Below are 57,671 nucleotides of genomic sequence, written 5' to 3'. Positions count from 1 at the left end.
GACCCTGCATGATTCCAGATACCCACATCGCAATGATGTAAACAACCGTACCGATTGTTGCCAACCAGAAATGCACATTGATCAAACTTTCAGAATACATTTTTGTATTCCACAGTTTCATTACCAGATGGTAAATCGCACCAGCAGCAACCATTGCAACCCAGCCTAAAGCGCCCGAGTGTACGTGACCAACTGTCCAGTCTGTGTAATGTGAAAGCGCGTTAACTGTCTTGGCAGACATAACCGGGCCTTCGAATGTAGACATTGCGTAGAACGCTAATGAAACAATAAGGAAACGTAAGATATAGTCAGTACGAAGTTTGTCCCATGCACCTGACAGCGTCATCATACCGTTGATAGCACCACCCCATGAAGGAATGATCATCGCTAGAGAGATTGCCGCGCCAACAGAGCCAGTCCAGTCAGGAAGAGCAGTGTATTGCAGATGGTGAGCGCCTAACCATACATAACCGAAAGTCAGTGCCCAGAAGTGGATAACTGATAAACGATATGAGAAAACAGGGCGACCTGCCTGCTTAGGAACGAAGTAGTACATAATGCCAAGGAAACCAGCTGTTAGATAGAAACCAACCGCATTGTGTCCCCACCACCATTGAATCATCGCATCTTGCACACCCGAGAATACCGAGTATGAATTGAACATATCAACCGGTACAGCCAGACTGTTAACAACGTGTAATAAAGTAATCATTACCATCATCGACAGGAAGAACCAGTTTGATACATATATATGTTTAGTTTTACGAGTTGCCAGTGTCATTACGAAGTTCAAGGTATAAGCTACCCAGACAACCGCAATAGCAAGGTCAATTGGCCATTCTAGTTCGGCGTATTCTTTAGACTGTGTGATACCAAGTGGTAAGGTAATAACAGCAGAAACAATAATTGCCGTCCAGCCCCAAAATACAAACCAGGCTAATTTATCACTCCAGATACGCACACCACAGGTACGTTGTACCGAGTAGTAAGATGTAGCCATGAGTGACATACCACCAAATGCAAAGATAACCGCATTAGTATGTAATGGTCGTAGACGACCGAATGTTAATTCGGCAATGTCAAAATTCAGAACCGGCCAGGCCAGTTGTGAGGCGATTAAAACACCAACGCTGGTGCCAACCACTAAATAGATAACCGCTGATACGGTAAACCATTTAATGATGTCAAAGTTGTACTTCTGATCAAGCGAAGCTTGCACGAGAACGTCTCCTCTGTGAGTTAAATGCTGCGAACAGCAACCCGAAATTACGGTCAATAATCAATCATAAACTGCATTAATATAGACCAAAAAAATACTGCTATCTTGAGAACGACCGTTGAAGTTATTAAATACTGTCTGTAGAGGCTATTAATGCCTGTTTTTTACTTATTCAGCAAGCCAGTAAAATTTTTGTATCAACATGTGTTCTTATATATAAGCCAATTATTTCAATGACTTACAATTTCCTGATATCAGGTCTGCATACGAATAACCGCTTTAAAGTGTATTGAACTAAATATCAGACCATTTGTCTGAATACCTTGCCCAAAGTCAATTTCTGACAGTTTTTCGCATTAACGCGCGGGATTATATTCGAAGTCTCATATCGCTTCCTGATATATATCAATTTTAGGATTGATTCTTATCAATATTGTGAAATATCAATATAAGAATATGTCGATATAGCGATGCCGAATTTCCACGCGGTGCATATTATACATAAATCATTAAAGAATAGAATCACCGACTTGTGTGAGAAGGCATAAAAGATTAGGATTTTAGTTTCGAATTCATGCACTTATATAAGGACTAAAAATGGCTTCAATAATTCAATTGGTAGATGGAGTGGTTGCCAATCGATTCGAAATAGATAATAAAGGGCTGAAATTTGGTCGAACCAGTGTTAATCAGGTGGTGATTGATGATCTGGCGGTGAGTTCAGAGCATGCTCAGATTAATATATTAAAAGATGAGCAGGATGTGCTTAAATTTATATTGCAGGATCTGGGCAGTACAAATGGTAGTTATATTAATGAACAGAAGATCGACCAGCAGCAGTTACTCAGACATAAGGACATCGTACGAATTGGCTGGAATAACTTTACCTTTATAAATGAAGATGAAGTGGATCATGAAAAAACCAGAGAAGTGAAGAAAAGCTGGATACCCGGGGTTTATTACAGTAAAGAGTAATCATTCTGTTTAGGTACTTCTCCATCGGGGAAAGGTCTCGTTTTTTGAGCCCTGTCCCCTTAACCCATACCACTCAGACCTGACAGAGTAGCGAGCCGACTCCGTAAAACTCTTGGTGGCATCAAAACAGGGGGCGGAGCGCAAAAAGCGCGGTCCATCCCCGATGGAGATAAGTCATAACAGGGTAAACCTGTTTCAGATCTAATTTATTGACAGAAAATCATATGCTAATCGAACTCATTATACTAATTGTCATAGTTGCTATCGTAGCACTGGCCTTATTGTGGCCTACAAAGTAAAGTTCGAGCACCTTATATATAGAAAATTCCTACATGTCTGAACGCGCATTACAAATCCTGCAGTCTACTTTTGGTTATGATGAATTTCGTTTCCATCAGAAAAATATCATTGAGCAAGTAATATCGGGTAAAGATGCCGTTGTACTGATGCCCACTGGCGGTGGTAAATCACTGTGTTATCAGATACCCGCGATGGCGAGGGAAGGTGTGGGTATTATAGTCTCACCTTTAATTGCATTAATGCAGGATCAGGTATCAGCTTTACAGCAGCTTGGAGTCAAAGCTGCCTTTGTTAATTCATCACTGGATCATTTTGAATCTCAGGAAGTTGAAACACGTTTACTTAATGGTGAGATTGACCTTTTGTATGTGGCACCTGAAAGGTTAATGACAGAGCGGTTTTTAACTCTATTAGAGCGCTCGCCCGTTGCATTATTTGCAGTGGATGAAGCACACTGTGTTTCTCAGTGGGGGCATGATTTTCGCCCGGAATATATTAAACTTTCAGTTTTACATGAGCGTTTCCCAGCCATACCTCGAATAGCCCTGACTGCAACGGCCGATGACACCACGCGACAGGAAATTATCAATCGTTTGTCATTGCATAGTGCTGAATGTTTTATATCAGGCTTTGATCGACCTAATATCTGTTATCGGGTCACTGAAAATCAGGGTACAGCGCGAGATGCACTTTATCGTTTTATATTAAATGAGCATGAAGGTGAAGCGGGCATCGTTTATTGTCTGTCGCGAAAAAAAGTAGAACAGACAGCCGAGTTTTTAAGTGATAAAGGTTTTGATGCGCTGCCATATCATGCAGGCTTATCTCAAAAGGTCAGACAGAAAAATCAACAACGCTTTTTAAGTGAAGATGGTGTCATTATTGTCGCTACAATTGCTTTTGGTATGGGTATAGATAAACCGGATGTACGTTTTGTTGCGCATTTAAATCTTCCGAAAAGTATAGAAGCTTATTATCAGGAAACCGGTCGAGCGGGTCGTGATGGTCAACCATCTGATGCGTGGATGATGTATGGGCTGCAAGATGTCATTATGCTCAAACAGATGATGGAAACATCGGAAGCGGATGAGGCGCACAAAAGGGTAGAGCGGCACAAACTTGATTCCATGTTAGGTTTTGCTGAACTTACCTCATGTAGAAGACAATCATTATTAAAATATTTTGGTGATCATTTAGAAGAGCCCTGTGGTAATTGTGATACCTGTTTAACGCCGGTAGAAACCTGGGATGCGACGGTTGCTGCGCAAAAAGCATTGTCCTGTGTGCATCGAACAGGACAACGCTTTGGTGTGACTTATCTGACCGATGTTTTACTCGGAAAAGAAACTGAACGTTTAATAAATAACGGACATAATAAATTAAGTGTATTTGGCATAGGTGATGAATTAAATGCCAAACAGTGGCGTAACCTGTTTCGACAGTTAATTGCGAGGAACCTTTTAAATGTAGATATTCAGGGACATGGTAGTTTGTTATTAACAGAAACCTGTCGAGCAGTTTTAAAAGGTGAAGAAAGTCTGCATCTAAGAAAACAGATGTTACAAAGTAAAACGAAAAAACGACATTCAAAAGTATCTGTTTCAAATAATGAGTTATGGGAGCAGTTACGCGCCACGAGAAAACGTTTATCTGAAGAGTTGGGCGTTCCACCTTTTGTTATTTTTCATGATGCAACCTTGATTGATATGATGGATCGTATGCCACAGAATCATGATCAGTTTGCAAACATTAGTGGTGTTGGTGCTACTAAGCTGGAGAATTATGCAGACGAATTTTTAGCGGTAATACGTGATTATGAAGGTGATGCTTCAGCTGATAAAACGGATACAGTAGTAGAAACCCTGTTATTATTTAAAAGTGGGATGAGTGCCGAGTCTATAGCAACTCAACGAAGTCTGACTCAATCAACAGTAGTTAATCACCTGGCTAAACTAATTCAGCAGGGTGATGTGGCATTGAGTGATGTAGTCACTATTTCGCAGCAGGAAATAGAACTTATTCAGGATGCTATAATAGAGCTGGGTGATGAGGCAAAAAAACTCAAACCGGTATTTGAACATCTTGACGGGCAGTATGACTATGAAGTTTTAAGGTGTGTAAAAGCATCAATGGAGCCTGCCTGAGTTTTGTAACTTTACTCTTTTTTGTCTGTGCAAACAGTGATTTTTAAACAGGTATTTATAAAAATAATAATGAATATAAGAAAGTCTATTAACTTTGTCGCAAGAAAGGTACTTTATCTTTTTGTAAAGGCTGAAACACTTCCTAATAAGATTGAGCAGTTAAATATAAATCCTGATGTACCGGTTGTTTATGTGCTTGATGCTCGCGCCTGGTCTAATTTACTTGTTCTGGAAACAGAATGTGAAAATCAGGGTTTAGCATCACCAATAGATCACATATCTTCAGAAAATTTAAAGTCATGGCACTCTGTTTATACTATTGCCCCCAGACAACCCTTCAGAACCTGGTTACAAAAGCAGCCCAAACGTTCCAGGATGTTGCGAGGTATTGTTGAAATTTTGCGTGAAAATCCGGAGCAGGAAATACAGTTTGTGCCCGTTACTGTTTTCTGGGGAAGACCTGTTGCAATACAAAAGCACTGGTTAGCCGTGCTGTTTGCCGATTCATGGGGGCTGGCAAGTCGAACTAGAAAGCTTTTAACTATTTTAATTCATGGTCGAAATACACTGGTTAACTTTACAAATGTAGTTAACTATCGGGGGAGTGCGTATAGCCATCTATCGAATGATGAAATAATTGATAAATTACAGTTTACCTTTTCGACTCAATTAAATAATCTTAAAAGCGCAACGTTAGGCCCGAATGTATCTCACCGGGGTACACTGGTGAGAAAATTAATTTTAAATCCAGATGTACAGAAAGCGATAGTTAAAAGAAGTAAGGAAGATAATCGTTCAGAATATAAAGCAAGCTTGCAGGCAAGACGATACTTAAATGAAATAGTCGCTAACTGCACCAATATAACTATTCAGTTGATGCAGCGTGGGCTGACATCATTCTGGAATAAGTTTTATTCAGGTATTGAAGTTACACATAACGAAAATCTTAAAAATCTGGCGCTAACTCACGAACTTGTATATGTGCCCTGTCATAGAAGTCATATAGATTATTTATTACTTTCTTATGTTATTTACGGGGAAGGCATGGCGATACCTTATATTGCGGCGGGTAAGAATTTAAATATGCCGGTACTCGGTTCAATTCTTCGAGGTGGAGGTGCGTTTTTTATAAGGCGTAGCTTTAAGGGGAATGAGCTTTATTCAACGGTCATGTTTGAATATGTTGCGGCATTAGTGTCAATGGGTATGCCAATTGAGTACTTTGTAGAAGGTGGTCGTAGTCGTACCGGTCGTTTACTAAAACCCAAGCCAGGTATGATAGCGATGACCATTCGAGGTTTTCTGAAATATAGAAAACTACCCGTTGCTTTTATACCTGTTTATATCGGTTATGAAAAACTTCTGGAAAGTAAGGCTTATCAGGCCGAATTATCAGGTGAAGATAAAAAGAGTGAAACCTTTTTTAGTTCTATGCGATCGATGTTAAGAATACGGGGTCGTTTTGGAAAGGTATATACTAATTTTGGCCAGCCTGTTTTTCTAAATCAATTACTTGAAAATACGAATGCTTCGTGGGCGAATGAAATTTATAGTGACTCAAAACGCCCTGAGTGGTTGCGCGATGTTGTTGATAATGCATCGCAGCAGATTATGAGTCACATCAATCAGGCTGCAATTGTAAATTCAATCAATCTGGTTTCTACTGTTTTGCTTGCGACATCTAAACAGCATATGGATGAAAATGCTTTATTCCGCATGTTAGATATTTATAAGTCTCTGATTGAATCAATAAAATATTCAGACAGGGTGATATTAACGTCACGCACTGGTAAAGAGCAGGTTGAACACGCTGAATACCTGAAAATGGTAAAGCGACGAACCCATCCATTAGGCGATATTATTTATCTGGATAGTAGTCACTCTGTTTCCATGACTTATTACCGGAATAATATATTACATTTAATGGCACTGCCTTCGCTTATTGCCTGTTGTTTCTTTAATGTACGTTCACAGACCCGTGAAGAAATCGTTAATCTCATTTCTCTGGCATATCCATTTTTGAAATCCGAATTATTTCTTGTATGGGAAAAAGATCAGTTAGCAGATAAGGTGTCAGAGGTGCTTGATGTAATGGCTGACCTTGGCTTATTGATTAAAAATGAACAAATAGATGTATATACCCGACCAGGCTCCGGTGCGGTTGAGTTTTCACAGTTAAATCTATTGGCCAAGGTTATATCGCCAATACTAGAAATTTATTATCTAACTCTGGCTCTATTATCGAGAAAAGAAGAGGCGCAGATATCAATAAATGAACTGGTTGAGAGGAGCTTCCTGATGGCGCAACGTGTAGCCATGATATATGAGCTTAATTCTCCAGATTTTTCTGATAAGCGCCTCATCTCAAATTTTATAGATACTTTAATTCATATAGATTATTTACGAGTCTATGATACTGAGAACATTGAATACAGTGATGTTTTTCATAAGGCAGATAAACGAATTCAATTGTTGCTGAGCAAAGAAATGCGTTCAAATATTTTACAGATGTTAAAAATAAACCAGCAGGGGGTATGAGCCGGATTTAACAGGTGTATCTATTAATTTAAAACTAGCTAATCTGGTGGTTATCCTTACTGGACTTTATCGAAAAGGGCTTCTATTCTTTGCTATACATTAAATAAATGACAAATATAAAAATATCATTAACAGTTTTTTAGGGTTTGCAGTGAAAGTTATTAAAAAGCTCGTTATCTATCTGTTTTGTATGGCTTTTTTATTGAAGGGTTATGCGTTTGCAGGTGAAATAGGAATAAGTGGTTTTGCCTCAGTTGCTGCCGGTAAAGTGGTGTCGGGTGAATCTTTTCTTGCTGATTATCCCAAAGCCGGTTTTTATGATGAAGATATTTCCTTTACACCAGATTCCAGTCTTGGCGTTCAGCTTGTAGCAACAGTAAATCCACAAACCTCTTTTATTGTTCAGGCCGTGAGTCATGGCGCAAATAATTATGAGCTTGAACTCGACTGGGCTTATGTTAATTATGTTCTGAGTTCAGAGCTTACACTTCAGGCCGGGCGCAAACGCTTACCCCTTTATTATTATTCAGATCATTTTGATATTGCATATACCTACAACTGGATTAGACCCCCGAGTGATAACTATACATGGCAGATAACAAACTATAACGGACTTAGTTTGCTTTATGAGCCCAACATTGGTGAATGGGATGCATTGATTAATGTATATGCAGGTAGGGAGGACTCTGAAGATAATGAACTTTTAAGTGCCCTGTCTGGCAACAGTGTTGATGAAACATGGAAGAATATGTTTGGTGTTGTTGTTGAGTTATCTAAAGACTGGCTCGATGTGCGATTTACTATCATGCATGGACAACTGGATCGAAGTATTGATGATGTAATGGTTGAGCAGGATGTAAGTCAGCAGTTTATTGGTTTATCAACAAATTTGTTTTTTGAGCAGTTAAGTGTTTTGTCTGAAATTAATCGATATGAAAGAGAATCGAGTGATATTTCAGTTGATACGGCTATGTTATCCCTTGCATATCAGATTGGAGAGTTTACACCGCATATAACACATTCAAGGTTGGAGCAAGATCCTAATGCAGCGGGTGGTGATGAAGAGCACTCTACAAACAGTGTTGGTTTGCGTTGGGATTTAGTAACCAATATGGCTTTGAAAATTCAGTATGACAAAGTGATAGATAAAGGACAGGTTATACAAATAACAGGTGATTCAGAGCTGGTCTCTGTATCGTTGGATATGGTTTTTTAGGCTGTCATCTAATGAGAGTCATATTTAAAAATATTGCAATAAAGATAAAATATATTCTGATTATTTTAATGATTGGATCATATTGTAATAATGCGTATTCAGTAGAGTCATCTGGTGTACTGGTTGTGTCAGAGGAAAGTGATATAAAAAAAATTAGCATTATCGAAGTAAGGAAGCTTTTTCTTGGTTTGCCAGCTAGTAAAGTAAGCAGCATCCAGCATCCAGTTATTAATAATTCTGACAGTGAAATATATCAGTCATTTTTGAATAAAATAATGAGAATGACAGAGAAAAGTTACAAGAGAAAATTGATAAAACGTATTTTCAGGCAGGGCGCTGAAAAAATACAGGTAGTGAATAGTGAAAAAAATCTTATTCGGCATTTGCGTAATAATCCGAATGATGTGACGTTTATGTCTGAAGAAAACGTTAAAAATATTAAAGGAATAAAAGTGATACAGCGATTATGGTGATGTCATATATAAAAAATCGGTTTAAAAATTCGCTGTTTAGTTTATCCGGTTATCTTGTTCTTTCTATTGTTATTATTCATGTCTTATTGCTTCCGGTTATGTATTATACATTGCTCGATTCTTATAAAGAGCATTCGTATGATCGTTTCATCGGTCACAATAATGAAGTCGCTGGCATGCTATCTGATGTTATATCAACAAAAGACTTGTCTAATGATGAGTTTGATATCATAAAAATTCTTGAATCTTCTTCTCTTGGAGATGGCGTAGTTTATATAGAATTAATTGATTCTAATGACTCGACTTATCTTTATAACGAATCGAATGCAGAAGACAAGAAATTTGTCGAAGATGCATTGGTGAATGCGAATGAAGATAATACCTATTTTCTTAGCTTCCCTGTTTACTTTAAAAATAATAAAGATAAAATTTCACAGTTGAAATTAGGTTTTGATGAAACAAATGTTATAGAAGAGTACGAAGCAGTAAAGCGTACAACAGCAATTATTTTAATTGCTTATTTTGTTGCTGTTCTGGTGCTGGTCTCAAGTATTATAAGAATTATACATAGGCCATTAAGGTTGTTGCGTAGTCAGTCAAAAGAGATTGCTGATGGTAATCTTGAGTTGCCTTTAACGAATACATCATGTTTAAAAGAAATTAGATTTTTAACCGACGATCTTGAAAAAATGCGTGGTTCACTGGTGGGGCTTGCTGAGAGAATGCAGTACAAAGCGACTCATGATGAATTAACCCATTTACCCAATAGATATCTGTTTAATGACAGATTAGAGCAAAGTATTGCTATTTCTGAAAGAGAAAATAAAGAGTTTTCAATATTGTTATTAGATCTCGATCGATTTAAAGAAATTAACGATACACTGGGGCATGGGGTTGGTGATGAGGTTTTAAAGGTTGTATCAGATCGTATGATGCTCGGTCTACGTGATTCGGATACTGTAGCAAGAATAGGTGGTGATGAGTTTTCGTTTATATTAATGAATGTGAATCAAATACTGGCTGAAAGAATTGCTAAAAAAATAATTGAACTCGTTGAACCTGTATTTGAAATAAATGATCATTCTTTGAAGGTAGGAGCGAGTATAGGTGTTTCAGTATTTCCCCTGGATGGAACCGATCCTGAGCTGTTGATGCGAAGGGCTGATGTAGCTATGTATAACGCAAAGCATAATAATTTACAAATTAGCTCTTATCATCCGGACATGGATAGCGATCATTATGAAAAATTAATGTTAACGAATGATCTTAGATCGAGTATAGATAACGGTTTATTTGAACCATTTTTTCAACCCAAAATTAGTTTATTAACAGGGGAAACCTGTGGCTGCGAATTATTACTGCGTTGGAATCACCCTAATCTGGGATTAATCTATCCTGATAAATTTATACCCCTTGCGGAGAGAGAAAATCTAATTGGCGATCTTACTCGTTGGGCTATTAGTAGTTCTCTGCATGAGTTTGAAAGCATAGTTGAAAAAAATGCAGATTTTCATGTGTCAATTAATGTCTCGCCAATTGACTTATTAGATGCTGCACTATTTGAATCAATTAATGATATTTTAAAGACGATTAATTTTCCAGAAAAAAACCTGTTCATTGAAGTGACTGAAAATGCAATTATGAAAAATCCTGCGCGTTCAGCTGATATATTAAATAAATTTAATAATAAGGGGATTGTTGTTTCAATTGATGATTTCGGAACCGGTTATTCATCATTATCATATTTACAAAAATTTCCTATAAGTGAACTTAAAATAGATAAATCTTTTATTTATGGCCTGACAAAAGAATCAAACAATTATCCTATTGTTTCTGCAACCATTACCATGGCGCATGATCTTGGTATTGTCGTAGTTGCTGAAGGTGTTGAGAGTCAGTCGGTTATTGATCTGTTGAAAGAGATGGGCTGTGATCGCGTGCAGGGTTACCATTTTTCCCATCCACTCAATGTGGACGGTTTTAAACAATGGTTGGCTGATCAGAGTTAAAACAAAATTTAAAAGTCGAAACTTAAAGTCTGACCAGATGTTAATGTAATATTAGAAGTGCCTGTGAAACTAACAGCAGCATCATCTGTTTCAGGGTCATCAAGATCTGATTCACAGGTAAAGCTTATTGTGTACTCACCCTCAGGAATGAACCCTAAAGTATAAACATATTCACCAGATGTATTGAGAGTGACCAGAGAAGTGCTAAACGGATTTTCTGGCTGGTTATCTATATCATCTGGAGTTGCATCTATGTTTTCAAACAGATAAACCGCATTGCCTGTATCGGGATCATCATCAGAGCAACCAGCGGTTACAGTTGATAATAATGCTGCATCAACAGTGCCGGTAATCGTTGCTGAAGTCGCATTATTAATTAATCGTAAAGTCGGTCTTAATATATATTCACCACCACCGGTTAGAACAACTGATTTGCGTAAATCAAAATCGATAGTGTAGTTAAACTCGGCAGCGGTTGTTAGCTCAAAACCGGTATTGATTTTCAAACCTGTCTGAGATCCACTAGGGATAGAAAATTCATGTTCACTACCATCTTTAAGTTTGATGTATGAGTCAAGAGTACCATCCTGTTCAGCGTTTACTGCAAGTCTGATCCAGTCATATGATCCGGAGGCGATGATTTCATCATCTAATAATGATTGAACATTATTTCCTTGCAGAGCAAGTAAATTGATACGTTTAGGGGGGGCGAAAGTGAATTCTAATGTACTCTGATCTTCACCATCTTCAGAAGGTTGAATACTTACACCGGTAAACTCAACCCATACTTCTTCTGCGTTATCTACAGCAGCATCGGTAATATCGAGGGATAGGCTGCTGTTTGCAGCGCCGCCACGGCCAGATGTAAGATTACTACTATCACCAGAACCACAGGCAGATAACAGACTGATTATGCTACCTAAAAGGATAGGTCTGGAGTATTGAAGCGTGTTAAATTTATTCATATCTTATCTACCAGTAGTTAAGGTTTCCGCTACTTTAAAAATATCATTCCGTATATACTGTTTATCAAAATTGATAACTGGTCTTTAATCATTTATAAATCAACAGGTTATAGATTTTCCTCTTGGTCTCATTATGAACGAAGAATATATTATAATTACCTATGTACCCATAATATATTACTATCTACCCGTTAAGCAATAAGCACAATACCCTATATGAGGGGTTTTGCTTATTAATTAACAGGTTGCGTGATTGTAAATGCACCGCGAATGTCACCCTGTTTAAAACCTCTGGCTTTATCTTCCGGGTAGCTGGCATCGAGTTTGGCAGCTAATTCAGGGCTGATATTGTCTCCATGGCACTGCAGGCATGGCTTTCCAGTAGGGATGGCTTTCATAAACCGGAAAGACTCAACACCATTATCATTAACCATCTCAAAGTAGGCCATGGGTTTTACTTTCTCGCCGTTTTGCTTGCGTTTTTCAAACTCATGTAGAACTTTAGTTTCCCATGCATCGGGAGCATTAGCAGAGTTACGTGTTTTCAGGCTGGTTCTAGCGACTTTCCAGCCATATTTATCAGACAGATCTTTGGCGATAACAGGTGCTTTGTCCTTGCAAACATCAACGGTTTTAATTGGGCCACCGGCTTTCATCGAAGATTGTAATTCACCTTTAAGTTGCCCCATAAACTCTTTAATTACGGTTTTGCTTTTGGCGGCATGCTCTTTTATCTGATTATCAGCGTAAGCGGGTGAAAGGATTAAAGTTGTAGCAATGAGCAGGATGCGCTTCATTGGTAATCTCCTGGTAGTCTTGAGAGGGAATATTAGGGAATAATAATATTGGTATTCTACAAGCGCTACAATGATAATTATCAATCAGATAATATTTCGAAAAGAGGCTCTTTATTCAGTTTATATAAGCTTCCCTGCTTTTGTATCAGGCCTTTACGTTTGAATTCTGCAATCGTACGGCTGGCGGTCTCAGTAGTAATGCTTAACATCGAACCTATATCTTCTCGCGTAAATAATTCACATTCATCTGAACCATATTTTTCGGCCAGTTTAAGAAGCAAATTGGCCATTCTTTGTCGTGCAGATCCGGTTGATAATTGTGTAATCCAGTCATCAGCTTCATTTAAAGCCAGATGCCAGCGGTTTAGAAGCTCTTTATGTAATAGCTGATTCTCTGTACTTAACTGGTTAACAACCGGAGCGGGCAGACGACAGACTTCAACGTCGCGAAGTGCCACCGCATCATGTTTGTATTGTGGCTCAATCAGAGATTCCAGACCAATAACATCGGATGCAAATGCCAGCCTGACAATTCGCTGGTTACCATCAGCGAGATACTGGGTTAATTTAACCACACCCGAGCGGATGGTATAGAGGAAACTGGCGTTATCATGAGCATGGTAGAGAGTGGAGCCAGCAGGCAATACAAATTGATCGATTGGCTTATGTATTTTTTCAAAATCAGTTTCACTCAGGCCGGAAAATAGCACGGTATTTCTGAGTGCACAGTTAAGGCAATCTGCCTCTCCTTTCCATGCGTCCTGTAAAGTAACTGTTTTCATATAGTAGCCTGTTTATTTTTTCATATCATAACAGTAGATTGATTTTCATTCTCAACAAATTAGAGGGGCTAAAGCCCCTCTAATTTGAGTTAACTGTTTTTATTAAAAAGGTTTATAGCTGCTTTTTACAGAAGTACCAGTCGGTGCACTCGTAACCTTCAGTTAATCGTGCTTCAGCCGCATCTGCTGTTGCTGGTGGAGGCACAATGACTTTATCACCTGGCTGCCAGCCTTCAGGGGTTGCAACGCCATGCTCGTCTGACGTTTGCAGGGCTTTTACAAGGCGTACAAACTCATCAATAGAGCGTCCATTTGTCATAGGGTAATAGACCATTGCACGTAAAATACCTTTATCATCAATAATAAAAGTAGCGCGTACTGCAGATGTATCTGCTGCACCCGGGTGAATCATTCCATATGATTTAGCTACCTTCATATCCAGATCGGCAATGATCGGGAAGGGCACATCAATATCAAATTTTTCCTTTATGTTACGTATCCAGGCCAGATGAGAATAATGACTATCGATTGAAAGTCCCAGTAATTCAGTATTAATGTCTTTAAATTCAGCTGCGCGATTAGCAAAGGCCATAAACTCAGTGGTGCACACCGGTGTGAAATCGGCTGGATGTGAAAATAGTACCAACCAGCGCCCCTTGTAGTCATCCAGTGTTTTTAAGCCATCTGTAGTGACTGCTTTGAATTCAGGTGCTCTTTCATTTAGTCCTGGGAATGCGTAGTTTGAAGATTCTAAATTTTCCATCGTTTTGTACCTCAATAGTCTGGGTTAATGTGTTAATTAGTATGTGCTTATATTATCGAGATGCGAGCGATAGGAAAAGCCAATTATTTCTATTGACTTGATAGTCTTCTGCTATTGATCGCATGAAATATTAGTAGTTTCTAATATAATGAGAATTATCAATGACAGGTGTCGGTGGAATCCATACTATTTTAGTCGGGTATTCAATGTGAATATTTTAACAAATGGAGATGCCATATGACTGGCTTGCAGAACAGGCTGAATCATTTTCCCATATCATTTTTTTCAATGGTGATGGGTTTGACGGGTTTAACAATATCCTGGCAGAAAGCTCAGCACATATTCAATATTGATTTATCTGTTAACGTGGCATTACTGGCTTTGACCAGTAGCATCTTTGTTGTGTTGTTAGTTATGTATGGTCTTAAGTTTATAAGTGCCAAAGATCAGGTAATGAATGAATTTCACAACCCGATTAAGCTAAATTTCTTTCCAACCATTTCAATTAGTCTGCTTTTGCTATCGATAGCATTTTTATCAGTTAATACGGGTATCAGTCATTTTATGTGGGTGGCAGGTAGTGTTATGCATCTATTATTTACACTCTACGTTGTTAATGCGTGGATTCATCATGAGCATTTTGAAGTAAAGCATGTCAATCCAGCCTGGTTTATTCCTGCAGTGGGTAATGTGATTGTGCCTATTGCGGGTATTCCGCTTGGTTATACAGAGGTGTCGTGGTTCTTCTTCAGTATCGGTATGTTTTTCTGGGTGATTTTATTAACGATTATTTTTTACCGCTTAATGTTTCATAACCCTATGCCTGAAAAATTAATGCCAACTCTTTTTATATTAATCGCTCCCCCGGCCGTAGGTTTTGTCGCTTACATGAGGTTAACGGGTGAACTGGATTCATTTGCCCGGGTATTATATTTTTCGGGTTTATTCCTTACGTTATTATTGTTAATTCAGGTTAAACGATTCGCAAAATTACAGTTTTTTCTTTCATGGTGGGCATATTCTTTTCCCGTTGCGGCGATAACGATTGCCAGTTTACTCATGTATGAAATAACTCAGATACAGTTGTATCAATACATAGGTGCAGGCTTGCTTGCGCTGTTAACATCAATTGTAACTTATTTACTCATTAGAACAGTCAGTGCAGTTATTAATCATGAAATATGCACTGAAGAACATTAATTTTAAAAAAAGGTAGAATATTATGATAAGCAAAACAATGATTATTGCAGCAATAATGGCAATGAGTGTAAGTGTAAATACATTGGCAGCACCTAAGCCATCCGACCCTAAAAAACAAACTCCCTGGGATTTGTATGTGGATTCTACAGAAGCGTATGATTTAAAAATGAAATTAGGAGATAAAGCCCTGTTTATTGATGTAAGAGAACCTGCAGAAATCATGTTTACCGGTTTTACTGATGTTGTAGATGTAAATATTCCTTTTATGTTGGTCAATACAAAGAAGTGGAACTCAAAAAAATCTGTTTTATTAATGAAAAAAAATACAGATTTTATTTCGGACATTGAAAGGGCGTTAGTGAATAGAGGTATGACAAAAGATGATGCGGTATTAATTATGTGTCGATCTGGTGGAACACGGGGTGCACCTGCGGCTAATGTGCTTTTTGATAAAGGTTTCACGAAAGTGTATGTAGTGACTGATGGGTTTGAAGGTGGTACGTTGAAAGAAGGCGATAAAAAAGGCTGGCGTTTAAAAAATGGCTGGAAAAACTCAGGTTTACCCTGGAGTTATAAGCTGAATGAAGAAAAAATGTATTTTAAAAAGTCTTTTTAAATAAAGTTTGCGGATCAGGTATTCAACTCTGATCTGCTTTTGAGGTAAACCACTAAAAAATAAAGCTTTACACAATTAAAAAATATTACGTCAGGTAGTGTTTTATAGTGTATCTGTTATGATTAGACAGGTGGATTTAAGAGAAAAGATCGTGTGGCAGGGAAGCGTACCATCTCATATTAGGTGATTAGTTATATTTTCAGGAAATTTACCTTGAATGAAATAAAGTCTAAAAGTAAAGCCTCTCTAATTGAAGAGCTGCAGGCAGCCAGAATAAAAATTACCCGACTTGAGTCTGAGCTGAGTAATCAATCGGCTATAAATAATAATCGACAAACTAACGTTCAGTCTAAACTGATGCATTTTGATGTTCAGTTTCAGAGTGTTATAGATGCTTTGCCAGTGCCCTGTGCATTAAATGATGATGACCAGAATATCGTCTATTTAAATCCCGCGTTTACACAGGTGTTTGGCTATGAGTTGAGTGATATACCCACACTAGAAGATTGGTGGCCGAAAGCCTATCCTGATGAACAGTATCGTAAAACTGTTAGTGAAACCTGGGTACAGCACCTGAATAAATCAATTGAAACGGGCGAATCTTTTGAGCCGATTGAGCTCAAGATACATTGTAAAGATAATACCATTCGTAACATTATCGCATCTGCCTCATCTATCACTGAATCATATCAGCATATACACCTTGTTACTTTGTTCGATATTTCAGACCGGCAGATAGCTCGGGATAAGTTAGTAAATACAACCAATTTGTTAAACAATGTTATTAACTCCACGCCTGACTTAATCTTTGTAAAAGATAAACAGTTGAAAACAATTTTATGTAATCAGGCTTATTCGAATGCTGTTGGTAAAACCCGGGAAGAAATGTACGGTAATACAGATATTGAAAATGGCTGGAATCCTGAGCTGGTACTGGGTGATGATGTAAAAGGTGTACGTGGTTATATTCATGATGATAGAGAAGCGCTGTCAGGTAAAAATTTACATAACCCTAATGACCCAGCGAATGTAAATGGGGAAATTCGTATATTTGATACACGTAAGTTGCCGTTGAAAGACTCTGACGGGGATATTATTGGTTTATTGGGAGTGAGTCGGGATATAACAGAACGACAGCAGGCTGTTGATGCATTGCGCGAAGCCAATGCTGAATTTTCTGCCACATTAAAAGCGATACCTGACCTTCTATTCGAGCTAGATGAAGATGGCCGATACCTGAATATATGGGCAAGTGATGAGGGACTTCTGGCTGAACAGAAAAGTTTCTTACTGGGTAATCTGGTTAGAGATGTTCTGCCTGAAAAATCAGCTAATGAAGTATATAAAGCTTTAAAGCTGGCTGCAGAATGCGGCGTATCACAGGGCCAGGTGCTTCATCTGGCGCTTGATGATGGTGACCACTGGTTTGAGTTATCAACGGCACTTAAACCATCAAAAAATAAACTTAAACACTTTATTATGTTATCACGTGAAGTGACCGAACGTATTAACACCGAACGGCAGTTAAGGCGAAGCTTGAAGATGGAGGCCCTGGGTAAGTTAACCGGGGGTATTGCACATGATTTTAACAATATGCTCGGTGTGGTGCTGGGTTATACGGAGTTACTTGGTGATAGCCTAAGTGATGAAAAGCATAGTCGCTATATAAAGTCGATTATGCAGGCTGCAGATAGAGCGAGAATTCTTACCACCAAATTGCTCGCTTTTTCAAAGCAGCAGCCATCTGATGATAAAACTACCAGTATTAACGAAATCCTCAAGCGTGATCAGCTTATGCTGGAAAAAACGCTTACAGCAAGAATTAGCCTGAATATGAATTTGCTGGAGTCACTCTGGGATGTTTATATCGATCCTGAATTAATGGCCGATGCAATTCTTAATATTTGTATAAACGCGATGCATGCAATGCCATCTGGCGGGCAATTAACGATAGAAACATCTAATCTGGAAAAACAGCAGATAGTTGCAAAACGGCTTTCACTGGCCGAAGGTGATTATGTGCGACTCGTTATCTCTGATACGGGCTGCGGCATGACTGACCAAGTAAAAGAGCGTATTTTTGATCCGTTTTTTTCCACCAAAGGTGAGGCTGGTACAGGGCTAGGATTAAGTCAGGTGTATGGTTTTATACAGCAGTCAAAAGGAGAAATTATTGTTCATTCCGTTGAAAATCAGGGAACCACATTTGAGCTTTATTTTCCTCGTAATGCAGTGGTTAATAAATCTGTACGGTCTTCGTCAGAAGGCTTATCAGAAAAAGATATAACAGGTACAGAAACGATACTAATTGTTGATGATGAGTCTGAATTACGGAGTCTGGCATCTGATATTTTAAGTATGAATGGTTATCAGGTGTTGAGTGCGGAAAGTGGTAAAACAGCGTTACAAATATTACAGAAAGAATCTGTTGATTTAATGCTGACAGATGTCATTATGCCTGAGATGGATGGTTATGAGTTAAGTGATAAAGTTAAACGTCTCTATCCGGGGATACAAATTCTGGTAACCAGTGGGTTTAATGATGAAAATCAGAGCTCTCGAGTACATACTGATCAGCAGTTAGCTAAACCGTATAAGGTGGATGTTCTTCTGGCTAAAGTAAGGCAGCTGCTGGACAGCAGATAATACTAATTCGTATCGTTAAATGCATTACAATTTCGATGCACCCTATGTAACAAAAAGCACGCAATCTCATTTCTAATATTTAATCATAGTGTTTGTAAATGGTTAAACAGAATTAGATATGAAATCCTCTCTGTAGAAAAATACCTTTTGACCTTTCTAACGCCTAAAAAACAGGTAAATATTGAATTTTACGACTATATATAGTTAAAGCTGTGAGATAAACAGTATTAATCATCGTATAACAAACTAACAGTAATATCAGTAAAGCGTGGAAAAGGCATGAGTGAACGTCAGTTTAGATTTATTATGGGTGTAGGCCTCTGGGCTATTTTAATTTATTCCGCTTATTTTGAAACCATGATTCCCCTGTTTGTCTTTGTGGGTACTCTTCTTTTCGAAGGTGTCACTAACCTGCGTATACCAGGGGTTTTAAGTCGTCTTCGTTATGGTAAATCTACACCAGTGCAAGAAGACAGTGCCTGTAATGTGAAATGGTTTAATAAAATAGAATCTGAACGAGTACTTCGTTTTATTGTGTCTACTTTTGTACTTGTACCTTTTTATGTAATGCCAGATATGATCTGGTTTATACCCTGGTTTGTAGCCAGTATGCTCATCCTCGCCGGAATAACGAATATATGTCCAATGGTGATGTTTATGAAGTGGGCAGGATTAAAATAATGGAAGGCTCGGAAAACTCGCCATATAACCTGGCCAGCACCTGGAATGGCAGCATAGCCATTAAAATTACAGCAGTAACTATCTGGGCAATTGTTGTCCTGTCGTTTGCAATAACGATTCCTTTCTCATCTACATTTGAAGAGTCAAGCAAGAAAGAGTATACATGGCAAGAGCATCAAATCGAAGAGTTAGTAAAGAATGTTAATCATGAAGCCCTTAGTTTAGATAAGCAGAGAAATATATTTGAAAGTTTTATCAATAATAATGATGTTAAATTTATTGAAATAAAAACTGAAAAAAATCAGTTTGAATATGGGAAAAAAAGTGATAATAGTTTTGTATTAAAGTCAGAACTTTCAATTGATTCAGTCACTCATAATGTAACATCAGAATTTCCATTATTAAAGCGATCAGCATTATTAGAACGGGTTAAAATAGGCTCCTCCATTGTCGGGTTTTCAGTCTTATTTAGTTTATTCTTATTCTGGCTCAACAAAAAAATTATACATCGACCATTCGAATCTATAATAGAATTTACCCGTAGTGTTTCAAAAGGAGATACAGATATTCGACTGAATGCAGACAGGGGAGATGAGTTTGGATTAGTTTCAAAATTTCTTAATGAAATGCTCGATACGCTAAGTAGTAATCAGCAGGCATTAAAAATAGCTAATGACGAATTAAAGGAAGAAATAAGTCATCGTGATGAAGCATTAGCTGCGAGTCAGCAAAAAAGTGCATTTTTAGCTAATATGAGTCATGAAATTCGCACACCTTTAACCTCAATTATTGGATATAGCGAGCGAATTCGTTTTGATAAAGCAAAAACTCGCGATGATGAAAAGCATATGCTTGATATCGTTCTTCAAAATGGCAATCATCTTCTGCATCTAATAAACGATATTCTTGATTTGTCGAAAGTAGAAGCGAATAAGCTTGAAGTCGAAAAAACTTCATTTTCAATTATTAAAGTCGTTGAGCATGCCAGAAGATTATTGAATGAAAGGGCGTTAGAAAAAAATATTCAACTAGATATTAATTATTTGTTACCCATTCCTGAAATGATATTAAATGATGCCATTCGTACAAAACAGATAATTCTTAATCTGGCGAGTAATGCTATTCGTTTTACAGATGATGGTAAAGTCACTATCGATATTTCCTATCGCCAGAGTGAAGATATGCTGGTAATTGATATTAAGGACTCAGGGATAGGCATGAGTAACGACGAGCTGGAGCGGTTGTTCAAACCATTCTCTCAGGCTGATTCATCAATATCCAGAAGATTTGGTGGAACCGGTCTTGGTTTGACCATATCAAAACGACTGGTTGAACTAATGGATGGGGAGATCGTTGTCCAGAGTGTAAAAGGCATCGGTAGTCGATTTACATCAACAATTAAAGCCGGCTTCAATGAAAAAACAGATTCTTTTATTACAGAGCTTACCGATGAAGATCTTGCTGTTTCTGAATATGAGCAGCCCATTGAAGGTTTAATCTTATCGGGTAAGCTTTTATTAGTTGAAGATACCTCTGAAATTAGAGAGTTAGTTAAAGCGTATATCGAAGACTATGGTATACAGATAGATACGGCTAGTAATGGTAAAGAGGGGGTAGAGCTGGCATTAAATAATGATTATGATCTTGTTTTAATGGATATTCAGATGCCGGTAATGAATGGTAAACAGGCTATTTCTCAACTCAGAAAACAAAATTATAATAAACCTGTTATTGCGCTCACAGCAGATGCATTAACAGATCATGCTGAAAAATTCACTCAGTTAGGGTTCACAGAGGTTCTTACTAAACCAATTATTATCAATGATCTTATTTCAACTATTCAACGTTATGTATCACTATCAAAGAATGTAAATAATGATGAGGTTGATCCAGCACTTGTGGGTGCTGCTGTAGAGTTGACAGGTGAGGCTAATATAGAAACAGAATCACGGGAAGCTGAGTCAGGTGAAAATAGTGATGTTGATGATATTCTGTATGATCTTAAAATAAAGTATCTAAAGCAACTTCCCGATTATATAAACAATCTGAAAAGCTCAATAAGCAATAATGATATGCAAAATGCCCATGCTATTTTGCATCAACTTAAGGGTATAAGCGGAAGCCTGGGATATAATGAGTTAACTGATATAGCTGTAGATGCCAGTGAATTGTTATACAGCGGTGAGTTTGAAAAAGTAGATAGTAAAATACGTTTGATGGAAGGTTATTATTTATCCTGAGTTATTAACTGAGCTATGCGTTTTTTGACAGAAACAATATTAAAAGGTTTAGTCATATATTCAAGCGCACCGTTAGTTAAACAATCTCGTATGCTGTTCATGTCATCTCTGGCGGTAAGCATCACTACGGGAGTAAATCTGTTCTTTTCCTGTTGTTTAATAAATTTTAATACGTCCAGACCGTTCGTTCCTGGCATCATAATGTCGAGTAAAATTAAATCAAACGATTCGTCTGTAACCAGTTGCATCGCATTTTCAGGGTTATCACAGGTTTGCACATCATAACCTTCTTTATCAAGGTGCAGTTTTAATAACTCCAATATTATTTCTGTGTCATCAACGGCTAAAATTTTCTTCATCAGATGTCCTGAAATTAATTATCAAATAAGTATAGTCTATCTATTTATTCTAGGGGGGGATAAAGGGAAATTACTATTTATATGGATTAACAGGTGCAGATAATATTGTGATTAGAAAAAATCATACTAGTGAATATATATGATATCTGTCGTTTGCAATATGCTTTATGTCACATACGGGAGTTATTGATTATAGTTTTTAATAAATTCAGGTATTCCATCAGGTGGTATTGCTTTAGATATGTGGTAGCCCTGAGCAGAATCACATCCAAGAGATTTAAGTGCGTTTAACACCCCCTCGTTTTCAACGCCTTCAGCTACAACAAGATGCCCCAGATTGTGAGTGAGTTCGATTATTGATAGAACGATGCTAGCGTCATTTTTATTTTTTACCATATCAAAGACAAACGATTTGTCTATTTTAACCTCATCTACTGTCAGGTTTTTAAGGTAACTCAGCGATGAATAGCCAGTTCCAAAGTCATCGATTGAATAGCGTATGCCGCTTAATTTTGAGTGGCTTATTAAGGCTATTACAATGTCCGGATTAGACATTATCGTGCCCTCTGTGAATTCAAGTTTTATGTGTTTCTGGTTTACCTTGTATTTTTCTATTAATGAAGCTAATGTTCCTGTGAAGTTTTTATCCTGAAGGTTACGAGCTGAAATATTAATTGATATATCCAGTTCTAGCCCGGAATCCTGCCATTGTTTTAATTGCTTCAATGCATGATCTATAACCCATTCACTCAATGCATTAATCAATCCTGAGTTTTCCGCAATGTAAATAAACTGATCGGGCGAGACAAAGCCATGTTTAGGGTGCGTCCAGCGTAGTAAAGCTTCAACGCCATAAGCTTTATCTGTTTTTAAATTAATCTGTGGCTGGTAATGTAATTCAAGTTCGTTGTTATCGATTGCTTTTCTCAGGTCGGCCATCAGTGCCAGTCTCCAGGGTGTATGGCTATCAAAACTGGAATTGTAAAGCGTGACGTTACTGCCGTGGCGTTTAGATTCGTACATAGCGACATCTGCATGACGTATAAGAGATGACTGGTCTTCGCCATGCTCCGGGAATATTGAAATGCCTATGCTGGCACCGATTTCGACACTTTGAGAGGTAAGCTCAAAGACAGGTTTTAATGTGTCGATGATTTTATAACCCACTTCAATAGCATTTTTTTCATCGATATCAGGTAAAACAAAAGCGAATTCATCACCACCAAGACGACCTGCAGTATCACTTTCACGTAGGGCGGCGGGTATACGTTTAGCAACTTGTTTTAAAATCAAATCACCTTCAGGATGACCAAGCGTATCATTTATATCTTTAAAGTTATTTAAATCAAAGATAAAAACAGCAAGTCGAGTACTGTTTCGGTTGGCGTAATTAATAGCCTGATTTAAGCGTTCTATTACTAAAGTGCGATTCGGTAAGCCGGTAAGGGGGTCATGCATTGCCTGATGCGTTATTTTAGCATTAAGTTCTTCAAGTTTGTTTGTTCTTTCGCTCACTCTGTCTTCAAGAGATGAATTTAATAATTCCATTTCCTTGAGTGTGGCCTCGCGGGTAATAACGGCTTCTTTTAGTGTTAACCTCATTAAATTAAAAGTGTTTGCAAGTTCAGTTAATTCGTTATCGCCTTTTATTTTAACTTCCTCATCAAATCTGAAGCTGGCAATGTCATTAGCCGAGCTATTAAGTCTTTTTACCGGTTCAGAAACTTTTCTTAAAAAACCTATGTAAATGCTGATACCCATAAGAATTCCGAAAAAAACGCTTGATATTACCTGTGTAATTAAGTTTTCTAGTGGGATATATTTTAGTGGGTTTTTATCAAGACCTACTTTAATGATAGCCAGCGTCTGGTTTTCAAATGTGACGGGGAAACTTAAGTTTAATATATTCGGGTTATCGTTAAACTGATTTAAAAGGGTTGCGGGGTTTTCTGATTCTATTTTTTTTATCGTACTTTGTATGATTTCATTGTTTGTGTTTAAGTAGTTTGTTAAAGCGTTATTTTTTTCATCAATGTAGATCGTATAAATTACATTTTTCTGACTTGTTGTGTTGCGAGCAAATTCATTAATAGTATGATTGTCATAAACAAGCAGGGGGTCTATAGAAATGCTGCTTAACAAAGCACCAATCGATTCACCTTCTCTAAGTAAATTATTGAAGCTTCGTTGTTTTTCTTTAAAGTATTGAAAAAAAGCATTGCTTAATAGTGCGAACAAAATTACCCCGGCAACAATGATGACGAACTGATTGCCTATGTGAGAATACTTATGGGTGCTTTTACTTTTCATTTAAATTTTTCTATTCCATAGTCTTTCCCGTAGACTTCTTGAATGATCTCTCTATGACCATTATATTCACTATCAGTAGCTGGAATTAATGATGACAGTTTTGCCTGATCTAATATTTTCTGACCTGCTGGTTCTGTATTCAGTGAGCTTAAGGCAAGTTGAATTTTTAATTTTAAATCGTATTCCATATCATGCTTAACGGCCCAGGGTAAATGGGTTAACTGTCTGGTTCTTGCGAGGTATTTCATTTGTGATACATCGATACTGCTTTTAACAACGTCAAGGCGTATCACAACATCACCTGAACCAGCGGCATCAGCCTGCTTTCGAAAAGTGGACATAATCGCGTTTGGTGGATTGATTGAGAATTTTTCCTGATAATCTTTACTATTTAAACCGCCCTGTTTAAGTAACCATTTAGCAGCAATGTAACTTTGCATGGCCATTTTACCGCCACCAAATAAAATGGTTTTATTCTCCAGATCTGAAACTTTATCGATGCCGCTATCCTTACGCACAACAATCGAGCCAGCAACGGTTGATTGACCAAACTCCTGATTTTTTAAGATAACCTGATAATCATAAAGCAGGTGAGAAATTATATAATGATATTGATTATAGTGTACCAGATCATAACGCTGCTCTTTTACACCCAACCAGAATTGTTTAAAGTTTTTAGCGGTAATCAGTTTGACTTCCCGGCCCAATTCATTACTTAAGTAACGTGCCATCGGTGTAAATATCTGGTATGTCAGTTTTATATTTCGGCGAGGAAATATTCCCATTATGAGGGGGCGTTGTTTACTAACGCTAGCTTGAGATGTAGTGGTCAAGGGTAATAAACCACCGGCAAGTATACAGCTGGATAATTTTATAAAGCTACGTCGCTTCATTTAACTTCTCTTTATAACTCTAATTGATTCCATTAAACAATTTAGGAATTAAATGCCTCCTTGCTCTTATATATTTATAGCACAGACACGGAGTAAGCCCATGAAAACATCAATATTCATTCATTATTTAGATAATTAATAGTCGGTGCAGGGGGTAGAGAGGTATCACTCATAATTACAGATCCAGAAAGACATTATCATAATCCAGGCTATATAAGCATACATTAATAATGAGGCTTAAATCTCAACCTAAATGAATATAATGCTCTATACAACTAGGTATTCCGTAAATAGATCAAGTTACAAGAGTTACAGACTGTTCCATGCATCATCGGCAGAAAATCTTGCACCATATCGATCTTTAAGCTGACTTAATCGTGCACTTAATTCATGAACACCCTGTTGCTGAATATAATGTAAGGGACCGCCTCTAAATGGAGCGAAACCTGTGCCGAAAATGATGCCGGCATCAATAAGGCCGTCACCTTCTACAACACCCTCCCGTTTACAGGCAGTGGCTTCATTTAAAAACCGCATAATCATTCTATCCTGTAGTTCCTGTAAATTTCCGTAACTGGCTTTTTTATCTTTGATTGCTTTACCTTTGCTCCATTTGTAAAAACCCTTACCAGTCTTTTTACCAAGATTGCCATTTTCAACCATTGATTGCATTTTTTTCGGCAGGTCCAGTGTTTCTCCACCGGATAAAATAAGTGCAACCGATTTACATACATCCAGTCCAACGGTATCAGCCAGTTCAATCGGCCCCATTGGCATGCCAAACTGTAATGCAGCTTTATCAATCATTTCAGGGGCGATGCCTTCACTCACCATTTCAACTGCTTCCATCAGGTAGGGCATCAGTATTCGGTTAACCAGAAAACCCGGTGAGCTTTTAACCGGTAATGGAAGTTTGTCTATCTGTCTACCGAATGCCAGTGCTCGGGTCATAGTTTCATCGCTGGTATTGTTACCACGTACAATTTCAACTAATGGCATTAAGGCAACCGGATTAAAAAAATGTATACCAACAAGTCGATCAGGTTTATTCAGGCAGGTCGCGAGTTCTTCAAGTGGAATGCTTGAGGTATTCGTTGCCAGTATTGCACCTTCTTTCATACGTGGCTCTATATCTTTATATAATGATTGTTTAACGCCCTTATCTTCGAAGATAGCTTCAATAATTAAATCCGCATGTTTAACACCCATGCCGTTTGTATCAGGAATTAAACGATCCATAGATTCACGAATAGAACGTTTATCTTTTTTAAATTTTCTTTTAAACATGCTCATAGAGCGTTTCATAGTGCCAGCAAGTGCCTCGGGTTTCTGGTCCTGCACGGTTACTCTGAAACCTCTTAATGCACACCAGGCAGCTATATCGCCACCCATTACTCCACCACCAATAACGTGTATATGTTGAGGTTTAAAATCTTTTTTATTGCCCTGAGTTTTTAACTCTTCCATTAAAAAGAAAACCCGCACCAGATTTTTTGCAGTGTCATCTGTTACCAGACTCGCTACAGATTCAATTTCCTTTTCCAGCATGCGGCGAGGATTGTCCATATGCTTTTGCCACAAATCGATGAGTTTGTAAGGAGCAGGGTAATGTTGTTTACTGGCTTTTTTTGCCACCTGCTTGCGCATTTGATTTGCAATCAAAGGGCGTACGAAGCGGTGATTCATTATTTTATCTTTTATAGCCAGTTCTTTATGAGGTGGCCTGTTTATAACAAAATAACGTGCAGCTCGTTTTAACTGGCGTTCAGGTACAAGGTCATCCACCAGACCCATTTTTTTAGCAGCGCGACCCTGTAACAGACGCCCCGTTAACATTGCATTCATTGCAGCCATGGGGCCTGCTTTTTGAATGCTCCTGACTGAGCCACCATAACCCGGATGAATGCCCAGTTTAACTTCAGGCAACCCAACACGAGTTGACTTGTTGTCACACATAACACGGTAGGTGCAGGCCAGTGCCAGCTCCATTCCGCCGCCTAAACAAAAACCATTAATCATAGCAACCGTTGTGCAGGGCAGGCTTTCGATTTTATTCATAATGGTATGACCACGCACCAGCATTTCGCTTGCCTGTTCATAGGTGGTTATTTCTGTAAACTCATTTATATCCGCACCGGCGATAAAACCATTGCTTTTGTCACTAACAAAAATAATACCGGCGGGTAAGGACTGAACCAGATCATTAATAATATCATCAAGTTCATCAAGCACGTCAAAGCGTAAAATGTTTGTGCTTGAATCGGCTACGTCCAGATGTAACCAGCAAATGTCTTCATCGTCTTTTTCTATTTTCCAGTTTTTGTATGACATTCTTTTCTATCCTGTTTGCTTTAATTCTTTTTTCTGTTATTCACGATAACTTGACTCGGAAATAATGGAATTTAATATTTTAAGTATTTATGTGATTGTTCAGGTTGCTTCTCTATGGATTCAGATCAAGGCAGAAAATGTGAGTTTACAAGTGTAAATGTCTATTTTTCAACGCCGAGATAGAGAGCCGAGCTGAGCAGTTACGGAGCTTCAATCATCATAGCGCCACCCTGACCACCACCAATACATAAACTGGCGATACCTCGTTTACCCTTATTTCGTTTTAAGTTGTTTGCAACATGTAAAACAATTCGCGCACCACTTGCACCTACCGGGTGACCAATGCTTACGCCACCGCCATCAATATTTAACTTGTCGTGAGGAATTTCTCCCAGTGCTTTTTTTAATCCCAGATCACTTTTGCAGTAGTCCGTATCTTTCCACGCTTCGAGCACGCCTAAAACCTGACCTGCAAATGCCTCATTAATTTCCCAGTTATCCACGTCTTCAATGCTGAGTTTATTACGTTCCATAATTGGTGCCATTGCGTGGGCAGGGCCCAGGCCCATCTGACTCGGGTCACAACCCGCCCATTCAGAATCGGTGATTTTTGCCAGCACATTAAGGTTATATTTTTTAACGGCACTTTCAGATGCCAGTAATAACATAGCGGCACCATCGGTAATCTGTGCGCTATTGCCCGGTGTGACTTTTCCGTATTTACGATCGAAGTAGGGTTTAAGTTTGGCTAAATTAGGCATAGATGAATCACGGCGAATACCGTCATCAAAATCATAATAAGCACCTGCATTGTCATATACCGGTTCTATTTCATCTAAATGCCCATTGTCAGTTGCAGCGCCAAGACGTTGATGACTGGCAACAGAAAATTCATCCATCTGGTCTCTACTAATACCAAAACGATAAGCAATTTCTTCCGTTGTCTGCCCCATTGATAAACCCACAATCGGATCACTTAAACCGCGCACTAAAGCAATAATGGGTTTTAAATGGGCAGGGCGTAATTTTGTAAAGCTGGATAACTTCTGGCTAAATGTTCTCGCACTCATAAACTGGCTTAACCATTCCACCATTCGGTCATTATGTAAAATGGGTGCGCGACTCATGGCTTCAGTGCCACCTGCAAGAATTAAATCTGATTGTCCGTTCTGTATGTTTTGAAAACCACAATCCAGTGCCTGCATACCGGATGCGCAATTACGTTGTACAGTCCAGGCGGGTACGGTTTGTGGAATGCCTAATCGCAGAGCTATTACCCGTGCAATATTGGCTTCATCTGCGGTGGGCATAACGCAGCCTACAATTACTTCATCCAGTTCGGCCAGATCAAAACTGTTTTGTAATAACAGAGGTCTTGCAGCTGCTACCGCAAGGTCAGATGCCAGAAATGCACCGGGTTTACCTTTTGCTTTTATAAAGGGCGTGCGTTTACCGTCTACTATATAAACATCACGTTTTTGGCTGGCTTGTTTAGGGCTCATTGAGGTTTCCATCCTTTGTGGCTAAATTCATCAACGCTTACTGCGTTTATTGTTGCTTCATGTGCGGCTAAAATTTTATCCGCTTCAGCCTGGTCAATAATACTTTGTGAAATTGCATCTGCAACGGCCTGATTGTAATCCTGTGAGGTAATTAAACCAATGCGTATGGCATCACGAAATTTACGTTCTGCATCTTCAGCATCCAGTACCAGTTTCAGTGCATGTTCCAGGCGTCCCACGGCATCGTCTGGTTCATCAGTGAAATATATATCTTTTGTTAAACGATCACGTGCAGAGGATGGATCTAATAATAATCGAGCAATTTTATGCCCCATTTTATCATTGGCACCACCATAAGGTTTGGTTAACGGAAAAATAACCAGATTTAATATCTTACCAATAACTGGCACAGGAAAGTTTCGCATAACCGCTTTCATTGCTTCCTGAACATTATATAACGAGTCTTCACAGGCCCATTCTAATAATGGTAAATCATTATTTTTGTAACCCTGATCTTCATAATGTTTAAGCACAGCCGTAACGATATACATATTTGATAATGCATCTGCCAGTCGGCCTGATATTTTTTCTTTGCGTTTTAACGAACCGCCTAAAATTAAAACACAGGTATCAGATAATAATGCAAAGCATGAACTCATGCGAGTTAACTGCTGGTAATATCGTCTGACTTTACCTTTTCCGGGTGCGCTGACAAAACGTGCTCCGCTTAGACCCAGCCAGAGTGAACGGAAAAAATTACTGATAATAAATCCAATGTGGCCAAACAGTGCATCATCGAATAAATTAATCGATGTATCATGGTCGGAGTGATTTACCGCTTCTATTTCTTTTAACAGGTATGGGTGAGAGCGTAATGCGCCCTGACCAAAAACAATCATGCTACGGGTTAGAATATTAGCGCCTTCAACGGTAATACTAATCGGGATTCCCTGATAGGCTCGACCTAGAAAGTTTTTAGGTCCCATGCAGATTCCATGGCCCCCGTGTACATCCATTGCCAGATTGATTACCTTACGCATGCGCTCAGTCATCTGGTATTTAACAATGCCGGAAATAACAGAAGGTACTTCGCCCTGATCTAAACCCGTCAGGGTTAATTCACGCATTGCATTCATTATGTAAGTATTGCCCGCAATATCAGCAAGTGCTTCTTCTACACCTTCGAAATAACCAATGGGGATTTTAAACTGCTTACGAATGCGTGAGTACGCGCCGGTATATCGGGAAATATATTTTCCTGCACCGGTGCTAAGTGCGGGTAGTGAAACGGCTCTGCCTTCAGACAGGCAGTTCATTAACATCATCCAGCCCTGACCGACATATTCCTGACCACCAATAACCCACTCCATAGGAATGAAAACATCTTTACCCCGGTTAGGGCCATTCATAAACATATGATTAGAGGTGAAGTGACGTTTACCAATATCAATGCCTTCAATATCGGTTTTAATCAGTGCCAGCGTAATACCAATATCTTTATCTTCACCGATTAAATGATCCGGGTCATAAAGTTTAAAAGCCAGACCTAAAACCGTGGCAACCGGGCCAAGTGTAATGTAACGTTTTTCCCAGTTAAGGCGAATACCTAAAACATTTTCCTTACCATCAAATGTGCCATGACAAACTACTCCCGTGTCTGGCATTGCACCTGCGTCACTGCCGTTTTCCGGGCCGGTTAAACCAAAGCAGGGGATTTCTTTTCCGCTGGATAATCGAGGCAGGTAATAATCTTTTTGCTTTTCAGTACCGTAATGCATTAATAACTCGCCCGGGCCTAATGAGTTTGGCACCATAACGGTAACGGCTGCAGTAATACTGCGTCCGGCTATTTTCATCACGACAGTGGAGTGACCCAGAGCAGAAAATTCTAAACCGCCATAAGCTTTAGGAATAATCATCGCGAAAAACTGATTATCTTTTAAAAATTTCCAGACTGGTTTCGGTAAGTCATAATCAACCTGATTGATTTGCCAGTCATCCAGCATGCCGCATAATTCTTCAACTGGGCCATCTAGAAAGGCCTGTTCTTCAACGCTTAATTTTGAAGGCGGTAAATCGCGAATTTTTGAGTAATCGGGTTTACCGCTAAATAAATCAACTTCCCACCAGGTTTTACCCGCATCAAGGGCTTCCTGTTCAGTTTTTGAAATAGCAGGCATAGAGCTACGCATAAACTCAAGTAAAGGTTCAGAAATATATTTCTGACGAATGTGTGGAAGATTAAGCGGCACAATAACAGCAAAAAATATGGCCCAGATAATAACCAGCGATGCCAGCCCGGCCATGCCAGAAAAACTAAATAAAAATAGAACAATTCCAAGCGCGCCACTCCATATGACCTGTGGCAATCGTAAATATGCTGCTGTTCCTATTGTGACTATAAAAATTAATAACCAGGTTAGCATGGCGTTCTCCTAGAAAAATTGTCGTGTTATCTTTTATGTAATATTTTTATTACAGTAACTGGTGCGATCCAGTCTTTTTATTATTTAGACAGAGTTATTTTTTACTGTTGCCAGATCTATTAACTTATCATCATTCGTGATTTCATTATCGTCATTAGTTTCGTCATTTTTTATGCCATCGGTATCTACTTCACCGTCGAGTTTTTGCTCTACAGATTCAGTCACCACATTGGGTGCAAGCATGCTTAAATCCTGTTCATCATTCAATTCAATGCCATCTTTCCCCCAGGGCATTCTCTGGTAGATAGCCAGTTCATCAAAATCGAGAATCGGATATTTAATAACATCATAGTAAGGTGAGTAATCAAAATCTTTTGGAGTAATCAGTCGGGTGTTACGTTTATACATAACTAACTGGCCAACCTCATTACGGTGTAATACAGGTAAAATCGGGTAGTGTACCGAAGCAAAAGCCTCTGCCATCATGGTTGAGCAAACCGTGTGAGTGGGTGTGCCCGCATTGTGTTCAAATAAACTCGAACGCCAGCGTCTGGGCAGCATGGCGTAAGGAAAAAGAAAACGTGCCAGATCAAAAATCTGTCTTACATTATAGTTAGTGCCTAATCGGTTAATGGCAAAAGCAATCACTTTTTGAGAGTCGGTGCGGGTGATGCTGGTTGGCCGGCAAATGCGCAGATGATCGTCACGGTATTTACTAATCGTATCAACAATAGTGCCGACACCTAACTGCGATTCGATAATTAACTGATCATCCATTTCACCCTGATAAAACTTCTGAATAAACTGGCGTAACATCGGGTCATCAATATTATGCAATCGACCGATATAGATAGCGGAGTGAGTCCAGTTGCTTAAGGTAATTGTTTTGATAATTTCACTGATAGGTGAGCGCCCTTCAACCAGAATGACATCACCCGGGCGAATCTCATAACGTAGGCGATCGAAATCAGACAGGGGCATATTGGTATCGTCACGATTCGTGCCTAACCAGTTTACGATTCTGTCCCATATCGAATTATGTAATTGACTGAAAATATTCAGTGACCCGCACCCCGTCAGGTTTTTTTAGTTATTTTGTAGACAATGCTTATAACTAGGAGTTTAGTCAATAAAGAGCAGGTTTACCGGCCATTTCCAGATTATTAAAATTGCAGTAACATTTAATGTGAACCAGTGAGCAGGGTATCAGGCTTTATATTCTTCAACCCATTCAGCCAGTTTCTCAAACTCACTCATTTGATTGTAATAATGCGGGGAAAGCCGGATGCCGCCTCCACGAGGGGCGCAAACAGCACCTTTTTTAACCAGATATTGATAAAGGGCTTCGTTATCAACGTTGTTTTTACGAAAAGTGAATATCCCACCATGCCGTGTAATATCGGTAGGGCTTAAAATAGAGGTGTCCGGCAACTGTGAGAAGGTTTGAATTAACGTCTGAATATTTAACAACACAGCTTTCTCAATAACCGACATACCATGCTGTAATAACAGTTTGATACTGGCGTGCAGGGCATGGGTTGTTAAAGTGTTAGGGCTACCGCATTCAAAACGTCGGGCATTACTGGCTGCCTGCCAGTTTTTCATATTATTAAAGTCAGACAGATCTTCTACCATATGCCAGCCAAATTGCTGCAATTCGAGCTCATCCATGCTCGACTGTTTACAATAAAATAACGCAAGACCTTCCGGCCCCAGCATCCATTTATGCCCATCCGCAATAACAAAATCTGCGTCTATTGACTGCACATCAAATTGAAGCGCACCAATTTGCTGAATAGCATCAACACAATATAAAGCATGAAACGTTTTACAGGCCTTGCCCAGCACATCCAGATTCATGCGTAAACCAGAGGCATATTGCACTGCGCTAATGCTTAATAAACGGGTGTTAGCATCCATCTGCTCAATGATGGCTTTTTCCGGATAATCCGTATCTGAAATGTTAGCAATACGTAACTCAACACCCTGTGCGCGCAAGGCATCCCAGGCAATAAAATTAGACGGGAATTCTTCATTGCTAATAACAATATTATCCCCGGGTTGCCATTGAATGCCTCTGGCAATAATCGACAGGCCTTCCGAGGTGTTTTTTAGCAGTGCAATTTCATCAGCAGATTGTGCATTGATCAGTGTTGCTAAATCAGCTTTGAGTTCCTGTTCAACTTTTAACCAGTTTAGATAATGGCTAGAGCCTACAGTGCCATTTTCAATAGCAAACTGTTTCACAGCTTCAACCGTGCAAACAGGCCAGGGTGCAACGGCTGCGTGGTTAACATAAATCAGGTCAGGGTCGAGATTGAAGTCGTTTTGCATATTATTTTTATTGTATCTGTTAGTGGCTCGTAAGAAGATAACACTAATTACATATAAAACTAGATCAATCAGAGAAGAATTATGCCCATAGAAATAGAACGTAAATTTTTGCTGGTGAATACCGACTGGCGTGAACAGGTAACAAGCAGCTATCGTATTCGACAGGGTTACATGGGAGAAATTGATAAAGCGTCAGTCAGAATACGTGTGCAGGGTGATAAGGCCAATATCAATATAAAAAGCGCCACCCTGAGTATGCGCAGAATGGAATATGAATATGAAATTCCATTAATTGAGGCGCAAGAGATGTTAGACCAGCTCTGCAAACAGCCTCAGGTCGACAAAACCCGCTTTATAGTCGAGCAGGGCAAGTTTAAATGGGAAATAGATGAGTTTTATGGAGAAAATGAAGGTTTACTGGTGGCTGAAATTGAGCTGGATGATGAGAATGAGACTTTTGATAAGCCCGACTGGGTAGGGGAAGAGGTGACAGAAGACCCTAGGTACTACAATGTGAACTTGATTAAACACCCGTTTAAAAACTGGTGATACCGGGGTAGTAAGTTGTAGACGCTCCTTGAACGACCAGCTTCTATTAATGCTATGGGTGTTTTCCCTGCGCAATGCTGGTGCTTAATTGCTTGTCTCGTTCCCATGCTCCTGCGTGGGAATGCATATATTGCAGACATATATACATTCCATAACGTCCTGTACGCCTCTTTTCCATGTTGCTGTGTGGGAATGCTCATGTTTCATCCATCTCTGCCTTTTAATAAAGCGCCTGTTTCATGTGCTATTATCCTCACAACAATAAATGAAAAAGAGGCGATAGATATAGTGTCCAATATAAGAGTCATGCTGGTAGATGATCATGATTTAATCCGATATGGATTAAGACGCCTGCTTGAAGATCAGCCTGGAATTGAGGTTGTAGATGAAGCGAATAGCGGTGAAGTTGCGCTGGAAAAAGTACGCACAGTAAAACCCGATGTCATTTTAATGGACATCAATATGCCGGGTATTGGTGGTTTTGAAGCCACTGCCAGATTGAGTAAAACACACCCTGATTCCAGAGTGATTGTGCTCACGGTTCACAGTGAAGGGCCATTACCAAAACGGTTACTTGAAGCAGGTGCTGTTGGTTATTTAACCAAGGGTTGTCCGGTTGAAGAAATGGTAGAAGCTATACAGAAAGTGAATGCAGGGCAGCGATATATTGCACCCAGCATTGCCCAGCAATTAGCCCTTTCTATGCTGCCCGGAGAAGAGTCTTTAATTGATGTTCTGTCGCAACGTGAGCTTCAGGTTCTGATTATGATCAGTCAGGGCATGCGCACAAATGCCATATCTGAGCAACTTTCTTTAAGCCCTAAAACCATCAGTACCTACCGAAAACGCCTGCATGAGAAGTTAGATGTATCAAACGATGTAGAAATGATGCATCTGGCCATAAAACACGGCTTGTTGGATTCGGATTTATAATAAAATCAAATAGTTAAGTAAGTTATTAAAAGTAGCTTATGGTTGATTTGCAGTATGACTGCTTAAAAACTGCAGTAAAACACCCGCTTATAGCGGGTGTTTTACGTTCTGGCGGTTAAAAGCTGTTGCAATTAAGGTTCTATCTCTTATTAATCAATGAGTTATGTGGATAAGTTAATTTAGTTTATTATTCGATGTTAGGTGCAAATTTAAAACAGAAAAAGGTATTTTTCACAGCCGTGGAACATTTATGAAGAGATTTTCAGAAATTTTATTCCGCAGTCTTTTTTGTTTTTCAGCTGAAAGTGTAATGCGCAGCTAACATGCCTTAAGCTTGTAGGTGCTCCTTCAGGTGCACTATAAATATCTATCAATGTGCTTAATAAATGTGCCCCTGAAGGAGCACCTGCAAAGCAGCAAAAAAACTCAAATTTCAAAAATCTCAAGCTAAAATACACAAGCCATGACCTCTGTGGTTTAATACGCGCATGTCAGAGTTATCCACAGAAACCCCCTTCGATGCCGAGCACTTTTTAAAGAACGTTTCTAGCCGTGCGGGTGTTTATCGCATGTATGATTGTGAGCAAAATCTGCTCTATGTGGGTAAGGCAAAAAATCTTAAAAAACGACTTTCGAGTTATTTTAGAAAAACCGGGCTTTCAATAAAAACCACTGCGCTGGTAAAAAAAATACAGCAGGTAGAAGTCACTATTACCCATACGGAAAGTGAAGCCCTGTTATTAGAATCGAACCTGATAAAAGAGAATCAGCCGCCTTACAATATTCTGCTGCGTGATGATAAATCTTACCCTTATATATATGTATCCAGTCAGGAAGCCTATCCGCAGATTGTGGTTCACCGTGGTGCAAAACGTAAAAAGGGTAAATATCTGGGGCCGTTTCCCAGTGCCGGTGCGGTGCGTGACAGCCTGCAATTTATTCACAAGCTCTTCAAAATTCGCACCTGTGAAGACAGTTATTTCAAAAATCGCTCAAGACCCTGTTTGCAATATCAGATAAAACGCTGCACCGCACCCTGCATGGGTTACATCAGTGAGGCCCGTTATCAGGCAGATATTAACCATGCATTGATGTTTTTAGAGGGTAAAAGTAACCAGTTAATCGAAGATCTGGTGAAGCAGATGGAAACGGCTGCTACCGGGCTGGATTTTGAAAAAGCCGCAATCAACCGCGATCAGATACGCATGTTGCAGAAAGTGGTTGAGAAGCAGTACATATCTGGTGATGACCGGGATGTAGATATTGTGGCCTGCTACTGTAATGGCTCGCAGGCCTGTGTGCAGGTGTTTTTCATACGTGAAGGGCGTAACCTGGGTAACCGCAGTTACTTCCCTAAATTACCAGAGGCCCTGCCAGAAGCAGAAGTATTGTCGAACTTTATCTCCCAGTATTATTTGCAGCAGCAGGGTGCACAGCAACAGACCAGTGAAATCATACTCAGTCATGAAGTGGATGATATGGGGGTCATGGAGCAGGCTATAACCGAGAGAGTGGGGCATAAAATTCGTTTAAGCCATCAGGTAAGGTCAGATCGAGCACGTTGGGTCACCATGGCATTAAACAATGCAGAAACCGCATTAAAAGCCAGAATGAATTCTCGCACCGGCATGTTAAAACGCTTTGAAGAACTGCAGAAAATATTACAGCTAGATGAGCTGCCAACTCGATTAGAGTGTTTCGATATTAGTCATACCTTCGGTGAGGCCACCGTTGCATCCTGTGTCGTGTTTACGCTGGAAGGGGCATATAAGCAGGATTATCGCCGCTTTAATATAGAAGGTATCGAGCCCGGTGATGATTATGCTGCCATGCGACAGGCGCTGCAGAGGCGTTACACCAGCCTGAAAAAAGCCAGAGATAAAGAAAACGGTGCCAAAATGCCCGATATACTCTTTATAGACGGGGGTAAGGGGCAGCTGCGCCAGGCGGTTGAAGTGATGGATCAGCTGCAGATTGATGATGTGTTATTAATAGGGGTAGCCAAAGGTGAGGGCAGAAAAGCCGGTCTGGAAAAACTCGTATTCAGTGACGGCAGGCAAGAGCTGTATTTGCCAGAAGACTCTATCGCATTTCATTTAATATTAAATGTGCGAGATGAAGCGCATCGGTTTGCAATTAGTGGCCACCGGGCCAAACGAGACAAAGCCCGCAGAACCTCAGTGCTAGAAGCTATACCCGGATTAGGCCCTAAACGCCGACAAAATCTGATAAAACACTTCGGTGGTATGCAGGGGGTAAAACCCGCAGGTGTAGAAGATTTGGCAAAAGTGCCGGGTATAAGTAGAAATTTAGCCCAAATCATTTATGATGTGCTGCGATCTGAATAATGTCAGACGTATTTGTAGGTGCTCCTTCAGGTGCACTGCTCTAAACCTTAAACCAGTGACATAATGTAATAGATAGAATGATACTAAACATCCCCAACAGCCTGACATTACTACGCATAGCATTCATACCTCTTATTGTTGTATTGTTTCTATTGCCAGAAGATGCTTATCAATGGGCAAGACCTCTGGCCGCATGGACGTATGGACTGGCCTGTGTAACCGACTGGTTTGATGGTTATCTGGCAAGAAAGTTAGGTCAATCATCAGATTTCGGTGCATTTATGGACCCGGTAGCAGACAAGCTAATAGTATCTGTTGCAATGATAATGCTGGCCTGGGCACATCCGGATATTATTATTCTGTTCGGCGCTATTATTATCATTGGCCGTGAAATCGTTATATCTGCTCTAAGAGAGTGGATGGCTAAAAAAGGTAAATCAGACGCGGTAAAAGTATCTCAACTGGGTAAATACAAAACAGTAGCCCAGATGTTCGCTTTAGGTTTTCTAATTCACAGAGATGACTGGTTAGGTATGCGAGTGCATGAAACAGGCCTGGTATTACTAATAATCGCCTCAATACTCACCATAGCCTCAATGGTAGATTACATGAGAGCCAGCATAGCCGAAGTAAGAAAGCCGTAATTTCTTCCTCCTTTGTAGGAGTTAGCTTCAGCTGACAATCTTATTATCCCGCCATCCAGGTATGTTTCTGGCCGGGATCCAGTGACTTTAATACCCGGCAACTCACAAAATCCGCTCACAAAACAACCACATATCAATAAACTCACTATGTCACTGAAAAATATTACAATTAAATGAAATTAGCCCTTGACCAAATACCAGCGATCTCTATAATAGCGCCCTCTGTTGAGGCAATAGCTTAAACAGATTAAGCGGGTGTAGCTCAGCGGTAGAGCATCTCGTTGCCAACGAGAATGTCGTGAGTTCGATCCTCATCACCCGCTCCAAATTTAAATGTTCAGAGGTGGCAACACTGAACAAGATATTAAAACCTCGCCAGCCGAGGTTTTTTTATTTATAACCGGTTATGGCGGAATAGCAAAACGGTTATGCAGTGGATTGCAAATCCATCTATCTCGGTTCGATTCCGGGTTCCGCCTCCATTTAAGCCGAAAGGCATGTTGTAAGGTTTACTAATTTACTTACAGCATAAAAGAGTACAGCAAGACCACACTGAATAAGCCCAGGTGGCGAAATTGGTAGACGCAAGGGACTTAAAATCCCTCGCCTTCACGGGCGTGCCGGTTCGATTCCGGCCCTGGGCACCATATAAAACTCAGCTAAATCAACGAGTTACTTCAACTAAGCCGCTTTCACAGCGGCTTTTTTGTGCCTGCAATTGAAAGTGCAATTAAAGGTGAAATTAAAGAATTAAAGGGGTCGGTGACAACTGAGAATTATTAGCGTTCTCGTTTGTCACCGACCCCTTTATTCCTTTATTCTGCATCCAATGATAGTTGTCAATAACGACTATGGGTGGCTATCTAAAGAATGACACTGGTTTTAATTTGATAACATTTAGAAACGTTGAGGTATAATTACCCGCCAAAATTTACTAGAGTTAGCATTATCAATTCCAAAGATACGAAACAAATAAATCAGATACCTCCACCTATCGCTTCATCAAATGCAGCTGTATCAGTATCGGTAGCAAATACACACCTTAAAATAGCTACCTTCAATTTATTGAATTACCTTGAGCCACCCAATGCTTATTATGATTTTGATCGTATTTATAGTGCTGAGCAATGGCAAAAGAAGCAACGTTGGGTTAGTGAGTACTTGCGTGAATATCAGCCTGACATTATTGGGTTTCAAGAAGTTTTTAGTGCCGATTCGTTAAAAGAATTAGTTGCCTCGCAAGGTTATGATTATTTTGAAGTGGTTGATCAACCTGAAGTGATTGATGATTTCATTTATAAACGTCCTGTTGTCGCCATTGCGTCTCGTTATCCTATTGTTGATGTTGCAACGGTCAAACCAAGCACTGAACTTGCTCAAACATTAGGTTTGACTGATGACTTTTCCTTTAGTCGAAAAGTATTAAGGGCGACGGTTGATGTGCCTCATATAGGCAACACTGATTGTTATGTTGTGCATTTTAAATCGAAACGTTCAATGATTGAGATTGATGAGCAAGATAACAATCGATCGGCAGAAAAAACGATTATTGAAAGCTTAAAAGCAGAGGTGGCTGGTCGTTGGGGTTCAACCATACGACGTGGCAGTGAAGCAGCGTTATTAATGGTTGATATGATAGAACGTCGTGAGACTACGGGTAACCCTATGGTAATGATGGGTGACTTCAATAATAGCTTAGCTGATGGTGTGTTAAGCCATTTACTTACTAACAGCTTATACTTTGCTTCTTCTGATGACTGCGATGCCTATCTTGCTAAGTATTGTTTGAATGACTCCTGGGATTTGTTTCAACTGTCGCTATCTAATGAAGTAAGCGAAATAGATGCAGCGAATGAAATTGATGGATCTAATTCCGAAGTCAATCAAAAGAGTAAAGTAGAACGTACCCCAACACATTATTTTGGCGGCGCTGGCTCCGTGCTCGATTACATTTTATTATCATGTGAATTTGATACCACCTATTACGAAAGTATTTTTCAGGTAAGCGCTTATGATACTTACGATCGGCACTTAATTAACCCTATATTCGAACGTGATGGTGAAAGTACAGATCATGGCATTGTGTTAGTTACATTAACCTTAAGATCATAACAAGAATTTAATGAATTTAAGGGGTCGGTGACAACTGAGAATTATTAGCGTTCTCGTTTGTCACCGACCCCTTTATTGTTCGAGCTGAGGTGTATAGTCAATAACTCAGCTATTTAATGTGCTGTGATCAACTTCAAATCCACGTTCCTTCATTATCTCTTCGAGGTCACGATAGCTTAGACTATAAGCCAAATACCAACGAACACTTTGAAGGATCATGTTCCCTTTAAAATGACGACCTTTAAAGTTTATCATGATGGCTCAATTTCCTTGATGGTAATAGAGCTATCATAGCAGGGTGGATATTTGCGACAGAACCGCTTTAGCGCATACACTGCCAACAACTATAACAAGCAAATTCTAAGCTCACATCATTCGTATTTTTCGATGTATACAACAATATTTTTCGAATTTACAGATATCTATAAGTAAGGTTACATTTATTTCAATGTTAATTGCATAACCCCATGGAAATTTATGCTAACTTCCAAAATTACTTATTCTCTTCTGAGCTTATTACAGCATGACTTAGCAGGGGCTTAATGCGACATACTATTTACCTGTCACTGTCTTTAGCAGCATTCTGGTTGCTTATTTCAGGTCACAACACCGCTCTTATGCTATCGCTTGGTGCGGTGTCCATCGCCTTTGTTTTATACATAGCACACCGAATGGATATACTCGACCATGAATCACAGCCTTTGCATCTCACGCTAAAACTTCCCGGTTTTTATGCCTGGCTTACTAAAGAAATTATTCTCGCCAATATTTTGGTTGTAAAACATATCTGGCTTGGAAAAAAGACTATTTCACCTACCATGACAACCATTAAAGTTAATCAACAGACGGATATAGGAAAAGTTATCTACGCAAATTCTATTACGCTGACGCCGGGTACAGTTTCCGTGACTCTTAATGGCGATCAGATTATAGTGCATGCGTTGTTACGTGAATCAATTATAGATCTGCAAGCCGGTGAAATGGATCGCCGAGTAACTGAACTGGAAAATTAATGCTAATAGCTGCAACCATAGCCATTCTTGTTGTTATGATCATGGCGATCACTCGAGGCATCATGGGGCCTACGCTCTACGACCGCATACTTGCCGTCAATATGTTTGGCACCAAGACTGTTCTGCTTATTTCAATGTTAGGTTTTGTAATGGGGCGGCCAGAATTTTTAGATATCGCTATCGTCTACGCTCTTATCAATTTTGTCAGTGTTATTGCTATATTACGTCATTCTGACGCGTCCATATTTAAGACACCACTGCCCGCAGAAAAAGAAATGGAAAAGAATTCATAATGGATACTTTAATGAATGTCAGTAGTGCACTGTTTTTATTAATAGGCAGCTTTTTGTGCATATCGGGCGGGGTAGGTCTTTTGCGCTTTCCAGATTTTTATACTCGAATGCATGCGGTGGGTGTAACCGAGACTTTAGCAACCGGAATGATTTTAATTGGTCTTATGCTGCAAAATCCAGCTGGCCTCGTAGTATTGAAACTCATCATCATTTTGCTAATGACATTATTCATTAGTCCAACAGCAAGTCATGCATTAGCCAAAGCCGCAATGAATAATAATCTCAAGCCAAAACTTGATAATAAAGAAGATAATGAAAAGGTAACATCATCGAATCCCTGATTGATATAGTCTTATTGGCTCTTCTTGTGTGTATTGCTATCGCCATTGTCAGAATGAAAGATCTTTTGGCAGTGATTATGCTGTCAGGCATTTACGGACTGTTATCCGCCAGTTTTTTTGTTGCTATGGATGCGGTGGATGTTGCGTTTACAGAAGCAGCTGTGGGGGCGGGTATCTCCACTTTGCTCATGCTGGTGGCGATTACCATGACAGGACGTTCAGAGCACCCCGTACGCCATAAACCGGTATTAGCTTTAATTGTGGTTTTTATCACTGGCAGCCTGTTGATCTACGGTACTTTGGATATGCCGTATTTTGGCTCAGCACAAGCACCGATTCATCTTCATGTTGCACCACGCTACATTAACGATTCCATGCAGGAAGTTGGCGTACCCAATATCGTGACTTCTGTACTCGCAAGTTACAGAGCGTTCGATACTTTTGGTGAGGTGGTGGTCATCTTTACCGCAGGTATGGGGGTGTTGGCGCTTTTATCAGTTGTACGTCGTGCTGATGATATTGCAAAAATCGATTTGCTCAATGATTCAATGCATGCAGAGCATTTAATTCTGCGAATTGTAGTCAAAATACTGATTCCTTTTATTTTGCTGTATGCTCTTTATGTGCAGTTTCACGGAGATTATGGGCCGGGTGGTGGTTTTCAGGCCGGTGTGATCTTTGCTTCAGCTATTTTTCTGTATGCCATGCTGTTCGGTATGAGCACCGCACGTCGAGTGATTAATCAATCATTTATTCAGATGGTTGCCGCCATCGGTGTGTTGCTATACGGCAGTGTCGGTGTGGTTTCTTTTTTAAGTGGTAAAAATTATCTTGATTACAGTGCCTTATCTGCTGACCCCATCGCCGGCCAACATCTGGGCATACTTTTAATTGAGCTGGGTGTGGGTCTCACCGTTGCATCGGTTATGGTCATTATCTTTTTCAGCTTTGAGGGCCGCAGAGAAAATTCACTGAGCCTTGAAAATCAGAACAGTGAAAATAACAACTGTGAAAATAACAACAAGGAAAATAAAAAAACATAATGTTAATGGGGCTCTATAACTACTGGGTTGTGGTGGTGCTGATGATGGTGGGATTTTACATCGTTATCGCCCATGGCAACCTGATCAAAAAAATTGTGGGTTTAACTATTTTCCAAACGTCAGTTTTTATTTTTTATATCAGCATGGCGAAGGTCGATGGCGGCACCGCACCCATTTTGGCTGAGGGCATAAGCCAATATTCAAATCCTTTACCGCATGTTTTGATTCTCACCGCAATTGTAGTCGGCATTGCCACCACAGCTGTTGGGCTCGCGCTGGCTGTGCGCATTAAAGAAGCCTATGGAAGTATCGAAGAAGACGAAATACAAAAAAAGGATAACTTCGATTGTTAGCGCATTTGCCGATTTTACAAGTCATTGTACCGTTGATGGCAGCGCCTTTGTGCCTGCTGCTAACACGGCCACGTTTAGTCTGGTTATTTACCTTGCTAGTGAGTGGCTCAGCCTTTCTGATCAGCAGTCTTTTACTGCAACAGGTAATGGCTTCGGGCACGATTATTTACGAGCTGGGTGGCTGGGATGCGCCCTGGGGAATTGAATATAGAATCGATCAGCTCAATGCACTTATATTACTGATTATTACAGGGGTCAGCACGGTTATACTACTGGCTGCTCACACCAGTATACAAGAAGAAATTCCCGCAGATCGGCATACGCTGTTTTATATTTTGTACCTGTTATCTCTGGCCGGAATGCTGGGTATCGTTGCGACCGCTGATGCTTTTAATGTCTTTGTTTTTCTGGAGATATCCTCCCTCTCTGCTTACGCTTTGATCGCACTGGGTAAAGATAGACGCGCACTTTGGGCCTCTTATCAATATTTGATTATGGGTACCATCGGCGCCACCTTTATTTTGATTGGTATCGGTTTAATGTATCAAATGACCGGTACCCTGAATATGTATGACCTCTCCCAACGCCTACCGGAAGTGGAGAATACACGAATGGCATTTACGGCTTTTGCCTTTGTTATTGTGGGTGTCTGTTTGAAATTGGCCATGTTTCCACTTCACATGTGGTTACCTAATGCTTATGCTTATGCGCCCTCAATAGTAACGGCTTTCTTCGCGGCTACCGCAACAAAAGTTGCCATCTATTTACTTATTCGCTTTACCTTTTCGATCTTTGGTCTTACCTTTTCTTTTACTGCTTTGCCCTTGCAGCTACTGTTTGTAGTGCTTGGTTTGGCGGGTATATTTGTGGCTTCGACTGCGGCAATTTATCAAACCAATATCAAACATCTGTTTGCCTACTCAAGCGTCGCTCAGGTTGGTTATATGATTGTTGGTTTCAGTGTTAGCACTGTGACCGGCTTAATGGCGACCTTATTACATATGTTTAATCACGCGTTAATGAAGAGCGCTTTATTTTTAGCCTTAGGTGCTGTGATGTACCGGATAGGCAGCGTAAAACTAAATGATTTTCACGGCTTAGGTCGGCAAATGCCCTACACCATGGCCGCTATTGTAATCGGTGGCCTAAGTTTAATAGGCGTACCGCTAACCGTTGGATTTATCAGCAAGTGGTATTTGTTAATGGCCTTAATAGAAAAAGGCTGGTGGCCGGTTGCAGTGCTTATTTTATTAGGTTCTCTACTCGCAGTCATTTATGTTTGGCGTCTTGTTGAAGCCGCTTATTTTAAACCGTCAGTAGCCGGTAGAGAAACGGTTAAAGAGGCACCACTGTCATTCCTGATTCCCATCTGGATACTGGTATCAGCCAATATTTATTTCGGCATAGATACTCGTCTTAGTATTCAAGTCGCTCAGGCGGCTTCTCAGAGTTTGTTTGGAGTAAGTCCATGAGTCTGTCTCTAGAGACCATGCTGCAACTCAGCATCATCATGCCTATACTGGCGACGCTGGGGATAGTGGCGACAGGACGTAACCCTAATTTGCGCGAAGCAGTAACCATTACAACCTCCTTAGTATTGTTCTATTTTGTGATCAATCTTTATCAGGGGCTTAAGAGAGGTGAAAGTATTAGTGTGCAATGGTGGGAGCTTTTACCGGGATTACAGGTAAGCTTTAACATTGAACCATTAGGAATGCTGTTTGCATTAATTGCCAGTTTCCTCTGGTTAATCACAACGGTTTACGCCATCGGTTATATGCGTAGCCATAACGAGCAGAATCAAACCCGATTCTATAGTTGTTTTGCCATCGCCATTGGCAGTGTGATGGGCATTGCCTTTGCAGAAAACTTGTTCACCTTATTTATTTTTTATGAAATTTTGACCCTGTCTACTTATCCATTGGTGACACACTCGGGTACTGAGGAAGCAAAAAAAGGCGGTCGAATTTATCTTGGTATATTGCTTGGTACATCAATTGTTTTTTTCCTTTTAGCTATCGTCAGCACCTGGTTTGTAGCGGGTACACTGGACTTTACACCCGGTGGCGTATTTGATTCTAATGTAAATAAAACGGTTGCGGGCGCGATACTGGTGTTGTTTATATTTGGTATTGGTAAGGCGGCGATTATGCCATTTCATCGATGGCTACCTGCCGCAATGGTCGCACCAACGCCAGTAAGTGCATTGCTGCATGCCGTAGCTGTAGTAAAAGCCGGTGTCTTCACTATTTTAAAAGTCTGTGTATTAATTTTTGGTATTGATCTACTACCTGAACTGCCAAGCACACAGTTCTTGCTCTATCTGGCGGGGGCATCCGTATTATTAGCGTCACTCGTGGCAATGCGACAAGATAATTTAAAAGCACGACTGGCCTATTCGACAGTCAGTCAACTTGGCTATGTCACCATCGGTGCATTACTGGCCACTTCATCTGGTGTCATCGGTAGTGCAATGCATATTGGCATGCATGCGTTTGGTAAAATTACTTTATTCTTTTGTGCAGGAGCTATTCTGGTCGCTGCACATAAATCAAAAATAAGTGAAATGCGTGGCCTTGGCCGACAAATGCCAATCACTATGGCGGCATTTTTTATTGCGACCCTCAGTATTATTGGTGTACCTCCGGCTGGTGGGACCTGGAGTAAATGGTTTCTATTAATGGGCACGATGGAAGCGCAACAATGGTTTCTTATGACGGTACTCATGGTCAGCTCTTTGCTGAACATTGCTTATCTTTTACCCATTCCGTTTCGTGCCTTTTTTCCGGGTAGTGAAACAAACACATTTAATGACGGAATAAAAGAAGCACCATTGCCCTCATTAATTGCCTTGTGTATTACCAGCGTAGGCTGTGTCACTCTTTTCGTCTATCCGCAACCTTTATATGATTTAGCTAAAGCCGTTTTGGCAGTGTCGGGATAAGCTCATGGAAAATGAGAAAAAATATTTTTTTGATAACCCTAAAAATGTAAAACGTTTAATGCATGTTTTTTATGCGTGCTGCGTTGTACTTTTTGCGCTGGACTTTGTCATTCATCGTCACATCATGCACAGCTGGGAAAACCTTTGGGGGTTTTATCCGCTTTATGGTTTTGTTGGTTGCGTCATCCTTGTACTGGTTGCCTCATGGATGCGCACATTTCTTATGCGCTCGGAAGACTACTATAGCAATGAAGGCAAAACGGTCATTGATGAAAAGACTAACGCGGACAAAAAATCCAGTACGAATAAAAAAGATAACAATGAAATAGGTGACTCAAATGTGGATGCTTGAGATACCCCCATTTCTACCATTTTTTATTGGCGCACTGATTGCTGCATTGACTCGTGGTGTTTTACGCAATGTAATTATGATTGCTATCCCCATAGTCAGTGGGCTTCATCTTTGGATGGTGCCTGAGGGTATTCATTTACAGTTCGCTTTCCTCGATTATCAGCTCATTACATACCGCGCTGATAAATTGAGCCTTATGTTTGGTTATGTATTTCACATAGCCGCATTTATCGGCATAATTTATTCTCTGCACGTGCGTGACACCATGCAACAAGTGGCCGCTATGTTGTATGCGGGTAGTGGCCTGGGTGCTGTTTTTGCTGGCGATTTGCTAACCTTATTTGTGTTCTGGGAATTGCTGGCATTTACCTCAGTGTTTCTTATTTGGGCGCGACGAACTCAGAGCGCTTATGATGCTGGCATGCGTTACCTCATCATCCAGGTTTTATCCGGTGTTATTCTTCTTGCAGGCACATTATTTTATGCAGCTGAACATGGCACGTTAGAATTTGGTCATATCGGCCTTGAAGGCATTGCAGGTTGGTTAATCTTTATCGCATTTGGCATTAAATGCGCTTTTCCTATGGCACACAACTGGCTGACAGATGCGTACCCAGAAGCCACCGTCACGGGCACGGTTTTTCTCAGCGCGTTTACCACCAAAGTAGCCGTTTATGCATTAGCCCGTGGATACCCTGGTACAGAATTACTGGTTTATATTGGCGCAGCAATGACCTGCTTCCCCATCTTTTTTGCAGTGATTGAAAATGATCTGCGCCGAGTACTGGCCTACAGCCTCATCAATCAAGTAGGCTTTATGGTCGTTGGTATTGGTATTGGCACCGCGCTCGCCATCAACGGTGCGGTTTCACATGCGTTTAATGATGTGATCTTTAAAGGCCTGTTGTTTATGAGTATGGGTGCAGTGCTGCATATGACAGGTCGTATCAATGGCTCGGATTTAGGGGGGCTCTATAAAACCATGCCGAAGACTACGGTGTTATGTATTGTCGGCGCCGCCTCTATTTCAGCATTCCCATTGTTCAGTGGTTTCGTCAGTAAATCGATGGTGATGTCTGCAGCTCTACAAGAAGGTTATGACTGGATCTGGTTAATGCTGTTATTTGCTTCTGCCGGTGTGTTCCATCATGCGGGTATTAAAATTCCGTACTTTGCTTTCTTTGCACATGACTCAGGTATTCGTGCCAGTGACCCACCCAACAATATGTTATTGGCGATGTTTATTGCAGCCGTACTTTGTATTGCCATTGGCTTTTATCCTGCGGCATTGTACTCGTTATTGCCTTACGACACGGGTTACAATCCTTATGATGCTACTCATGTATTAGCACAGACTCAGTTGTTGTTCTTCTCCGCACTGGCCTTTGTTTGGCTTAACCTCAGAGGAATGTATCCCCCTGAATTACGTTCCACTAATTTAGATTTTGACTGGATCTATCGCCGGGCTTTTCCAGTCGCATTACAAAATATTTTCTCCGTTATATGGAAGACAGACTGCGCATTACGTCATGCGTTTCTTGTAAGACTGAATCATAGCCTGACTTTTATTTCTCAAATAAACGGTGGAGCCAGTCGTTTACTTTCCCGCACTTATCCCGTTGGAAGTATGGTTATGTGGGTTGCAGTGATTCTTGCTACTTATTTATTTCTCAGTTTTATCACACATTAAAATCATGGGTTAGGGTGTACTGACAAAGTAAGCGTATCTAATTAAAGTAATTAAAGGGGTCGGTGACAACTGAGGAATTAAAGGGGTCGGTGACAACTGAGGAATTAAAGGGGTCGGTGACAACTGAGAATTATTAGCGTTCTCGTTTGTCACCGACCCCTTTATTCTTTTTATCACCGCCTTTATTACCACCCCTTTATTATTTATCCCTTTATTTCTTCTTTATTTCTTTATTAAAAATAAAAATTCTTTCCAGACTAAAGATGTAGAAGAACACAATAAAGTGTGGAGAGAAGCATTTGTGAGTGTGATTAACAAAGTTGAGCAAGTATGTCTTCAAAAGAGAATTAATAAGAAACATCTAAAAGTCGTATTCAAAGCTTTAGGGCAGGGCAGAGATGCTTTTGGTATTGTTACTGATAGTTTTTGAAACATAATTGTCACCTATACCTAAGCAAGTATGGATTAGTAATTATTCTGTTTCACAATAATTAGGGTCAGAGCACAATTGTTTCTAATATTAGAGAATATTGTGCTCTGGCACTAATTTACTACTGTTGCACCCATTCAATATGTAGTTTTTTATAAGATGGCAATTCAGCTGGTCTGAATGTCCTGTAAAAGAATTAAAGGGGTCGGTGACAACTGAGAATTATTAGCGTTCTCGTTTGTCACCGACCCCTTTATTCTTAGGTACGTACACAGATGCCATTACGATGACTCCATTAGGTCCGATGATGGCGATTCAAACACTGTATACCTCATCTACTAATAAGAGTGGTATGTTTGTAGGTGGCCCAGCACCATCAGGTAAGGTTAACTTAAAAAAGAATACGATTACGGTAGATATGAGTGGCTTTTTTGCAAAGCATGGGCCAATGGTTCAAAACTTAGGTGGAATTGCTGAAGGAACATACGATCCAGGCACAGGTGGTTACTCAATGTCATGGTCAGCCGTTCTAACTCAAGGTTCTCCTACATTAAGTAATATGCCGGTAACCTTTAGAACAGTCACCTTCACATTCACTGGTGTTGCAGAATTAGCGGATGAGAAGTTAGATGACTAATTAATGAGGCCGGTGTGACAATTGTTCAATTATTTCCAATATTAGAGAGGATAGTGCTCTGGCACTAATCTATATGAATATTTTTATGTATCTAAAGTCATATAAGACAGATTGCAAATAATGTAATGTAAGTGACAATTGTCATGAGCTAATGATTTAGCCAAAAACTGATAAATACTAATGTGAATGCATTTAAAGTAATCAAGGTTTTGATTTTTAAGTGTTTTTCTCATTGGTTGGTTTTTGCTTTATTACAATCTGGCAGCCAGTTAAATGCGCAGTCAAAGTCCATGTCGATTACATATCGGACATCTGAGGCAAAATTCTTAGATAAAAATGGGGTGTTTACCTTACTTTTTCTATCTAATTGTGATGTTAGAGTCTGGCGTGAAATGTTGTGATAATGGGAAATAAAAATGAAAAAAATACTATCCGGAATTCTTTACCTGGCGTTGGCAATACCTGTCTTTGCTAATGCAACAAGTTGTCCATCAACTGACGTTGTAACTGATGCACCACAATTTCAATGGTCCTATGACAGTGCAGGGGATTATTATAGTGGTACATTGATTATGGACGAAGTCACTATAACTCTAAATAATGGCGAAACCCTTACTACACGTGCTTATGCTCAGGCAGGAAGTGCACCAAGTGTACCCGGCCCGACCATCACAATGGCGCCAGATAAAAAGTATGTGCTGAAATTTGAAAACCGCTTAGCGTATCAGCCTCTCAGCTCAGATCATAATGTATTTAAAGATCCTAATGTAACCAATTTACATACTCATGGTTTACATACAACGGGTGATACACCGGGTGATGATGTTACGCGTATCTTTGAAGGCCGTACCGGTGGTGATTATGTTTTTGATATCACTAGTGATCATATGGGTGGTACTTTCTGGCTTCACGCGCATCACCATGGTTCTACTTACCTGCAAATATCAAGTGGTGCTTTTGGTATGTTGGTTATTGATGATGCCAATGATGGCATCCCTGCTAATGTTGCAGCAATGGAAGAAAGACTGTTAACCATGGCGTACCTTGATCCAAGTGTGGCTGGAACAGGTGGCGATATGCTGGTTTCAGGAACACTAAATCCTGGCTGGAATGTTAATGGTACCGTTGATGGTAATATCTGTATGCCGGCTAATACCTGGCAGCACTGGCGTATGCTGGTTGCCGCGGCAGATGTTAAAGCTAAAGATGTTGTTGTTGGTGATCAGTGTGAAGTGGCGTTATTGGCGCGTGATGGTGTATGGAGAACCATGGTGCCAAAAGACTTAACGACTAACACTTTATCGCTAACTGGTGGTTCACGAGCTGATATTGCTGTGCGTTGTAGTGCTGACTCGACACTGACTGTTGGTAATACAGTGGTTGCAAACATCTATGCGGATTCCAGTCTTCCTACTAATAATGCTGCACATCCATATGCAGCGGATGGAAGCTCTCAGTGGGCTTCATTTAGACCGAGTTATCTTAGAGACTTAAGAAATGAGCCTGTTACTAATTTTGAAACAGTAAATATGGGTGCTCGAACAATCAATGGCAGTAAGTTTGATATTAACGAGCCTACATTTATTACCCAGGCCGATGGTGTACAGGAATGGAATGTGAAAGGTGCGACTAACCACCCATTCCATTTACATGTTTTTCATTTCCAGGCTCAAACAGATTGTGGTGCGTATGAAGCAGGTGAATATTACGATACGATAGCTGCTTCCTGTAATGTCAGGTTTGACCTGAACCCACAAACTTCAACCGTATTTGATGGTAAGACTGTTTTCCACTGTCATCTTCTAGATCACGAAGATCAGGGTGCAATGGGTTATATGCTGGTTCAACCTGCGCCTGGTACTATCCCGGCGCCAACTTACCCAACGGGTGCGGGCTTCATGGAGAAGTACGAGCTTGACGGTGGGCCGGCACCAACAGTACCGGCTGATCCTTCCGGGTTAGCGGCCAATGCGGTTTCAAGCAGCCAGATTAATCTAAGCTGGGCTGATAACGCGACGGATGAAGATGCATACCAGGTAGAGCAATCTTCTGATGGTATAAATTTCTCTGTTATCGCTGTGCTTAGTGCGGATAGCACCGGCTACTCTGATACAGGGCTTTCTGAATCAACTGAATACTTCTACCAGGTTAATGCTTCAAATGCAGCGGGTAATTCTGGGTATTCAAATGTAACCAGTGCAACAACGGATGCAGTTGGCGGTGGTGGAGACCCGGTTAGTGTAGAAGTTGGATCAATTGTTGTAAGCACTGCTAATGCAGGTAAAGGTAAGAAGACAGGTGTTGCCGATATCGTTGTTGTCGATGATTTAGGTAACCCGGTGCAAGGCGCTGTAGTTAGCGGTGAGTTCAGTGGAGATATTAATGAAATTATTTCTGCCAGCTCTGCTACGAATGCGAATGGCCAGACATCTGTAGGTACTACACAGTCGGCTAAAGTTAGAAGGCTTACCTTCTGTGTTACAGGGATTGTAGACACTAACGGTATTCTGAGCTCATTCTCAGGTTCTGTCTGTGGCAGCTTGTAGTATTTAGTTATACAGCCATAGTTAGAGCAAAAAGCCGGCAATATTGCCGGCTTTTTGCTGTTAAGGCGTTTTATTACCTAGAGATAAAAAGTAGTTTATCCTATAGTTAAGTTTATGAAAAAGTCCGTTATTTTAATTTTAGTTACCGTCATATTTGCGTTTGTTTTAGGTATGGTTGCGGCCCCTCTATTGTCGCCAAATGAAGTGAATAATATTGAAGCTGAAGTATTGGCCGATATTAAAACAGAAGCCAAAACAGAATATTATACCTGTCCCATGCACCCACATATCCATCAGAAACATAATGGTGATTGTCCAATTTGTGGTATGTCATTAGTAAGTAAACAGATAGAAAATCTATCCACATTAAGTGATAACGATAAGTTGCACCCAGAAATACGTGTCGACTCATCCGTTATCAATAATTTTGGAATCAAAACAGCCGATGTTGTTCGAGATAATATTCATAAGAATATCCGACTTTATGGTTACATTAATAAAGTTAAAAAACGAGATGATGTTTTACTGGTATCGCCGGTATCGGGTGTTGTCCGATTTATTAATCATTCAGATGAAGAAAACAAGTTTTATAAAAATGAAGTGATTGTGTCACTTGAGTCAGATGAAATACTCCAGCTTCAGAAACAGTACCTAAAAGTCGTAAATAAAAACGATGTAAAGAATATGCGCATATTAAAGCGCAGGTTAAGTATATTAGGTTATACCTTTGACGAGATTAAATTATTAATAAAAACCAAACAGCCATCTAATCTTTATCATTTACGTTATTCGGATACAGGTTTATTAACAAAATTAAATGTAAAACTTAAACAGAAAATAAAATCGGGTGCAGTGATTGGCACTTTAAAACCACTGTATTCTATTTCAGCCTATGCCAAAGTGTTTGAAACTCAATGGATATGGCTTAAGGTTGGGCAAAAAATTTCTATGTCTATACGACGATTTCCGGGGCTCAGCTGGCAAGGTGAAGTAAGAAAGGTAGATGATCTTGGGCACAGTAGTACTACTGCTGTTAAAGTCATTGCTGATTTTAAAGATAACAGTAAGCTCGATTTAAGATTGGGTATGCAGACAGAAATGACCGTATACACACAGTCAAAGAATAACGTTTTACTCGTGCCATCATCATCGGTTATTCGAACCGGCTCTAAAAATGTTGTGGTAGTAGCAAAAAGTGGTGGCCGCTTTCAGCCGGTTGATGTTGTCACCGGGCTAGATAATGATGAGCATGTGGAAATTATCTCTGGACTACAGGATGGCATGAAGGTTGTGGTGTCAGGGCAATTTTTACTGGATTCGGAAAGCGAGCTCAGGGCTGAGGTTGCACGCATTAGTTCACCTGTTACAGAAGTTGAAATGGGATCTGAGAATTGATCAGATCAATTATTCGATGGTCGATTGAAAACAGGCCGCTCATTTTATTAATGAGTTTAATCATTGCAGTCTGGGGCGTTCGATCCCTGAGTAGTATTCCACTCGATGCGGTACCTGATTTATCTGATACTCAGGTTATTATTAAAACCAGTTATCCCGGGCAGGCACCACAGATTATTGAAGATCAGGTTACCTATCCGATAACCTCAACCATGTTAACTGTGCCCGGTGCGACGACTGTTCGGGGTTATTCGTTTTTTGGTGACTCCTATGTTTATGTTTTATTTGATGAAGACGTTGATCCTTACTGGGCAAGATCACGGGTTTCAGAATATCTGAATGAAGTAGAAAAAACGTTGCCGGATGGAGCTAAAACATCATTAGGGCCAGACGCGAGTGGTGTCGGCTGGGTTTATGAATATGCATTAATTGATAAAACGGGGCAGCATGATTTAGGTGAACTTCGTTCTATACAGGACTGGTTTTTAAAATTTGAACTTGAATCTGTTCCGGGTGTTGCAGAAATTGCTTCACTGGGAGGTATGGTCAAACAGTATCAGGTTATTATTGATCCTAACGTACTTCATCGTGAACTGGTGACACTTTCATCAGTGATCAGCGCACTTAAAAAAGGTAATCAGGAATCAGGTGCATCGGTGATCGAGGTTTCTGAAGCGGAGTACATGATTCGTGTTCATGGTTATTTATCCAGTAAAGAAGATATTGGAAATGTAGGACCGTTGGGTGTTAATGCAGTTGGTGAAGCGGTTTTTTTACGTGATATTGCTCAAATAAGAGAAGGGCCAGCACCAAGGCGAGGTGTTGCAGAGCTTGATGGTAAGGGAGAGGTTGTTGGTGGTATCGTGATAATGCGATGGGAAGAAAATGCACTTGATACTATTCGGCTTGTAGAGAAACGAATTGAAGAGTTAAAGTTGGCCCTGCCTGAAGGGGTTGAGCTTATTGAAACCTATAACAGGGCAGACTTGATTCAACGATCAATAGAATCCTTAAGCAGTAAATTAATTGAAGAAATCATTGTTGTTATTCTGGTTTGTGTTTTATTTTTAATGCACGTTCGCTCTTCACTGGTTATAGCCATCAGTTTGCCAGTAGGTATTCTGTCAGCCTTTATACTTATGAAGTACCAGGGCATCAATGCAAATATCATGTCACTGGGGGGTATTGCTATTGCCATAGGTGCAATGCTGGATGCCTCTATTGTTATGATCGAGAATATTCATAAGCATCTGGAACTTAATAAAACTAAATCCACCACGATAGAAAACAGGGTGAAAATCATTACCAACGCCTGTGTCGAAGTCGGTCCTCCATTATTTTATTCACTTATTATTATTACCCTGAGTTTTCTGCCAGTGTTTGCCCTGGAAGCACAGGAAGGCCGAATGTTTAGCCCGTTGGCTTTTACCAAAACCTATGCAATGGCAGCCGCCGCAGGACTCTCAATTACACTGGTTCCGGTTTTAGCAGTCTATTTTATTCATGGAAGAATTAAAGATGAGCATGCGAATCCGGTCAATCGTTTATTCACGGATGCCTATCGACCTAATATAAATCGAGCATTAAATTCACCGCAAAATGTTATTTTTTTCGCATGTGTTCTGTTGTTAACAACGTTATGGCCATTATCAAATACGGGTTCAGAATTTATGCCGGAGTTAGATGAAGGTGACCTGTTATATATGCCGACTACCTTACCTGGTATATCGATAGGTAAAGGTCGTGAATTATTACAACAAACAGATAGATTAATTTTGACAGTTCCAGAGGTAAAGCAGGTATTTGGAAAAATAGGACGTGCCGAAACAGCAACAGATCCGGCGCCGTTGAATATGTTAGAGACAACGATTCAACTTAAGCCCAGAGAAGAGTGGCGTGATGGCATGACCATTAAAAAAATAAAAGCAGAACTGGATGCCAGAGTCAAAGTTCCCGGGCTGGTTAACGCATGGTTAATGCCTATTGAAGCCAGAATTGATATGTTGGCAACAGGTGTTAAAACTCCTGTAGGTATTAGAGTGACGGGTTCAGAATTAAAAAATGTTGAAGAAATTGCACAGCAAATTGAAACATTAGCTAAATCCGTTAATGGCACCACTTCGGTTATTGCTGAACGTATTTCAAATGGACGATATATCGATATTACAATTGATCGATTTAATGCCGGCCAGCAATTATTTAATGTGGGTGATTTGCAGAAAATTATTTCAACAGCAGTTGGTGGTGTGAATATTACAGAAACGGTTGAAGGCAGAGAACGTTACCCGATTAACATCCGCTACCCCTATGATATTCGAAACTCAATATCAAAATTAAATGATCTGCCTATTGTTACAAAGCATGGTGATTTATTACCTTTAAGTGAATTTGCAGCTATTAAGTATTCAGATGGTCCGGCAATGATAAAAAGCGAGAATGGTCGCTTAAGCGTTAATGTCTATATCGACATTATAAATCAGGATCTTGGTGCTTATGTTGATGAATTAAAGTCTGTGATATCCAAAGAAGTTATATTGCCACCAGGATACAGCCTGTCCTGGGCTGGTAAATTTGAATATTACGAACGAGTTAAAGAAAAATTAATTTATATTATTCCATTAACACTCATTATTATTTTTATTCTATTGTACTTGAGTTTTAAAAATATTACGGAATCTTTAATTGTCATGTTAAGCGTGCCTTTTGCACTTGTTGGTGGCGCCTGGTTGTTGTATGCATATCAAATTAACCTGTCAGTAGCGGTTGTGGTTGGTTTTATTGCGTTATCGGGTGTTGCAACAGAGTTTGGTATTGTCATGCTTATTTATTTAAAACAGGCGATCAGTCAACATAAACCAGAATCAAAGGAACAATTAAAATCGGCAGTATTAGAAGGTGCTTTAAAAAGAGTGCGCCCTAAAACCATGACAGTTGCTGTTATTATTGGCGGTTTATTACCTGTGTTATTAGGTGAGGGCAGTGGGCTTGAAGTCATGCGACCTATTGCTGTTCCGATGGTAGGGGGGATGATTACTGCGCCACTGGTTTCTATGTTCCTGTTACCTGTTGTTTTTTATCTTTATATGAAAAAAACACTAAAACTTAATTAGGGTTTCATAGTTGTACATAATTATTTGTAAGACAAATATCGTCTTGTATGAAATCTTAAAGCATTAAACCAGCTAAAATAAAAATAGTGAAAAGAAACAGTCTGAAATATTAATTCGAATCCCACGTCAATAGCAATTGGGACATGGGGCATTATTGGGTGGTATACATATTATTCGAACTCGATATTAGATAATACTATCAATCACTTGGTAGAATGGTTTGATTTAAATCCTGGCAGTGTCTTCAAAATCAATGAGTTACGGGGTGTTTTTTGTTTCTTCAGCTCGTGAGTTTCCAGTCTAAAAACCTCGTGTCAGCATGGCAATATATGCAATATATGGGGCCAGATCTAAATCGACTCTAATATTAGAAAAAACAGCAGTACAAGGGTTAATAAGTTGATGCTATTTTTCTGCTATAAGATAAGTATTAGCACCAGATTTATTATTTCATCTGGTAATCAAACAGAAACCTTTAGTTCATTGTTAACTATGAGAGTTTAATGATGACAGATAAACCAAATACAGAAAAGATAGAACCTGATAATCATCTGCGTACTGATAAAGAGCATTCAGCTGAAGAAAAAAATCCTGAGCCCGCCTCAGCCGGTTTTAAGCTGCAGGTGTCCGATGATCAGTTGTCGGTATACATAAGAGATATAACACCGGCCAGTGATGGTGGAGATGCGTTAAGTATCGAGATGATTGCTGCCAGACTCAAATCAAAAAAAATATCAGCCCCTGTTAATAAAGAAAACATTGAAGCTATTATAGAAGCACCCGGTAATACTCTTTCGGATGAACAGGCCTGTATTGTTCAAGGTAAACCACCAGTGGAGAGTCAAGATGCTATTTTTACCTTGAATATTCCAGAAAAATATCTAAATCATAATTGTGCTGTCGTGTTACCCGATGATGTAGTTGCTACTTACAGGGAAGCCATCAACGGTACTCCGGGAAAAAACGTCTACGGAAAAGTAATTAAAGTATCGCCTGGAAAAAAAGTAAAAATTCAGACAGGTGCAGGTATAAAAATCACCAAGAATCAAAAAGACGTTGATTATATTGCAACCAATCTTGGGGTAATTGATTACGAGCATACAGAGCGTATAGAAAAAATATCACTATCAAGCAGTGTAAATATTGCAGAAGGAAATATGCAGGCGTGTATGGATATTTATGCGAAAACTGTTAATGATGTAGAAATTACTACTGAAAA

The 57,671-nt window shown here is 39.8% G+C and carries 44 protein-coding genes and 3 tRNA genes (2 of these 47 cut by a window edge); 33 read left to right on the top strand and 14 right to left on the bottom strand.

The window, feature by feature from the left end:
* Window positions 1-1,219, bottom strand: the 5' portion of a protein-coding gene (ccoN, locus tag DIZ80_00825) for a cytochrome-c oxidase, cbb3-type subunit I (protein ID RDH86047.1). It extends 209 nt beyond the left edge of the window; 1,219 of the gene's 1,428 nt are visible here — the first part of the coding sequence; the start codon lies at window positions 1,217-1,219; its stop codon lies beyond the left edge, outside the window.
* 597 nt (window positions 1,220-1,816) lie between these two features.
* On the opposite strand from ccoN, the gene DIZ80_00820 reads away from it, so the two are divergent.
* The 6 genes from DIZ80_00820 (at window position 1,817) to DIZ80_00795 (ending at window position 10,874) form a co-directional block, all read left to right on the top strand.
* Window positions 1,817-2,194: an FHA domain-containing protein gene (locus tag DIZ80_00820; protein ID RDH86046.1), complete on the top strand. Its 378-nt coding sequence runs from the start codon at window positions 1,817-1,819 to the stop codon at window positions 2,192-2,194.
* A gap of 332 nt (window positions 2,195-2,526) precedes the next feature.
* Window positions 2,527-4,638, top strand: coding sequence for a DNA helicase RecQ (gene recQ / locus DIZ80_00815; GenBank protein ID RDH86045.1), 2,112 nt, complete (start codon window positions 2,527-2,529; stop codon window positions 4,636-4,638).
* 69 nt (window positions 4,639-4,707) lie between these two features.
* Window positions 4,708-7,176, top strand: coding sequence for a glycerol-3-phosphate 1-O-acyltransferase (locus tag DIZ80_00810; GenBank protein ID RDH86044.1), 2,469 nt, complete (start codon window positions 4,708-4,710; stop codon window positions 7,174-7,176).
* A gap of 151 nt (window positions 7,177-7,327) precedes the next feature.
* Window positions 7,328-8,392, top strand: a complete 1,065-nt coding sequence (locus tag DIZ80_00805) for a porin (GenBank protein RDH86043.1) — start codon at window positions 7,328-7,330, stop codon at window positions 8,390-8,392.
* A gap of 11 nt (window positions 8,393-8,403) precedes the next feature.
* The gene (locus DIZ80_00800) at window positions 8,404-8,865 is read left to right on the top strand and encodes a hypothetical protein (GenBank protein ID RDH86042.1); all 462 of its coding nucleotides are present in this window, start codon (window positions 8,404-8,406) and stop codon (window positions 8,863-8,865) included.
* Window positions 8,859-10,874, top strand: coding sequence for a hypothetical protein (locus tag DIZ80_00795; protein ID RDH86041.1), 2,016 nt, complete (start codon window positions 8,859-8,861; stop codon window positions 10,872-10,874). The genes DIZ80_00800 and DIZ80_00795 overlap by 7 nt, the downstream gene beginning before the upstream one ends.
* A gap of 8 nt (window positions 10,875-10,882) precedes the next feature.
* On the opposite strand, the gene DIZ80_00790 is transcribed toward DIZ80_00795, so the two are convergent.
* The 4 genes from DIZ80_00790 to DIZ80_00775 form a co-directional block, all read right to left on the bottom strand.
* Window positions 10,883-11,839 (bottom strand): hypothetical protein, encoded by a 957-nt coding sequence (locus DIZ80_00790; GenBank protein ID RDH86040.1) that lies wholly within the window; start codon window positions 11,837-11,839, stop codon window positions 10,883-10,885.
* Window positions 11,840-12,072: 233 nt separating this feature from the next.
* Entirely contained in the window at window positions 12,073-12,636 is a 564-nt protein-coding gene (locus tag DIZ80_00785) for a glutamate synthase (GenBank protein RDH86039.1), read from the bottom strand.
* Window positions 12,637-12,716: 80 nt separating this feature from the next.
* On the bottom strand, window positions 12,717-13,418 hold the full coding sequence (locus tag DIZ80_00780) for a Crp/Fnr family transcriptional regulator (protein ID RDH86038.1): 702 nt from the start codon (window positions 13,416-13,418) through the stop codon (window positions 12,717-12,719).
* Window positions 13,419-13,530: 112 nt separating this feature from the next.
* Complete coding sequence (locus DIZ80_00775) at window positions 13,531-14,181, bottom strand: peroxiredoxin (GenBank protein RDH86037.1); 651 nt, start codon at window positions 14,179-14,181, stop codon at window positions 13,531-13,533.
* 237 nt (window positions 14,182-14,418) lie between these two features.
* Here DIZ80_00775 and DIZ80_00770 point away from each other — a divergent pair, with 237 nt between their 5' ends.
* The 5 genes from DIZ80_00770 (at window position 14,419) to DIZ80_00750 (ending at window position 21,564) form a co-directional block, all read left to right on the top strand.
* The gene (locus DIZ80_00770; GenBank protein ID RDH86036.1) at window positions 14,419-15,381 is read left to right on the top strand and encodes a C4-dicarboxylate ABC transporter; all 963 of its coding nucleotides are present in this window, start codon (window positions 14,419-14,421) and stop codon (window positions 15,379-15,381) included.
* A gap of 22 nt (window positions 15,382-15,403) precedes the next feature.
* Window positions 15,404-15,997: a sulfurtransferase gene (locus DIZ80_00765; GenBank protein ID RDH86035.1), complete on the top strand. Its 594-nt coding sequence runs from the start codon at window positions 15,404-15,406 to the stop codon at window positions 15,995-15,997.
* Between the two features lie 213 nt (window positions 15,998-16,210).
* Complete coding sequence (locus DIZ80_00760; protein ID RDH86034.1) at window positions 16,211-18,643, top strand: hypothetical protein; 2,433 nt, start codon at window positions 16,211-16,213, stop codon at window positions 18,641-18,643.
* 279 nt (window positions 18,644-18,922) lie between these two features.
* A complete protein-coding gene (locus tag DIZ80_00755) occupies window positions 18,923-19,324 on the top strand; it encodes a hypothetical protein (protein RDH86033.1) in 402 nt (133 codons plus the stop codon).
* Window positions 19,282-21,564, top strand: a complete 2,283-nt coding sequence (locus tag DIZ80_00750; protein RDH86032.1) for a hypothetical protein — start codon at window positions 19,282-19,284, stop codon at window positions 21,562-21,564. Before DIZ80_00755 ends, DIZ80_00750 begins: the two co-directional genes overlap by 43 nt.
* Here the strand turns inward: DIZ80_00750 and DIZ80_00745 are convergent.
* The 8 genes from DIZ80_00745 to DIZ80_00710 form a co-directional block, all read right to left on the bottom strand.
* Window positions 21,552-21,923 (bottom strand): hypothetical protein, encoded by a 372-nt coding sequence (locus DIZ80_00745; GenBank protein ID RDH86031.1) that lies wholly within the window; start codon window positions 21,921-21,923, stop codon window positions 21,552-21,554. The two genes, DIZ80_00750 and DIZ80_00745, sit on opposite strands and share 13 nt — an antisense overlap.
* A gap of 183 nt (window positions 21,924-22,106) precedes the next feature.
* A complete protein-coding gene (locus tag DIZ80_00740) occupies window positions 22,107-24,233 on the bottom strand; it encodes a hypothetical protein (protein ID RDH86030.1) in 2,127 nt (708 codons plus the stop codon).
* The gene (locus DIZ80_00735; protein RDH86029.1) at window positions 24,230-25,126 is read right to left on the bottom strand and encodes a hypothetical protein; all 897 of its coding nucleotides are present in this window, start codon (window positions 25,124-25,126) and stop codon (window positions 24,230-24,232) included. The genes DIZ80_00740 and DIZ80_00735 overlap by 4 nt, the downstream gene beginning before the upstream one ends.
* Before the next feature lie 309 nt (window positions 25,127-25,435).
* Window positions 25,436-27,457, bottom strand: coding sequence for a crotonase (locus tag DIZ80_00730; GenBank protein RDH86028.1), 2,022 nt, complete (start codon window positions 27,455-27,457; stop codon window positions 25,436-25,438).
* 200 nt (window positions 27,458-27,657) lie between these two features.
* Window positions 27,658-28,959, bottom strand: a complete 1,302-nt coding sequence (locus DIZ80_00725) for an acetyl-CoA C-acetyltransferase (protein RDH86027.1) — start codon at window positions 28,957-28,959, stop codon at window positions 27,658-27,660.
* A complete protein-coding gene (gene fadE / locus DIZ80_00720; protein RDH86026.1) occupies window positions 28,956-31,385 on the bottom strand; it encodes an acyl-CoA dehydrogenase in 2,430 nt (809 codons plus the stop codon). Before fadE ends, DIZ80_00725 begins: the two co-directional genes overlap by 4 nt.
* An 84-nt stretch (window positions 31,386-31,469) precedes the next feature.
* Entirely contained in the window at window positions 31,470-32,366 is an 897-nt protein-coding gene (locus DIZ80_00715; GenBank protein ID RDH86025.1) for a hypothetical protein, read from the bottom strand.
* Window positions 32,367-32,591: 225 nt separating this feature from the next.
* On the bottom strand, window positions 32,592-33,719 hold the full coding sequence (locus DIZ80_00710; protein RDH86024.1) for an aminotransferase: 1,128 nt from the start codon (window positions 33,717-33,719) through the stop codon (window positions 32,592-32,594).
* Between the two features lie 81 nt (window positions 33,720-33,800).
* Between DIZ80_00710 and DIZ80_00705 the strand changes: the two genes are divergently transcribed.
* Together DIZ80_00705 and DIZ80_00700 are read left to right on the top strand one after the other, a co-directional pair.
* Window positions 33,801-34,268, top strand: a complete 468-nt coding sequence (locus tag DIZ80_00705; protein RDH86023.1) for an adenylate cyclase — start codon at window positions 33,801-33,803, stop codon at window positions 34,266-34,268.
* 198 nt (window positions 34,269-34,466) lie between these two features.
* Window positions 34,467-35,201 carry a two-component system response regulator UvrY gene (locus DIZ80_00700; GenBank protein RDH86022.1) on the top strand — a complete coding sequence of 245 codons (735 nt, stop codon included), beginning with the start codon at window positions 34,467-34,469 and terminating at the stop codon, window positions 35,199-35,201.
* A gap of 248 nt (window positions 35,202-35,449) precedes the next feature.
* Here the strand turns inward: DIZ80_00700 and DIZ80_00695 are convergent, their stop codons facing one another.
* Window positions 35,450-35,638, bottom strand: coding sequence for a hypothetical protein (locus tag DIZ80_00695; GenBank protein ID RDH86021.1), 189 nt, complete (start codon window positions 35,636-35,638; stop codon window positions 35,450-35,452).
* Window positions 35,639-35,689: 51 nt separating this feature from the next.
* Between DIZ80_00695 and uvrC the strand changes: the two genes are divergently transcribed.
* The 20 genes from uvrC to DIZ80_00595 form a co-directional block, all read left to right on the top strand.
* Complete coding sequence (gene uvrC / locus DIZ80_00690; GenBank protein ID RDH86020.1) at window positions 35,690-37,549, top strand: excinuclease ABC subunit C; 1,860 nt, start codon at window positions 35,690-35,692, stop codon at window positions 37,547-37,549.
* Between the two features lie 77 nt (window positions 37,550-37,626).
* Window positions 37,627-38,193, top strand: a complete 567-nt coding sequence (pgsA, locus tag DIZ80_00685) for a CDP-diacylglycerol--glycerol-3-phosphate 3-phosphatidyltransferase (GenBank protein RDH86019.1) — start codon at window positions 37,627-37,629, stop codon at window positions 38,191-38,193.
* A 251-nt stretch (window positions 38,194-38,444) separates the two neighbouring features.
* Window positions 38,445-38,519, top strand: a tRNA-Gly gene (locus DIZ80_00680).
* Between the two features lie 82 nt (window positions 38,520-38,601).
* Window positions 38,602-38,675: transfer RNA gene (locus tag DIZ80_00675), tRNA-Cys, on the top strand.
* A gap of 78 nt (window positions 38,676-38,753) precedes the next feature.
* Window positions 38,754-38,840: transfer RNA gene (locus tag DIZ80_00670), tRNA-Leu, on the top strand.
* Between the two features lie 400 nt (window positions 38,841-39,240).
* Window positions 39,241-40,305 (top strand): endonuclease, encoded by a 1,065-nt coding sequence (locus DIZ80_00665; protein ID RDH86157.1) that lies wholly within the window; start codon window positions 39,241-39,243, stop codon window positions 40,303-40,305.
* Window positions 40,306-40,847: 542 nt separating this feature from the next.
* On the top strand, window positions 40,848-41,318 hold the full coding sequence (locus tag DIZ80_00660) for a cation transporter (GenBank protein RDH86018.1): 471 nt from the start codon (window positions 40,848-40,850) through the stop codon (window positions 41,316-41,318).
* Window positions 41,318-41,611, top strand: coding sequence for a cation:proton antiporter (locus tag DIZ80_00655; GenBank protein RDH86017.1), 294 nt, complete (start codon window positions 41,318-41,320; stop codon window positions 41,609-41,611). Before DIZ80_00660 ends, DIZ80_00655 begins: the two co-directional genes overlap by 1 nt.
* The gene (locus DIZ80_00650) at window positions 41,611-41,952 is read left to right on the top strand and encodes a sodium:proton antiporter (protein RDH86016.1); all 342 of its coding nucleotides are present in this window, start codon (window positions 41,611-41,613) and stop codon (window positions 41,950-41,952) included. The genes DIZ80_00655 and DIZ80_00650 overlap by 1 nt, the downstream gene beginning before the upstream one ends.
* On the top strand, window positions 41,940-42,995 hold the full coding sequence (locus DIZ80_00645; protein RDH86015.1) for a cation:proton antiporter: 1,056 nt from the start codon (window positions 41,940-41,942) through the stop codon (window positions 42,993-42,995). Before DIZ80_00650 ends, DIZ80_00645 begins: the two co-directional genes overlap by 13 nt.
* Window positions 42,995-43,348 carry a Na+/H+ antiporter subunit C gene (locus DIZ80_00640; protein RDH86014.1) on the top strand — a complete coding sequence of 118 codons (354 nt, stop codon included), beginning with the start codon at window positions 42,995-42,997 and terminating at the stop codon, window positions 43,346-43,348. The genes DIZ80_00645 and DIZ80_00640 overlap by 1 nt, the downstream gene beginning before the upstream one ends.
* Complete coding sequence (locus DIZ80_00635; protein RDH86013.1) at window positions 43,342-44,820, top strand: cation:proton antiporter; 1,479 nt, start codon at window positions 43,342-43,344, stop codon at window positions 44,818-44,820. The genes DIZ80_00640 and DIZ80_00635 overlap by 7 nt, the downstream gene beginning before the upstream one ends.
* Complete coding sequence (locus DIZ80_00630; protein ID RDH86012.1) at window positions 44,817-46,292, top strand: cation:proton antiporter; 1,476 nt, start codon at window positions 44,817-44,819, stop codon at window positions 46,290-46,292. Before DIZ80_00635 ends, DIZ80_00630 begins: the two co-directional genes overlap by 4 nt.
* Window positions 46,293-46,296: 4 nt before the next feature.
* Window positions 46,297-46,644 carry a hypothetical protein gene (locus tag DIZ80_00625; protein RDH86011.1) on the top strand — a complete coding sequence of 116 codons (348 nt, stop codon included), beginning with the start codon at window positions 46,297-46,299 and terminating at the stop codon, window positions 46,642-46,644.
* Window positions 46,631-48,334 carry a Na(+)/H(+) antiporter subunit D gene (locus tag DIZ80_00620; GenBank protein ID RDH86010.1) on the top strand — a complete coding sequence of 568 codons (1,704 nt, stop codon included), beginning with the start codon at window positions 46,631-46,633 and terminating at the stop codon, window positions 48,332-48,334. Before DIZ80_00625 ends, DIZ80_00620 begins: the two co-directional genes overlap by 14 nt.
* A 716-nt stretch (window positions 48,335-49,050) precedes the next feature.
* On the top strand, window positions 49,051-49,401 hold the full coding sequence (locus tag DIZ80_00615) for a hypothetical protein (protein ID RDH86009.1): 351 nt from the start codon (window positions 49,051-49,053) through the stop codon (window positions 49,399-49,401).
* Window positions 49,402-49,817: 416 nt separating this feature from the next.
* Window positions 49,818-51,947, top strand: a complete 2,130-nt coding sequence (locus DIZ80_00610; protein RDH86008.1) for a hypothetical protein — start codon at window positions 49,818-49,820, stop codon at window positions 51,945-51,947.
* Between the two features lie 114 nt (window positions 51,948-52,061).
* Complete coding sequence (locus DIZ80_00605) at window positions 52,062-53,342, top strand: hypothetical protein (protein RDH86007.1); 1,281 nt, start codon at window positions 52,062-52,064, stop codon at window positions 53,340-53,342.
* Window positions 53,339-56,452 (top strand): CusA/CzcA family heavy metal efflux RND transporter, encoded by a 3,114-nt coding sequence (locus DIZ80_00600; GenBank protein RDH86006.1) that lies wholly within the window; start codon window positions 53,339-53,341, stop codon window positions 56,450-56,452. Before DIZ80_00605 ends, DIZ80_00600 begins: the two co-directional genes overlap by 4 nt.
* 503 nt (window positions 56,453-56,955) lie before the next feature.
* Window positions 56,956-57,671: the 5' end (the start) of a hypothetical protein gene (locus DIZ80_00595; protein RDH86005.1), read on the top strand. The gene runs 1,285 nt beyond the window's last position; 716 of the gene's 2,001 nt are visible here — the first part of the coding sequence; the start codon lies at window positions 56,956-56,958; the stop codon falls past the right edge of the window.

It is taken from the genome of endosymbiont of Galathealinum brachiosum (assembly GCA_003349885.1).
In the GTDB taxonomy this organism is placed as follows: domain Bacteria; phylum Pseudomonadota; class Gammaproteobacteria; order SZUA-229; family SZUA-229; genus SZUA-229.
The sequence above is the reverse complement of the archived record's forward strand: the minus strand, read 5'-3'. Positions and strand labels throughout refer to the sequence as shown.

What these genes read in the sequence shown, in the direction of transcription:
- DIZ80_00820 (RDH86046.1), top strand. Translation starts at nt 1,817, where the DNA reads ATGGCTTCAATAATTCAATTGGTAGATGGAGTGGTTGCCAATCGATTC.
- recQ (RDH86045.1), top strand. Translation starts at nt 2,527, where the DNA reads ATGTCTGAACGCGCATTACAAATCCTGCAGTCTACTTTTGGTTATGAT.
- DIZ80_00810 (RDH86044.1), top strand. Translation starts at nt 4,708, where the DNA reads ATGAATATAAGAAAGTCTATTAACTTTGTCGCAAGAAAGGTACTTTAT.
- DIZ80_00800 (RDH86042.1), top strand. Translation starts at nt 8,404, where the DNA reads ATGAGAGTCATATTTAAAAATATTGCAATAAAGATAAAATATATTCTG.
- DIZ80_00795 (RDH86041.1), top strand. Translation starts at nt 8,859, where the DNA reads ATGGTGATGTCATATATAAAAAATCGGTTTAAAAATTCGCTGTTTAGT.
- DIZ80_00790 (RDH86040.1), bottom strand. Translation starts at nt 11,839, where the DNA reads ATGAATAAATTTAACACGCTTCAATACTCCAGACCTATCCTTTTAGGT.
- DIZ80_00785 (RDH86039.1), bottom strand. Translation starts at nt 12,636, where the DNA reads ATGAAGCGCATCCTGCTCATTGCTACAACTTTAATCCTTTCACCCGCT.
- DIZ80_00780 (RDH86038.1), bottom strand. Translation starts at nt 13,418, where the DNA reads ATGAAAACAGTTACTTTACAGGACGCATGGAAAGGAGAGGCAGATTGC.
- DIZ80_00775 (RDH86037.1), bottom strand. Translation starts at nt 14,181, where the DNA reads ATGGAAAATTTAGAATCTTCAAACTACGCATTCCCAGGACTAAATGAA.
- DIZ80_00770 (RDH86036.1), top strand. Translation starts at nt 14,419, where the DNA reads ATGACTGGCTTGCAGAACAGGCTGAATCATTTTCCCATATCATTTTTT.
- DIZ80_00765 (RDH86035.1), top strand. Translation starts at nt 15,404, where the DNA reads ATGATAAGCAAAACAATGATTATTGCAGCAATAATGGCAATGAGTGTA.
- DIZ80_00755 (RDH86033.1), top strand. Translation starts at nt 18,923, where the DNA reads ATGAGTGAACGTCAGTTTAGATTTATTATGGGTGTAGGCCTCTGGGCT.
- DIZ80_00750 (RDH86032.1), top strand. Translation starts at nt 19,282, where the DNA reads ATGTCCAATGGTGATGTTTATGAAGTGGGCAGGATTAAAATAATGGAA.
- DIZ80_00745 (RDH86031.1), bottom strand. Translation starts at nt 21,923, where the DNA reads ATGAAGAAAATTTTAGCCGTTGATGACACAGAAATAATATTGGAGTTA.
- DIZ80_00740 (RDH86030.1), bottom strand. Translation starts at nt 24,233, where the DNA reads ATGAAAAGTAAAAGCACCCATAAGTATTCTCACATAGGCAATCAGTTC.
- DIZ80_00735 (RDH86029.1), bottom strand. Translation starts at nt 25,126, where the DNA reads ATGAAGCGACGTAGCTTTATAAAATTATCCAGCTGTATACTTGCCGGT.
- DIZ80_00730 (RDH86028.1), bottom strand. Translation starts at nt 27,457, where the DNA reads ATGTCATACAAAAACTGGAAAATAGAAAAAGACGATGAAGACATTTGC.
- DIZ80_00725 (RDH86027.1), bottom strand. Translation starts at nt 28,959, where the DNA reads ATGAGCCCTAAACAAGCCAGCCAAAAACGTGATGTTTATATAGTAGAC.
- fadE (RDH86026.1), bottom strand. Translation starts at nt 31,385, where the DNA reads ATGCTAACCTGGTTATTAATTTTTATAGTCACAATAGGAACAGCAGCA.
- DIZ80_00715 (RDH86025.1), bottom strand. Translation starts at nt 32,366, where the DNA reads ATGCCCCTGTCTGATTTCGATCGCCTACGTTATGAGATTCGCCCGGGT.
- DIZ80_00710 (RDH86024.1), bottom strand. Translation starts at nt 33,719, where the DNA reads ATGCAAAACGACTTCAATCTCGACCCTGACCTGATTTATGTTAACCAC.
- DIZ80_00705 (RDH86023.1), top strand. Translation starts at nt 33,801, where the DNA reads ATGCCCATAGAAATAGAACGTAAATTTTTGCTGGTGAATACCGACTGG.
- DIZ80_00700 (RDH86022.1), top strand. Translation starts at nt 34,467, where the DNA reads ATGTTTCATCCATCTCTGCCTTTTAATAAAGCGCCTGTTTCATGTGCT.
- uvrC (RDH86020.1), top strand. Translation starts at nt 35,690, where the DNA reads ATGTCAGAGTTATCCACAGAAACCCCCTTCGATGCCGAGCACTTTTTA.
- pgsA (RDH86019.1), top strand. Translation starts at nt 37,627, where the DNA reads ATGATACTAAACATCCCCAACAGCCTGACATTACTACGCATAGCATTC.
- DIZ80_00660 (RDH86018.1), top strand. Translation starts at nt 40,848, where the DNA reads ATGCGACATACTATTTACCTGTCACTGTCTTTAGCAGCATTCTGGTTG.
- DIZ80_00655 (RDH86017.1), top strand. Translation starts at nt 41,318, where the DNA reads ATGCTAATAGCTGCAACCATAGCCATTCTTGTTGTTATGATCATGGCG.
- DIZ80_00650 (RDH86016.1), top strand. Translation starts at nt 41,611, where the DNA reads ATGGATACTTTAATGAATGTCAGTAGTGCACTGTTTTTATTAATAGGC.
- DIZ80_00640 (RDH86014.1), top strand. Translation starts at nt 42,995, where the DNA reads ATGTTAATGGGGCTCTATAACTACTGGGTTGTGGTGGTGCTGATGATG.
- DIZ80_00630 (RDH86012.1), top strand. Translation starts at nt 44,817, where the DNA reads ATGAGTCTGTCTCTAGAGACCATGCTGCAACTCAGCATCATCATGCCT.
- DIZ80_00625 (RDH86011.1), top strand. Translation starts at nt 46,297, where the DNA reads ATGGAAAATGAGAAAAAATATTTTTTTGATAACCCTAAAAATGTAAAA.
- DIZ80_00620 (RDH86010.1), top strand. Translation starts at nt 46,631, where the DNA reads ATGTGGATGCTTGAGATACCCCCATTTCTACCATTTTTTATTGGCGCA.
- DIZ80_00615 (RDH86009.1), top strand. Translation starts at nt 49,051, where the DNA reads ATGACTCCATTAGGTCCGATGATGGCGATTCAAACACTGTATACCTCA.
- DIZ80_00610 (RDH86008.1), top strand. Translation starts at nt 49,818, where the DNA reads ATGAAAAAAATACTATCCGGAATTCTTTACCTGGCGTTGGCAATACCT.
- DIZ80_00605 (RDH86007.1), top strand. Translation starts at nt 52,062, where the DNA reads ATGAAAAAGTCCGTTATTTTAATTTTAGTTACCGTCATATTTGCGTTT.